Below are 57,671 nucleotides of genomic sequence, written 5' to 3' on the forward strand. Positions count from 1 at the left end.
CGGCCACGTCTCCCCTTTTCATGTACTTACTTTGACCGGGATTGTACATCATCCGCTGACGTCTCTCCTTTTCATGTACTTACTTTGCTCGGGAATGTACATCATCCCCTGACGTCTCCTCTTTTCATGTACTTTCTTCGCCCTGGAATGTACATCATCCGGCCACGTCTCCCCTTTTCATGTACTTACTTTGACCGGGATTGTACATCATCCGCTGACGTCTCTCCTTTTCCTGTACTTACTTTGCTCGGGAATGTACATCATCCGCTGAGGTCTCCTCTTTTCATGTACCTTCTTAGCTCGGGAATGTACATCATCCGGCCACGTCTCCCCTTTTCATGTACTTACTTTGACCGGGAAAGTACGTCATCCGCAGCTGTCTCTCCTTTTCATGTACTTACTCTGCACGGGAATGTACATCATCCGCTGACGTCTCCTCTTTTCATGTACTTTCTTCGCTCTGGAATGTACATCATCCGGCCACGTCTCCCCTTTTCATGTACTTACTTTGCTCGGGAATGTACATCATCTGGCCACGTCTCCCCTTTTCATGTACTTACTTTGCTCGGGAATGTACATCATCTGGCCACGTCTCCCCTTTTCATGTACTTACTTTGCTCGGGAATGTACATCATCCGCTCCCTTCTCCTCTTTTCATGTACTTTCTTCGCTCTGGAATGTACATCATCCGCTGCCTTCTCCTCTTTTCATGTACTTTCTTTGCCCGGGAATGTACATCATCCGCTGCCTTCTCCTCTTTTCATGTACGTTCTTCGCTCTGGAATGTACATCATCCGCTGCCTTCTCCTCTTTTCATGTACGTTCTTCGCTCTGGAATGTACATCATCCGCTGCCTTCTCCTCTTTTCATGTACTTTCTTTGCCCGGGAATGTACATCATCCGGCGCCAACCTTACTTTTCATGTACTTTCTCCACTCTGGAATGTACATCATCCAGCTTCAACCCCACTTTTCATGTAATTACTTCGCCCATTCTCATACATAATCCACGATCAATTCTACTTATCACATATCCAACTCTGCCACTCAAAGATAAAAATTCCCCATTTTCAAACCTTGCCCCTTGTAATTTTCCACAAGAACTCTCCTTATCGTCCTCTTATCCTGCACAATACCGCACCATTCTTGAATCTGAGTAGTAGTCACTTTACAATCCGGAAATAGTGTTTTGAACTCTTCCACACTTCGCAATACAGCCTCATAACAACTCTCCTTCTCTTCACACGATTCACAATAAAAGCACTTCGCCATTGACTTATAAAACACTCTGCAATTAGGGCAAACAATTCCTTTTCGAAGAGATTCATATTTATATTCAGGAAGATTCGCATGGGGGGATTTGTCCATATTTATTGAGTATAATTTTTCAGCAAACTGGGTTTCGGTTCGGGTAATTTTTGTGCAGTGCCGTTGTAGTTTTTCTTTGACGCGAACTAATTGGGTTGGGTAAACGATCGGAAGATTTGAGGGAGCATCATACAAATGGAAGTCGGGATTGATGAAGATAAGGTGTGGCTGAACGGTTAGAGAATAGCCAAAGTTTTTGACAAGTTGGTTCACTATGGTTTCTGCCTTTTCAAGCTGTATTAAGGGGTTATTTACCACAAATCCTTTTGGGGAGTACCATTTACCTTCTTTAATGGTGTAGTCGCCTTCAAAGTTTTTGATTTCGAAGATATGAATGGTGGAGGAAGAAATTCCAATGGAGTCAATTTGACAGTTGGTTTTATTATAGAGGATATTCAGATCATTTAAGAAGATTATATCCTTCAACGGCTCTGCCCATTTATCAAAGTGGAGTTCCCCTTCAAACCCTTTTTCTTTGTGCTGATAGTAACTTTCCTCTTTTTCACTAAATTGCATTCTGGGTCTGAGCGATCTTAATAACTGGAGTTCCAGAGGGATCTCACGCTTTTTTAATATCATTCATTCTCACTCCTTTCTATTATATGTAAAATTTTACATCAAAAAACCGACAAGGTCTATCCTTGCCGGCTAACAAATCAAAATATTTATTCTTTCCACCAGTCATCAAAAACAGAGATAGGCTGTTCTCTCTTATGTCTCGATTTCAGAAAATGACCTTCAATCGTTTTGGCTGCTATTTCTGATACTTCTCTTCCTTCAAGATAGTCATCGATCTCGTTGTAGGTCACGCCGAGTGCGTCTTCGTCTGCAAGCAATGGGCGATCATCTTCTAGATCGGCTGTGGGTATTTTCGTATATAGATGTTCTGGAGCTCCAAGCTCTTGCAGAAGTGCTCTTCCCTGGCGCTTGTTCAGGCGGAAAATTGGCACTAGATCTGCCGCTCCGTCTCCGTGCTTTGTAAAGAAACCTGTTATCGCCTCTGCAGAGTGGTCCGTTCCTAAGACAACGCCATTGTTCATCGCTGCCATACTGTATTGCACCTTCATGCGCTCTCTGGCTTTTTCGTTTCCTTTTGTAAAATCTGAGAGTTCCACGCCCGCTTCTCTCATAGCCGCTGCACTGGCATCTACAGCTGCTTTGATATTAACCGTATACGATTTGCTTGGCTTAATAAACTCGATTGCATCAAGCGCATCACTTTCATCTGCCTGTTTACCGTAAGGAAGGCGAACAGCAATAAACTGGTATTCGTCTGTACCGTTCTCTTCGTTCAATTCATTTACCGCTGTTTGCGCTAGCTTTCCGACTAGTGTGGAATCCTGGCCTCCGGAAATTCCGAGTACAAGAGATCTTAAAAAAGAATACTTTTTCAAATAGTTTTTCATCAAATCGACGCTTGTTCGAATTTCCTCTTTCGGATTAATCTCCGGCTTCACTTTCATTTCTTCAACAATTTGCTGTTGCAATGTCCCCATCTTCCCGTTTCACTCTCCTTATTTTTCACGAATATTCTCTTATTATAATACCATCATCAGAGCGGAGACAAACATCGAGAAGCATTACCTATCATTCTCTTGCTTCGCTTGTACCCTCTGTTTGACCTCGTGGATATTTTCCATCTTGTTATTCCAGCACTTTTCACTTAAATCCACAGGATAATCTTCTGGGTTCATCAAACGCTTATACTCATCCCATAAAAGCTCTATGCTATTTTGGAAATAGTCTCTGATTTCTTGCAGTGACGGCAGATTGTAAACCAGGTTACCATCCTCGTATATAGTATGATGTAGGTCCTTTGCTTCAAAATTCGTTACAAACTTGCTGATAAAAGTATGAACAGGGTGGAACATTTTAATTTTGTCTTCTTCTTGGGGATTTTCCTCTGCCAGCGCAATATAATCTCCCTCTGATTTGCCATTGCTTTTGTTAATAATTCTGTAGACATTTTTTAAACCGGGGGTAGATACTTTTTCTGCATTGCTGGAAATTTTTATCGTATCAGTCATTTTACCGGCATCATCTTCTATGGAGACAATTTTATAGACTGCTCCAAGTGCAGGCTGGTCATATGCGGTAATCAGCTTTGTCCCGATTCCCCAAGTGTCAATCAAGGCTCCCTGCGCTTTCAAGTTCATAATCGTATATTCATCAAGGTCATTTGAGGCGATAATCTTGGTATCATGGAAACCTGCATCGTCTAGCATTTGTCTCGCTTTTTTAGATAAATAGGCTAAATCACCGCTATCCAAGCGAATGCCTTTAAATTTTATCTTATCCCCCATCTCTTTTGCCACTTGAATCGCTGCTGGAACGCCCGCTTTCAATGTATCGTAGGTGTCGACAAGGAATAAACAGTCTTTGTGCGAGGTTGCATATTTTTTAAAAGCAGTATAATCATCCTTGTACGCCTGGACCATTGAATGGGCATGCGTTCCAGCGATCGGTATGCCGAACAGCTTTCCTGCTCTAACATTGCTTGTTGCATTAAAGCCTCCGATATAGGCGGCACGGGTTCCCCAGATTGCTGCGTCCATTTCCTGAGCTCTTCTAGTACCAAATTCCATTACAACATCATCTTCCACCATTTGCTTGATTCTCGCCGCTTTCGTCGCAATGAGAGTTTGGAAGTTAACAATGTTTAGTAAAGCTGTTTCCAGAAGTTGGGCCTGTGCGAGAGGAGCTTCAACCCTTAACAGCGGTTCATTCGCAAAAGCCAGTTCTCCCTCTTTCATGGAGCGGATGCTTCCAGTGAAGCGCAGTTCCTTTAAATATTGTAAAAAGTCCTCTTCATATCCGACTTCTTCTCGAAGATACTGAATATCCGTGTCACTGAAACGGAAGTCTTCAATATAACGGATTATCCGTTCAAGCCCGGCAAATACCGCATACCCGTTTCCAAACGGCAGCTTTCTAAAAAACAATTCAAAAACCGCTTTTTTATTATGGATGCCATCTTCCCAATAGGTTTTTGCCATATTAATTTGATACAGATCTGTATGTAATGCCAAACTGTCGTCACTGTATTTATACATCCTTTTCACTCCTTCGAGTTGCAATTGGCTCTATTTTATATACTATTTTAACCGTAAAAGTGGTTTTTACCGATAGGATGGTTTTGAATAGAGTCAGTTAAAAATTAACCCCTACTACTATTCGGAAGAAAGCAAAAAACGCCAGCATTTTAAGATTTCAGCTGACGTCTGTCCAATTAGAAAATATTTGAGGTTGTTCTGAATGAACTAAATGCGCTGCAAATGGAATAATAGATACATGGATATTCTTATTTGTTGGAGGATAAAGAATAGCTCCTTTCGTCTCATTCCTGTTCCCTTCCCCTACCATGAATAATATTGGCATCTCCAAAGCTGTTAAGTCTGCTGTTTCTCCAAAAGGATAGGAGTCCGCTTTTTGAACCATATCAATAAACTTTTGCCATCCTTCGCCGTGAAGATGATTAAAATAGCCTGCCAATTCCTTATTTTCCACAAGTTGAGACAACCGTTCAAATTCATTTCTTTGAATCTCAGTCCAATCTGAAGGTTTTTCCGGTATGATACCTGAAAGAGTCAATGTTTTAACCTTTTCGGGATAACGCTTTGCAAAGAAAACTCCAACCAGAGCCCCAAGTGAGCAGCCAATAATGTGGGCAGAGTCTACCTCAAGGTGATGGAGTGTATCGAGCAGGTCATTCGCAGAATCATGATAAAAATTAACTATATCATTTGACTTGGATTTGCCGTGTCCTCTCAAATCAGGAACAATTACCTTATAGTTTGTCTTGAAATATTCCCGTTGCTCCTCAAAATCCGTCATGCCAGTTTGTAGGCCAGTATGTAAAAATACGATTGGTTCCCCTGCCCCAAAAGTTTCAGTATGTAGTATCATATTATCCCCCCCCCTTTTCCATCCAGAATCCTGTACAGGTCTCATTCAAATTTTTAGAGAATCCTATTTAACCTTAAAACACAAACCACTAATTAAGTCATTACCTGGATATTAACAAGGACAGTATCGATTTACTATCTCCAGAAGACGTTCAGGTTTTTCTGTTGAGACATTTTCAGATAATCTAGCCCCTGCTATGATTGGAGCCCATTGAAAAACCTCCTCTTTTGACAACCCGCTTTTTTTACAATAAAGAGTTAAATACAGTTCCGCTAATTCCTCGTAGAACTGTGAATATAGCAAATACGTCCGATATATGTCAGCGCAAATATCCCCTGCACTGGAATCCACCCAATCAACAATGCTCACATTGTCATCTTCCATAATCAGGTTGTATAAATGGTAATCTCCGTGACAGAGCCTTTTCTCAAATGTCATGGAATCTAATTTTTGTAGTAAAGCAGTCTTTTGTTTTAGATTCAAAAGAGGCGCTGATTCGATTTGCCCTCTTAGTTTTTCAGATGGGTTCAAGAGAGTCAGCGGCAAAACTATGTATTTTTTGCTGGACCTCAACAGAAATATTGATATAATGCTCTGCTTGTTCCATGTCTTTAAATAGGAGTTCCCCAAGTGTTCTCCCTTCTATATGCTCCATTAAAATTGCTTGCTTCCCGTCTATCCGAGTGACATCTAAAACTTTCGGTACAGAAAGTCCACAGGAGTAGGCAAACTTTTGCTTATCAGCTTCCTTAGAAGATTCCGAATCCGGCAAATCGTCATTAAATAATTTTACAATCGTGTTTTCATGAAGATAAATTCTTGCTGTATTTCCTATTGCTATTGGTGTTCCTAAATTCATTTGTTTAGCTCCTTAAATAGGATACGAGAGATTAATTGAAGGCTGTGTTCTCGAGAACTAATGGTTTGATTATAAAGTTTGTTCGTTTTCCCTTAAAGTACATTTTGATTGGGCTTTCATAATAGTTTATCAATCAGGGAATTACTTCAGAAAAAACAAAAATAACCTAACCTATGGTACTTACATTATAGAAGGCAATTATTCCAAGCACGCCAAGGAATTGAAAGACGATACCAACCAGGCCGGTAATTAATCCAGCAGTTGCCATCCCGCTTCCTTTTTCATTTGATGCTGCAATTGCTTTCACAGCCATTCTCGACATAACAACACCAACGATGCCAAAGATTAACCCACCGATGGGAATCAGGATGGAAAGGATCCCGAATGTTAACGAGATTACTGCTTTAGTATTGGTTTTCTCCATGTTTTAACCCCCCCCCACAAAACTTCTAATAGTATATATACTTTTCTAATCCTAAATAAGTTTCATTTTTAAATAGTCAGTAAATAATTCTTGAACTTTAAACTTCAGGGTAAAATGAAAATCACATATCGAAATAAAAATAGGAAATTATTATTAAAGTTAAAATTGCTAATAAGGATCTGGTCCATATTATTCTATTGCTTATTCCTGCTTTTTTTTCAAGAAAATTCATATAAATCATTGTCAATATAAAGCCAGAAAACAGAATAAAATAAGTAGAATTTCCAACAACTTCGTAATACTTAATAGCTCCTACAATAATAAGAATAAGACCTAGTGTGCCAATGAACATATTAATATAAAGAAGTCCTTGTTCGTTTTTCTCCAAACACTCTTCCCCTTTCTATAATTACAATTAAAACCCTTTTTCCACGCGAAAATCTTGATTAGAATTCTCTATAACAATATCGAAATTCCGATGATACGGATGCATGAAAAGTTCATATTGAATTCTGCGCTCATGATGAGATTGGTTTAAATAGTTCCTATCCGTCCCTCTTTCTGAGACATCTCGAACACCTCTTCTAATCAGCTCCGTTTCTCCATCTGTATATAAGTAGATTTTCAAGTCGATTAATTCGGGGTCTATAAATGCAATACTCATGCCTTCTACGATATTCACCTTTTTCTGGGATGAAATCAGTATGCTCTTTGAATAACTCGTCCCTATTGTATAAAAATCCAAGCCTTTTCGAATCATATGTATGTCTCTTTCTAATGCTTCTATATTATGGGCAGCAGGATGGCAAGCAGTCATTTTAAATCGATGAGATTCATTGTTATATTTAAAATCGATTTCAGCGTACTGCCTAAGATTGGAGCCAATAATATATGGATCCGTGTTCATATAATTCACACCATTGTGTCCCAGTAGCTTAACAAGATGATTTGCAAACGTTGTTTTCCCTGAAGCACCATGACCGGAAATCCCAATTACTAGTCTATCTTCTTGATTATTGATCCTATTTGCTATCTTTTTTAATATACTGTCCATTCGTTTCCTCCAGTTTGTGCATTAATAGAGATTCATTAGATGCTAAGCGACGTCTCGTATGATTCTAATTAGATAAACATAACCTTATTAAAATTGTTGAAACGTCGCTATGCCCTACCTGCTATTCTTTTTTTCTACGTTGTGTTGTTTTATATTTCTCGCCGAATTTATCGTACGTAATCCATTCGCCAATTGGCTCTCCATCATCAAAATGCCCTGAACGTTTAATGGTTCCATCCGCTCGGTACCATTCCCAGTAACCCTCAGGTTGGTCATTTACAATCCTGCCTTTTGACCAAATGGTTTTCCCATTTGCATGGTATTTGATTGTGTACCCATCTATTACTTCCAACTTCTTTTCTTTCACACCGTTAGGATGAATCTGGTCACATTTTTCATTTTCCATCTTTTATAGTCCTCCTTTTATGGGTGGTTGTATTAAATTTTCATGGGGAGATTTTTCTCCAACATTTTATTTTCTTGAAAACCCTGAAAATACTTTAATTTCCAACTTTATTATAACTCATCCATTACTGTTTTTCTCTTCATTTCAAAGATTGCTTCCTTGTCAAAATTGGTCAAAAGACGCCCACAATGTGTATCAGATTTTAAAGTTTCAAAGAATCCTCAGTCAAATTATATAGTATACTATTTTCACCAACTGACTTGAGGTGATTATTTTGTGGAATCTATCAAAAGAAGCAAAAGAGCGATTCGCAAAAAATACCCTGCTCCTGATTCACGAATCTGATGAAGAGTGGGAAATAACGGCAAGAGAAGCGCAAGAAGAAGGAGAGGATCTTTTTTCTCGTTTAAAAGAAGAGCTTGAAGATGTAAAGGATGGATTAATAAATCTTATTCCAAGCCGTTTCCTTCCATATTTGGAAAATGGGACATTAAATCAGCCGTCATTGCCTAAAGATGTGCGTGAGGATTATTTGCAATGGGTACGTAGCGAAGAGAAGGAGTTTGAGCAAATACTTGATGCTGCATATGAACAGACTAAACAGACGATTCCTTTTCTGCCGACTGCTGTTCAAGAGGTTTTTGCTGAGAGCTTGCACGATTCCACTATTGAGCGGATGGACCGGGAGGAGGATATGCTTCATCTTTATATCAATACAGAGAGCGGTTTTTCTTCAAAATCACTTATTCATTTTATATTTAAAGGAATCTTATCGGAAGAAAGTGATGAACCAATCCAGGTGGGACAGTGGTTTATTTATGATGAGCTAAAGAAAACCATTGATGGATTTGCATTTCGTGTATTATTTGAATGTCCCGAAAGCCAGTGGACAATTACTATGAAAGAGCTAGTAGCGAGGTATTTTTATCACCCTAAGGAATATACCAGATTGAAAGATGAAGAGAAGCTTGAAGATACTTCCCTTACTGATTATATGAAGACTTTAAACTCGGAACACCGTTACTGGTTTATCACACCACAAGTCCAATGTGCCATTCAATCATTAGAAGAAAACATCGTGTTAGAAAACGGAACAATTGAATTTGGTAAAGATGAAATGGTTGTTACGGTAGCAGGTGAAAAGTACTCATATAGATTAAGTGAATATAATCCAATCAGGTTTATCTATACAGACGTGTTGGAGGACCCGTACGAACATTTGAATGTACCAGTCCCTAAAGAAGATATTGAACTTGCAGCCTTTAGTGCTGATTTAGAATTGCAGGTGCGTGCCTGGAACACGATGTATCACAATCCTGAGGAACTGTCTGACATTATCAACCGTGTGTTATTGAAAATTAAAATGACAGATGAAAATGAGATGATGTTATGCTTGTATGCACAGCATTTTTACCAAGAAGGAATATTGGAACAAGCTGTGATCGAAAAATACCGCTTTTTCCTTGAGGCTGATTAAAGGAAAGGGACGGTAATACCGTCTCTTTTCTTCCTAAGATGGCTTTCAACACCCACACCACATCCTTTATTCTTGACCCCATATCGGCAAAACAGTCGAATATTTAATTTCCCTCAATGACAAGCTTGTTTGAATTCTTGTAATCCCAAGCTTATTCAATTTCCTTATAAATCTTTCTAGTTCTTTTCGATCCTTGTTCATTACTTTTAATAAGTAATCGTGCTCTCCGGTCAGCAGGTGAAATTCTAACACTTCTTCCATCGATTCTAGCGCACTTTCTAACACTTCGAGCTGCTCGGCTTGATGGAGATTTGTACTTATAAAAATAAACGATAACAAATCAAATCCAAGCTTTTCCTGATTTAAAATCGACACTCGTTGACTAATATATCCTTCGTTATCTAATCTTTTTACTCTTGCATGTGTGGCAGGAGGAGATAGCTTGACTCGACTTGCGATTTCCGTATTACTTACCTGACCTTCCTTTTGTAAAATATCGAGAATTTGTAAGTCTATTTCATCCAGAACTTTATTAACGATAGAATCCACTCGCTCTCACCTCTTTCAATATTTTAACGCTATGCCACTTTCCTTGTTCAGCTGAAACCCGAAAAATCAAGGGCAATCTTTCATCAATGCTACTCCTACTCCATGATAACTTTCAATTATATTGCAAATACCATCATACCATTATGGGAACTGAACTTAATTCTGTTTAATACTATTTTTATCTTCAATTATATCAAAATCAAAGCGAAACATAATTAAAAATATTGCACAAAGATGAAAAATGTTAAAATTATTCTATCAGGTTATTTGTTACGGAGAGGAAAATAAACGATGGCAAAATATTATCTATTACTACTTTTAACTAGCTTCCTATGGGCGGGAAATTTTATTATTGGAAAGGTGTTAGTTGATCACGCTTCACCGATGACGTTAACCATCATTCGTTGGGCAATTGCAATCCTCTGCCTTTTTCCAATTGTATGGTGGAAGGAAAAAAAGCTAACACCTTCTAAACAGGCATTAATACCTTTAATACTCATGGGGATAACTGGTGCAGCGCTATTTAATGTGTTTCAATTTATCGCGTTAGAACAAACAACAGCGATAAACATTGGACTCATTTCTACCTTAATCACCGTGTCTATCGCCGTATGTTCGTTTATTTTTCTTAAGGAAAAAATTAATACTTTGCAAGCACTTTCTATTGCTATTTCACTAGTTGGTGTCCTTCTGGTGATGTCAAACGGAAAGGTTGAACATTTACTTTCTTTTCAATTTAATCCAGGAGACTTATGGATGTTAGCTGCGGTATGTATCTGGGGAATTTATTCCGTTTGCAGCAAGTGGGCATCTTCTAGCACGTCACCAATGATGGCTGTTTTATATTCCGGTATTTTCGGACTAATGGTTCTTCTACCTTTTAACATAACAAAGCTGCATATAGCCAATATAGACGGGCCTTTTATCGGCGCAATCCTTTATACAGGCATCATTTCCACGGTTGTATGTATGGTGCTTTGGAATATTGGCGTGAAAAATATAGGCGCTACCACATCGGGTTTATTTCTAAATTTCAATCCAATCTTTACGGTGATCTTAGCCTTTATCCTACTCGGGGAGCAACTAACATGGATGCAAGGGCTTGGAAGCTGTATCGTAATAATCGGAAGTTACTTATTCACTTATTTTAAAACAAGAAAAATCTCGATTACGATAGCGGTGAAGCCGAGGTTGGCGGCAAAGTGATGGCCAGAAGCAGGGTGATCTTACCTCTTTCACGCAATTCATTCAAATGATAATTTTCAGTAATATGTTATAATGATTATTATTTTTAAGGGGGATGAACTTGTGGAAAAGCAAGAGTTTCTAGATCAATTAAAAGAGTTAGCTGAGATTCAAGGAACTCCAGGGCAAGAGATGAAGGTTGTTCAGGTCTTATCGGACTGGTTTAAAGAGTATGCCGATGAGGTAGAAGTCGATCACATGGGGAATATCTATGCTTATTTGCATGGAAGGAATCCGGGACCGACTGTGATGGTTTCCGCCCATTCCGATGAAATTGGGCTTGTTGTTCGCGATATTGATGAAAGAGGTTTTATTCGAGTAGAACGAACAGGTGGCGTGATTGAATCACTCCTAATTGGCAGAAAAGTAAACGTAAATGGACACTTTGGGGTAGTTGGTGTAAAAGCCGGTCACTTGCAAACACCTGAGGAACGAAAGAAAATTCCTTCCATTTATGAGCTCTATGTCGATGTAGGGGCGAGTTCAAAAAACGAGGTTCACGAAATGGGCATCGAAATTGGTGATCCAATTACATACATTAGTGAAATTGATCAATTTTCTAATCCTGACTTAATCTGCGGAAAAGCTATAGATAACCGTTCATGCTGTGTACTTTTACTTCAGCTATTTAAATCTTTACATAGTGAGAAGAATTTCTCCGGTACTCTCGTTGGTGTGGTTGCTGTTCAAGAAGAAGTAGGATTACGTGGTGCGAAGGTTGCGACATATAAAGTTAACCCTGATTTCGCCATTGTGCTCGATACCATTCCTTGTGCAGATACACCAGACAGCTTAACTAGCGGCTATCCTATAGGTATTGGGAGAGGACCTGTATTCCCGGCTCTTGCTGGTGGAGGTGTACGTGGAAATATTATGGCCCCTCAGTTTAAAAAACTATTATCGAAGTATGCTAATGAATTGGATATTCCTTACCAATTAGCTGTTATGACAGGAGCTACCACAGATTTGGCAGCGGTTCATCTCGAACGAGAAGGTGTGCTCGCAGGTGCGGTAACATTTGCGCGACGCTACTCCCATTCTCCAGTTGAAGTTGCTCATCTCCGTGACTTCGAGCAAGGCTTTACATTGCTTCACAAATTGATTAGTGATGTAGAGAACTGGGGAGAGATGAAATTCATTTAGGCTCTTTTCGTAAATATTGTTGCTACCTTCACAAATTTAAGAGTAATTTTCTTCATTTAACAGGAAAAGAGCACGACAGCAACGATTGTAACAGGTTGTACTAACTTACGTAAAAAGCAACAATCAATGCGAAAACAGCCTTTATTTAAGAGCCACCGGGGTGCAGGTCTCTCGTCCTACTGGGACGAGGGACCTGTCCCCAAAACCCGGCTTAACCTCTTCACTCCTTCAATTACCTCCTTCTCCTCTACGTAACTGAACGAAAGGCGCAGGTACTCCCTTCCCTCTGAATGATCGAGGAAGAAATGTTTTCCTGGAATGTAGGCAACCCCTTTCGCTGCAGCCTCAGCAAGCATTTTTGATGTATCCACACCTGGTATTCTTATCCACACAAAGTAGCCGCCCTCCGGAACAAACCATGTAGCCGATTCTGGCATGTATTCCTCAAGTGCAGAAAGCATCACAGAAGACTTTGCCTTGTACGTGTCACTCAAGGTATGGAGACGCAGCTTAAAGTTGGTATTTTCTAAAAAAGCTGCCATGCTAGCATGTGCAAATGGATGATCGAGGTCTTTTTTCATCCACCCAAAAGCTGATATAAATTCTTTTGCTCCGGCAACCCAGCCAATTCTCATGCCAGGAGCAACGATTTTTGAGAGCGATCCAACATACAGAACCCGTCCTTCTTTATCCATCGCTTTCAATGTCTCAGGGCTTTCGTGAAAAGCAAGCTCCCCGTATGCGTCATCCTCAACAATGAGAAAGTCATAAGTAGAGGCTAGCGCCAATAAATGTTCCCTCCGTTCCTTTGAAAGCGTTGTACCTGTTGGGTTATGAAAGGTCGGGATTGTATATAAGAAGCGTGGCATTGCTTGACCGTCTCTTTTCCGGTCGACTAGGACTTTTTCAAGTAAATCTATTTTAATCCCATGCTCATCTACTGGAATAGAAATAAAATGATTCGTATAGTTCTGGAATATTTCTAGTGCTTCCATATAGGTGGGAGCTTCGATTGCAACCACCGCCTCCTCATCAAGGAAGATGCGGGCAATCAGGTCAATTCCCTGACAGGCGCCAGAAGTAATCAACAGCTCTTCATCCGAAACAACCATGCTTCGCTCGGCCATTCTACCTCTTATCTGATCCCGGAGCTTTTTCAGCCTCGGACTTCCAATATAATGTAAGGGAAGATCCTGCTCCTCCTCCAACAGACGAACTACTGCTTCCTTAAGCTCCTTATGCGGAACAAGCTCAGGTGCAGGATAACCGGAATTTAATCTAATACAAACATCAGGAATGGTCGGCATCCACTCACCAGGCGGACTCTTCTTCAATGCAGCTTTACTATTCTTTGAGAAAAAAGATTCCCCAATCATTTCACATTCTCCTTTCTATGGGACAAGGGGACTGGTACCTTGACCCAGCTGTTTTTCATATCTATAAGATTATCTTCTATTCTATCTTTTCAATCACAAAAACAACACCAAGATAAAAAAATCGGCTGCTTTCCGTTTTTGGAAAAGCAGCCGGAATCGTCCCGGTGTTTCTATAAATCTTGAATCTTTATTGGTAGTGTTATCTTATTCTCTCCTGTAAACTCAACATTCAACTGTTCTTTTCCATTAACGGCAATCTTTAGATCCTCCCTTACTTTATGTAAGGTCACGACAGCCTTGTCCCAATCTGGTTGATACTGATCACTTAAGTTGTGAAATGATAGATTTAACCGATTGTTTTCCATTTTCACTTGAATCTTAACTTCAAAATAGGCACCATCTTCATACGCAAACGTGCTTCCATCATCTTCATAATATGTGAAGGATGATTCCCCATTCTCCTTAGGGTAGATGTGAATGGAGAGCTCACTTTCTTTCGTTTCCGTTGAGCTTTTCACAGTCCCTTGTGTGATAATTGCGCCTTCTTTAACGAAGATCGGTAAAATATCAAGAGCTGCTTCTATTAGATGATGTTTTCCACCTGTTAGTTTCTCTTCTGTCCAGTAATTCACCCATGTCCCCTCAGGTAAGTAAACGACCCTATGGTAGGTATCTGGTTTTAAAATTGGAGCAACGATTACGTCCGTCCCAATCATAAACTGATCTGATAAATTAAATGTATGCTTGTCTAACGGATATTCAAGTACGAGTGGACGCATGACAGGTAAACCTGTAACACTAGCTTCTCTAAATAACGTATACAGATAAGGTAACCATACGTAGCGTTCTTGGATATACTTCTTTATCACCTGTTCATACTCTTCACCAAAGGACCAAGGCTCTTGTCTAATTGATTCTAAAACACTATGATTTCTAAAATAAGGAGTGAATGTCCCAAATTGCGTCCAGCGTGTTAGCAATTGACCGTTTGAATCATGAGCAAAACCTCCGACATCAGGCCCGCAGAATGGTACTCCAGAAACACCAAGGTTCAAACACATTGGTATTGCCATTTGAAGGTGCTCCCAGAAACTGCGGTTGTCACCAGTCCAAACAGAAGCATAGCGTTGAACACCAGCATAACCTGCACGAGTTAACAAGAATGGTCGTTTTCCATCTAATTGTGCTTTCATTCCTTCGTAGGTTGCTTCTCCCATCAAAAATCCATAGAGATTGTGTAATTCGCGATGTGTTTTCGGATCTCCATCATTCTTATGCATAACTTTAAGGTCCATCGTTTTCGTTTCGTTGAAAACAGCTGGCTCATTCATATCATTCCAAACGCCTTCAATGCCCATTTTTGTATAGTATTCGTGCTTATCACCCCACCATTTTCTCACTTCATTATTTGTAAAATCCGGAAAAGCACTATTACCTGGCCAAACATTCCCGTAATAAATGTTTCCTTCTAGATATTCACAAAAGTGATTTCCATTCACACCTTCCTGATAAGCAAAATATTCAGGGTCTTCCTTCACACCCGGATCGACAATAGGGACAACATGTACCCCTTCATCCTTTAAATCCTGGATTAATTTTTTCGGATTTGGGAATTTATTTTCATCGAACGTGAAAACGCGATAACCGTCCATATAGTGGATATCTAAATAAACCGCATCTAACGGAATATTTTTTTCCTTAAAAGTTTTCACAAGCTCCCTTACTTCTGCCTCTGATTTATAGCTATAACGCGACTGATGATAACCTAATGCCCATTTGGGAGGGATTGGCATTTTTCCTGTAATCGTTGTGTACTGTTCTAGTACATTCTTTGGGGTCGGTCCTGCGAATACATAATAGTCCAATGGACCAGTTTCTGCTGAAAAAGAATAGGTATCCATTGAGGACTTCATATCAAAAACTGTTTTAGACGGGTTATCTAAAAAGATTCCATAGGCATAGCCTTGACGGATTGTCATAAAATAAGGGATCGATTGATATAGGGAATCGATTTCAGGATTATGTGGCGCATACACATCCGTATTCCACATCGTCATCCTTTCACCGCGTTTGTCTAAAAAACTAGTTTTTTCTCCGAAGCCATAATAATGATCATCTTTATCCATTCTCTTGTAGCAGATAACTTCTTGTTTCTCGTTAGTCCCCATTCCATTATCCGAATCACTCACAATTAGACGACCTTTTGGATCATAGATTGAAACATTAACAGTTGATTTATTAATAACAAGTGTCAGCTTTCGAGAGGATGCCTTTAGCAACTCAGGGCTTTCTTCAATCTCTACTAAAACATTTTCCGGCTCTTTTACCACTGCCAAACTCGTTTTTTTTGAAGGTACCTTTTTGGGATTCATGATAATGCGGACAATATCTTCTCTGTAAAAAATTACTGAAACATATCCGTTTTCACACTTAATTTCTAATAAATTTTCTTTTTCATCTGATGTATAGGAAAGAAGCGAACCAAGGTTTCTATAATTTAATGTTTTCTGCTCTTTTTCTTTATCAGGTAAGATCATAAAACTAGTGTCATTCATACTGTTCCCTCCATGCTGTTCATTTTTACTCTCCCTTAAGAGTAGCCCTCCATATGGCTTGAGCAAAAGCGGAAACTCAGGCGAGATGAATCAACGGTCGCTGCGCTATGTGCGAATATCTACTGAGGATTGCTATTTGCTTTCTTTAAAAAATTGTTGCCTAGAAGTTATCCTGTTAGAGGCAAGATAACTTCTAGGCACTTTGTTTTATTCGTAGTTCATTTCTATATCTTGACTAATTGATTCTTTTGCATCTTCTAATGTTTCTTTGACATCATCGCCTTCTGAAATAAATGTCAATGCGTTAGCCATTGGATCCCATACTGCAGAAAGTGCAGGTACTGGAGGGAAAGGATTCGCATGTTCAAGTTGTATTGCAAAACCAGTTAATAAAGGATCATTTTGAAATTCTTCACTGCTTAGGATGGAAGATTTCGCTGGCATTTCTCCCGTTTCAGCAAAGTAATAGTTCAAAGATTCTTCATTTGTTAAATAAATTGCTAATTCTGTTGCCTCTTTTGGATATTCCGTGAATTCAGAAAGCATCCAGCCTTTTGTTCCTAAAAACGTTATAGGATGGTCGCCATTCTCAAGCTTTGGTAGTGGTGCCGTTCCTAATTTATCTCCTAGTTCTTCTTGTAATTCCTTAAGTGCCCAAGGACCATTAATGATTGCACCTACATCCCCTTGAGTAAATAAACCGCCTACAACATCCATTGTTATTCCTTGTGGGAGGTATTCGTTTTCAAACCAACTTTGAATTAATTCTCCACCTTGTTGAGCTCCTTCACTTGCTAGGCCAACATCGCTCGTATTATAGACATCGTTTTCTTGACCAAAAATCTCTGCTCCATACCCAGCCATAAACGGAAAGGAGAAATAGAAATCTGTTGCAGGATATAGGAACCCAAACTTATTGTTTGACATATCGGTTAATGATTCCGCGATTTCTTCTAGATCTGCCATTGTTTCTGGTGCTTCTGGAACAAGATCTTTATTATAGTAAAGCGCAAGTGATTCTACGACAGCAGGAAGTCCATAAACTTCTCCCTCAAAACTTAACGCTTCTACTGAACCTTCTGAATACGTATCAAGAATTGCTTGATCCACTTCCATTGGTCGAACTAACCCTTTCACTGCCAAGCTTCCGATTCCTGGTTGGAAGAACAAGTCAGGACCTTTTCCAGCAGGACCATCAAGTGACAATGCTTCTTCTTGTTCATCCATCGCAAATGGAAGAACTTTTACTGCAATACCTGTTTCCTCAGTAAATCCTTTTACAATTTCTTCAACCGCTGGAGCCTGATCTGTAGGTGTCCAAACCAATAATTCCTCTGGAGAACCTGCTTCACTTGTATCTGAATTACTATCCTGTGCTCTGTCTGGACCACAAGCAACTAAAAACATTAATACTAAAATTGAAGATAAAATAGCTAATTTATTTTTCATTATTATCTCTCCCTTTTTAAATAGTAACTAATAAGATTGCTAATTTCCGTTTGAATAAGTGTTATCGCCCCCCTTCATAGAGGTTAACCGGTTAACTAAAAACTAAAAAATAAATTATTTAGCTATATAAGCGCTTACAATTAAATGTTTAAAAATAAATAATTATTTAGGTTAACCGCTTAACCTTTTTAAAATTTAAGCTATGTTAAACGCCGCTATCGATTTCCGCAAAAGGCTACGCGTCCACGGGGCGTTGCTGGAGCCTCCTCGGCTGTGCCTGCGGGGTCTCCAGCCTACCGCTATCTCCCGTTGGAGTCTCCGCCTTTTGCTCCAATCATCGCTAGAATAGCGTTATTATCAACAAGCAACTTTAACAGAGCCAAAATTCAAAGTCCTATATATTTTTTTGCATAGCACTTTTTAATTTTACTATCTTATTTATTTTAGTTTCTGAGTTGATTCTCTAACGATAAGTTCTACAGGCAGTTCTATAGTTTGATGCTCCGTTTCTGCTTTTTCAATAGAATTCAAGAGCAGAGTTCCAGCTGATTTTCCTTTTTCAATAATGTCTTGTCGGACTGTTGTTAAACTAGGAGTCGTATATTTACTTATACTTAAATCATCAAAACCGACGATCGAATAGTCACCAGGAACCTGTTTACCATGTTTTTGTAAGGCTTTAATGATTCCAATTGCCAACACATCTGACACAGTAACTATTCCTGTTAATTTATGATTATAGTTTACAATCTTCTCCCCTAGTTTTAATCCATTTTCAAACGTAATATCTTTTGTTTCAAAAATTAACTTCTTATCCAAGCTTAGGTCTGCTTCTTGTAATGCTTTTCTAAATCCCTCATACCGCTTTGTGTCAACAGGGCTTGATTTAAGGCTTGTAGCGACAAAGCCAATATCTTTGTGTCCTAAGTCAATTAAATGTTTTGCTGCTAAATATCCACCATATTCATCATTTACTTTTACATTATCAAATAGATTTGTATATTCTTCATAAGTATCAATTAGGACTGTCGGAATATTAAGCGTTTTCAATTCATTGTATAATGTTTGCGAAAACATCCCCAAGAATATTAATCCATCTAAATTTCTTTTCTTTACCCATTTTCTACATTCTTCAGGATTTCCCACACCTGCGATCATCGTCTCAAACTTACGATTTCGAGCTACTAACTCCACTCCGCTTACAAACTCATTATAATATAAGTTGTCCTTAAACACCGATGCCGGTGAATCTTCCACTAAAGGGAGCATTATTCCAATCAGATTGGATTTCTTTTTGGATAAGCTAATTGCTGTAAAATCAGGATAGTAATTTAAATGTTCAACCGCTTCCAGTACTCGCTGCTTTGTATCATCCGATACTTTTTTTACACCGTTTAATACATATGATACGGTTGCAGGCGATACCTCCGCATATTTAGCTACATCTTTGATGGTAGTTTTTTTCATCTTTGCCTCCCAGGTTAACCGGTTAACTTATGCCATAAGATTAATATATTCATTTAAAATTGTCAATACGTAATATTTATATCGCAGGGTCGTTCTACATTATGGTGCACTCGATTCATATCTGCTATAATAATCATGATTTTACGTATATGAAAAAGGAGGTGTGAAAATGGAAAAAGTGCTAACACAAATTGCAAACGAACTTCAGCTCATTAACAAAAAACTTAACCGCCAAGAAGAGATATTAATGAGTCATGGTGACATGCTTGCGAAGCATGGAAAAATGCTTACGGATCAGGACAAAAAACTGACTAGTCATGGGGACATGCTTGCGACGCATGGAAAAATGCTTGCGAATCAGGACAAAAAACTGACTAGTCATGGGGACATGCTTGCAAGGCAGGCTGAAAAATTGACTAGCCATGATAGCAAGTTTGAAACTCTCGAACACAATAACTACAAACTTAATCAGAGGTTCGATGGCATGGAAACCAAGTTTGACGGACTTGAACAGAGGTTCGACGGCATGGAATCCAAGTTTGACGGACTTGAACAAAGGTTTGACGGCATGGAATCTAAGTTTGACGGTCTTGAACAGAGGTTTGACGGGATGGTCTCCAAGTTTGACGGACTTGAACAAAAGTTTGATCGCCAAACAACAAACATAATTAACGGATTGGCTCCTTACTTCGAAAATTTAGAGAATCACATTGATTATCGTCATAATCAATTATCTTCAAAGCTAGAGATACAACAGTCTACCATCGAATTACTATCCTCACGATCTATTGAGCATGAGGCTGAGCTTAAAAAATTGAGTGAGTCAGTCATTGATCGATAACACCACTCAAAATTGCTACGCTTTATAACAACTTCATTCTATCTTCTAAAAAATTTCATTTATTTACTAAAGCTCTTATCGCATATGCGAACAGTTAAGTCTTGTATGCTTTGAAAAATGAGTAAAGGGAACCCAGCTTAAACGGAGTTCCCTTCTTTATGTTCAATTTCATAGCCTTCCAAGCACCAATATGAAGATTGCAGCACTCTCTTGGAACTACGTCTATACTTGGAAGAACTATGCTACTTTCTCTGCTTTGTTTTCCTTTTCCTTCTTTTTAAACACCTTTCTAACTCCATTCCCTATATCATGGAATAACATATAGACAGCAGGAATGAGCACTAGGGTGATTAAGGTGGAGAATAATAAACCTGAAATGACGACTGTTGCTAATGGCGCTTGATAGTTACTTGCCGCACCAGTAGAAATGGCAAGTGGAAGCATCCCACCGATTGTCGTTAAGGTTGTCATGAAAATTGGACGCATGCGGTTCATTCCCGCTTCCACAATTGCCTGCTTTGCGGTATGGTTTTCCAGCTTTAGCTGTTTCGCACGGTCGATGAGCAAAATGGCATTATTTAATACAATCCCGATCAGCATAATGACACCCATACCTGACATAATGCTTAGCTCCCTTTGTGTTAAAAGCAAGCCAAGAATTACTCCGGTAAATGTTAGCGGGATAATGGTCATGACAATAATGGGATGCAAAAGATGGTTAAATTGCACGGCCATAACAACATACACCAAGAAAATGGCGATGGTCAAAATCAATATCATATCTGTGATTGCTTCCTGTTGCTCCTCTAAGCTTCCACTAACAGAAACAGTGTAACCATCCGGAGTAGTAAATGAATCTAACAAACTCTGAACATCTCTATTAACAGAGCCAAGGTCTCTGTCTTCAATATTGGCCAGGACTTTAAGGACACGCTGCCCTTCTTTTCGATCAATCTGTGTTGGTGCTTCTACTGTCTCCAGCTCGATATATTTCGATATCATTTCTTCTCCCTGAGGTGTCTGGATACTGACATTAAGAAAATCATTTTTACTTGACATTGTAATGTCTGAAGAAAGAAATAAAAGTGTTCCATCCTCATCTTTTAGTGACCCAACTGGGGTAGAGGCTGTTAAAGTATTCAGTTGACCATATAGTTGTAACGGGGTGATTCCATCTTTTTGCATCTCTTCTTCATTCAGGACGATGAGCTGTTCTTCGAGCATTTTTTCCATGGATGTCGTTGTGCCAACAATCCCGTCCACTCTATTCAATTCAGAGATTAGATTTTCAGAAAGGTTCCCTAGCTCTTCTAAGCTATCACCACTTATCTCTAACTGAACAGGGTAACTCGCACCCATTCCCATTGCTGATGTTACTCCCTCAACTGGATGTGTTTCCTCTAGGTCCCTTAAAGCACTCATAATTCGTTCATTTACTTCTTTTTGTTCGAGCGTCGCCTCTTCTTCTGAAGTCATATTGATCAAGATAAACATAAACTCAATTTGATCCAGGACAAACGCATCTCTTACATCAGGAATTTGCTCTAGCTTACGATTCACTTCTTCTGCAATTTCGTTTTTCTCTTCTGGTGTGACTCCACTTTCGAGAGTTACCATTATCTCAGCATAGCGGTTATACACATCAGGCATAATGGTCATTGGTACCTTTGTGACTAATGCTAAAGAACCGCTGAACATGATGAAAAATAAGAAAATAACGCCATACCTTCTTCGCTTTTTATTCGTTAACCATTGAATAAAATTACCATAGGAACGAATAATTCGACTTTCACGCTTTACTTTTTGGCGTTCCGTAAGCTTTAAGAAATTTTCAGATAAAGATGGAATCAATGTAAAGGAAACTAGAACAGAACTTACTAATGTAACAATAACCACAACAGACAAAATAATCATAAATTTGCCTGCTTCTCCCCCTAGCAAGCCGATAGGTAAAAATACGACGATTGTGGTGAGCATGGAAGCAATAACGGCTGACGCCACTTCCTTTACACCTTGTAATACGGCATCGGTATTCGACCTTCCCTGTTCCTTTTTCCGATAAATAGACTCTAGAATCACAATCGAGGCATCGACCATCATTCCGATTCCAAGCCCTAATGCTATTAGGCTTAGCATATTAATGCTATATCCCAAAAACCACATGCAGGCAAATGTTAAAAGAATGGATAAGGGAATCGATATTCCAATAATAATAGTTGCTCTAATATTTCGTAGAAACAAAAACAACACGATAATTGCAAGTAACCCACCAATTAAAATATTGCTTGTTACACCATCAACTGATTCACTTACATAATCAGCCTGTGCCACAATTTCTTCAAATTGAAAATCTTTAACTAGCGCTTCTTCTCTAATATTCTGCACTTCTGCCCTGACAGCAGCAGCCATTTCAATTTGAGTGACGTCGGCAACTCTGCCAATTTGAACTAATACAACCTCTTGACTGCCATCCTTCCACACACCTGAAGAAATATCTCTGACTTGCAGGCGTATGTCAGCCAGTTCACTCAATGCTTTAACTCCATCATTTGTCGGAATTAAAATATTTCTCACATCTTCCACTGTTTCGAGAGAAGTGTTCCAGCGTAATGTTGGTTCATTGGCTTCCTCTGATAGCTCCCCAAGTGATGTTAGGAGGTTTGATTGTTGAATAGTTTGCATTATCGCTTGAGAATCTACAGCAAACTTTTCCAACTGATCGCTTTTTAATTGCACCATAATCTCATTTTCTTCTAATCCATCAAACTGAACTTCTCTGACTTCAGGCAGAGCTTCTAATCTTGGTTTCACAATATTCTGTGCAAAGCTTGTTATATCTTCCATCTTTCCATTCGAAATTTCCATGAAAAACTCAAATGGTTGGTTAGTAGACATTTGGAAAGTACCAATGTTCTGTACTCCAGGCAATTGTGCCTGTAGAGGCAATACAGCAGCTTCTATGTTTTTATGAACCTCTTCTCCCCGTCCTTCTTCTATGAAAACGGTAATAGAAGATCTTCCTATATATGTTGCAGATGAGTGGGATTCCACGCCATCAATTCCATTTAACGTCTGTTCAATCTGCTCTGTGACATTATTCTCCACATCTAATACCGACATCTCTCCTGCATCGACCTGAACTACCGTCATATCAAATGATATCGGTGGCATTAGTTCCTGATCCAGTTTATTTAGTGAGTAAAAGCCGATTATAAACACAAACACAACTAAAAGCCCTACCGCAATTTTTCTTCTCAAAATGAATTCCAATAACGACATTCCCATTTCTCCCCTCGATTGAACAAGCTAGATAATTTTCCCAAACCCAACAATGATTATATGCCTTAATCAGAGGAAAAAATAGTCTTTTATGTAAAATACATCCCGAGGCGGAGGGAACTATAAGTCCCAGGGTTCAGACTGATGAGATACAAGAAATATTATTAACAAGATATGGAAGGATTAACGATGAGGCTTTTTCATTTGTGCGCAAATAGATTCATGATACGTGCGCTAATGGCGGGACCCATGCGTAAGATTCATGTATCGTGCGCAATATCGAGTTGTGGTGCATCAAAATCATGTTCCGTGCGCAAATGGCGAGATGTGGTGCATAAAATTCTTGTTCCGTGCGCAAGTGGTGAGTTGTGGTGCATAAAATCCTTCTTCCGTGCGCAAATCCTCCAGAGTGTTACAAACAAGTAAATTCACGTGAGTATCACCTATAATTCTCAGCAAAAATTGCGCGTGATACTGGAAAAATCGTTCCCTTTATAAAAATTTCATCACAACAACCTTACTACCGGGTGAAATAACCTACGCAGATGCAAATAAATGAATGCGAAAACAACCTTCCACAAACAAAGCTCTTGAATTTGAACTTATCGAGGAAGGTACAAGATAAATTTTTAGAAGTTTTCAAAATGCCGGAGTTTATTTATGCTGACTTTCGTAATATTACAACCTTTTAATCTACTTAATTAACTGAACTTTTTCTACTTACAAAAAACGTAATTACAGCAACTATTATTAGAATTGGCACTGCGTATAATTGGCCGACAAACAATTTCCAGCCTACCGAGTTATATCCTTCTGATGCCGGAATTATAAGCACAACTAAACACACAATCAGATATGCTACTAACGGTGGAACTACTTTTCTCATCTCTTTTCATCCTTCCAAAATCTAAATAGTCTCTCTTACTAAATTATATTATATAATGTTAATTTCCTCCCAGTTTTTACAGATTGCCGTAAAAGCAAAAAAGCACTGGCATACATCACTATGATGCCAGTACTTTCAGATCGATTCTTCTAACAGCTTCACTTTTTGGGACACAGCGTTTTGCTGGATGATTCTTCTTAATCGTGATTGATCGTCATTAAAAAGAAACTTCTGCGGCAAAATAACTGCTTTATTTTTCGATACGTAGAACAAGAACATTTCCTTGTGTTCCTTGATGGAGTTAATATCATTCCAATCCCAATAGACAACTGATCTTTTAACTTTCTGATGGATGCCCTCATTATTGACGGTGATGAATAGTTCATTCTTAATCATCTGATCACTCTTATATTCCTTTGCCGCGCGCCGCTTGATGGCGCTTGGTAAGAGTGCCGTAAGGATACCCCACATGACTAACCCAGTTAGGGTGGCAACAAAGACATTAACTACATCTAAAGCTAGTAATATTAGAGGATAGCCTATTGAAACTATTAGAGTCACAACCCTAAGCAGTTTTTTTGAGTGGTAAACATTGTACTGCTTAAACATTTCTAAACTGATCATTCCACTTACTGCTACTTCTTCTTTCCGTTCCAAAATAACCACATCCTTTACTTTAAGGGTAACATAAATGGAATTAATGTGGCGGGCGGAAATTACGATTTTAATGAACTTTAGAAAGCTTAGTATCTACCATAATCGAACTTTTTCCCTTCACCTGCTTTAATGTCGCAACTATAAGAAAGCTAACAATCACTAATAACAACCACGAACTTACTTTTCCCAGATGAACAAGGCTCCATGCTTCAGTTTGGTTTGGATATTCCCATGCCCCAAAGAATGTTGCGATATTCTCAGCGATCCATATGAAAAATCCAATAAGTACAAAAGAAAGTGCAATGGGCATTTGATAGCGAGTTCCATTCACCTCGTATGTGACCCATGATTTCCAAAAGACGACAATAACCAATACAGATAACCACCACCGTATGTCGATCCAATAGTGATGAGTAAAAAAATTCAAATAAATCGCAGATGCAAGAGGGACAACCAGCAAAAACGGCGGCCATTTAACCAGTTCCACCCTCAACCTTCTCCATGCCTGGCAAAGATAACTCGCTACACTTGCGTACATAAATCCGCTATACAAAGGCACACCAAAAATCTTAGAATAGCCCTCCTCTGGATATGACCAGGAACCCATATGGACCTTAAATAGCTCAAGCGCTAGCCCAATAAGGTGGAACAGTGTAATAACCTTCAGCTCATCCCGTGTTTCAAGCCCAGACCGTACCATCCACCACTGCATCCAAAGACAGATGAGGAGCAGCCAGTCATACCGCGGCAGAAAGGGAAGTGGCGTAATCTGTGTTAAGGCCAATGAGGCAAAAATAACGACAGGAAACAAACATGATAAGGCTTGCTCCCAACCAAACCGAACAAGTTGTTTTAGTGCTCTCATAATCTAGCCTCCAAAGGTTTATTTAAAAGTGTCGCTGCCCTTTAGCATAGAAGTTCTTTTTTTCAAACATTATCGTCACTTTTGTATTCTAAGATATCTCCAGGCTGACATTCTAAAGCTTTACAAATGGACTCTAATGTTGATAATCGAATCGCTTTAGCTTTGCCATTTTTTAAAATAGATAGATTAGCCATTGTAATTCCAACTCGTTCTGAAAGTTCTGTAACGCTCATTTTCCTTTTAGCAAGCATCACATCAATATTGATTATAATTGCCATATTAACCACCTCAGATCAGACTATTAAATCATTTTCCGCTTTTATATCAATGGCATCCTGTAATAGTTTTTGGAGAACCGCAGCAAACACAGCAATAACCATGGAAGCAAAGATCATGAGCATACCAAGTAGTATAATACCCGGTGCATCGTCTCTTTCTGCCACAAGATAAAAGAGTGGCATGCCTACTACATATAAGGTACTGATAGTGACTGCACAGTATTTGATATTCTTTAATGCCTTTACAGATAGCGCCGAAAATGCATTATTCTTGTCAATAAAATTTAAAAGCTTAAAAGCTTGATACAGAGCAATGTAAAAAGGAATCGCTGTTGCATAAAATACAAGGAAAACAAGATATTTCAAATATGCCATATCTGGATACAACTCTACTGCAAAATTTGCTATCTCCGGAACCAAGAATATGCATAAAGCAAGAACCGGTATTCCCATCAATATTACAGCAATCTTCAAAAAGAGCGTTGACCCTTTTCTCATAAAAAGCACCTCACTTATATATTGTTTTTTGATTTTACCAAGTTTTTTATTGATTTACAATAAAAACTTACTGTAAGATGCTATATTTATATTGTTAACAATACCTTATCCCTATATAAATTATACAAGAATACCGATGTTCCACTTATATTCAAAGCAAACATTCATTTAGAGAAAATTATAGTAGGCCAAACATTATTGTGGATTTTTTTCATACAATTTTTTAGAGGTGATAAAAATATGGTAAGAGTAAAATATACGGACAGTGATGTTGATTTAGTGGCAAGGATGATGCGGGCAGAAGCTGAAGGGGAAGGCAAACAGGGAATGTTAATGGTTGGAAATGTTATTGTTAATCGGAATGTAGCAAATTGTCTAGACTTTAAAGAATTAAGAAACATTAACGACGTTATTTTTCAAATACAAGGAGGGAACTATTCTTTTGAAGCAGTTCAAAAAGGCAACGTTTTTTATAACCGAGCAAGAGGGGTAGAAAAAAGATTAGCAAAAAAAACCTTGGACTATTGGAGAGAACATCCTTCGAAATATGCTCTTTGGTACTTTAATCCGTATGGGCCATGTCCTCCTACATGGTACAATCAACCATTTACAGGGCAATACAAGCAACATTGTTATTATGAACCGCTGCCTGATACATGCGAAGGTGCCTATAGATAAGAACAACTCTCCCCCCGCAATTTGCGTGGGGTTTTTTTGCGTTATACAATCCCCCACTAAAATATAAAAAGCGCCAAACTCCTTTTGAAAAGGCTCTTTTTTAGGATTGTTGTTATAAGCCCGTAAAAAATCGGCTATTGGATTTTTTACTTAAAAGCAACAATCAATACGAAAACAGCTTTTTGAAAAAGAAATCGGCGCTATCATTATATTAGCGTGAGGCTTTAGGTTGTTGGCACACGTCACATTTACGTTGGTTATTGTCTTTAAATTTCTTAAAGGTTTTTTCAAAGTTGCTACCACATGTACATTTAAAAAGTAGCTTTTGCGAAAACCCGTGATATTCTGTCGTCAGTAACTTACTTTCTGAATTTTTCTCAACAAATTCTTTAATGCTACCTATTGTCCATCGTTTATTCATTATCTTACACCTCCATTTTTTCATCGGTAGGCGGAGGCTTTTCTTGGCATCCGTTCAATCTTGAGGCAAAGTCGAGCATATCCTCAATTTCTTATTATACCATGAGCTTCGATACAATTAAACAGACCGGAAACTTGAACACTTTTTATTAAGGGTGCAAGCATGCAGCTTCAACCTTTTCTTTTTCCACTATATTTTTCTTATAAAATACAAATTTGATCTAAAGCAAAACTGCATTATCTAATCACTATAAATTAGAAAACAACAGAATCGAATTTCTAGCTTCTTGTATGTTTGAGGGACTTATAATAAAGTTATAAAAATGATTAGTTTATAATCTATCATAAATAACCAAAATCAACAGATTGGAGATAGGTATATTGATCCTGAAACCTCGTAATCACTCACTCGAATTAAAAACTTTCCAATCCCTTGATGCTCGAACAAATCTAGAATCAAAAGAAGAACATTACCTCACTAACATTGCAAAAGGATTTCAAGGAGAGATAATGTTTGACCAATGGATAAAGAATCTCTCCTGCGACAGTTTGGTTCTAAATGATTTATTACTTGATTGCCATCACACGCTATTTCAAATTGACTCCCTAGTAATCACACCACATACAATCTACCTCTTTGAAGTGAAAAACTACGAAGGTGACTTTCTTCTAGAAGCAGATAGATAGTATTCCGCATCAAAAAGAACCGAAATAAAAAACCCATTACTTCAATTAAAAAGGACAGAATCCCTATTTAGACGCTTACTCCAAGAAAATGGCTTTAACCTCTCTATTGAAGCACTTCTTATCTTTGTTAATCCCGAATTCCAACTCTACTCAACACCTCAAAATCTCCCAATTATTTTCCCATCACAACTCACTCGTTTTATGGAAAACCTAAATAAAAGACCTTCTAAACCGTTGCAAGATATACAAAAGAAGCTAGCGCATCAATTACTAACGATGCATTTAACCGAAGCCCCTTCCTCCCGATTGCCAGAATACCACTATAGCAATCTAAAAAAGGGTATAATCTGCCACAGCTGTCAAACCTTTTATCCTAGTTTTAAACAACCAACTTTGATTTGTCCTGAGTGTGACGAAAAAGAACTATTACACAATGCCGTTTTACGAAGCGTGGAAGAATTTAAGATTCTTTTTCCTGAAATGAAAATTACCACAAATCAGATCTTTGAGTGGTGTAGGATAATCAAAAGCAAAAAAACAATCCGGAATATTCTTGGCAAAAATTTTAATCTATTAGGATACGGTAAGAGTTCTTATTATGTGGAACGGGATTGAATTGGCTTTTGGGAGGGGGAGGTGATCTCATTTCTCCCATTGAGACCAATGTTCCCTTCTTTTCCGGGTACCGATGGTCTCATTCAGCCCTTTGAGACCATCGACACCTCCTTTTCCGGGTGCCCGTGGTCTCATTCCCTCCCTTTGAGACCATCGACCCCTCCTTTTCCGGGTCCAGACGATCTCATCCCCCCTTAGCAAAACCACTGCAAACAAAACAAAAAAAGAGTGCGGATTTCATTTAAGAAACCCCACTCTTTTCCCTACCTATCCATCACACATTTTCGCTTACATTTCTCAATCTTCTAAAATAAAACATCGCTGCAAAGCCGATTCCTAATAAAAGTAATCCAATTAAAATAGTATTATAAATCGGTGTGGCTGTATTTGGTAATTGCTGACCTTTTTTAGCGTCACCATTACCTGCATTCTGATCTTCGTTCTTAGGAGTTTCTCCTGCCTCATCATTCTCTGAATCTACTGGATTTTTCTCCTCTTCTTGTTCATTAGCATTCTCGTCTTCCTCAGGGCTTGGTTCCGGCTCTGGGGTCGGCTCTGGAGTTGGTCCAGGGCTTGGTTCCGGCTCTGGGGTTGGTTCCGGTGTTGGCTCTACTTCTTCATAATCACTTACTCGATATAGATAGAAGTCATCCAAACTGCCCCATGCTCCTGCGCCAGCCTTGATTCTTGCGCCAATAGTAAGGGTACCATCAACTACAAGAATATCACCGATGGAAGGGTTACTCCAATTCACCCATCCATTAACCGAGGTTTCCATTTTGTATTCGTTGTCGCTTGTTGTGGCGTAGAGATACATCTCGGAGTCTCCGGCATCGCCACCCTGAAGGAACATCGATAGGTTATAGTATCCTGGTTTTAAGCCTGTGATTGTCTGCTCCACATAGAAATTAACCTCATTTGCTGAGTAAAAGTGAAGCGAGTAATTTCCTGATTTTGCATCGGATGCTTTATCTTGATAATCAGTGTGTGGAGTCGCTTCGTTGCCATAACCAATCTCCCACATTGACCTGTCACTTTCTTCAAAGCTAGGGTTCAAAACAAAGTTTTCTGGTTTAATTTCAAGATGGGCTTTGACACTCATTCCCCCTTCTACTGTACCGTCAATAACATAGGTTCCAACGCCGTTGTTGATTGCCTGTTCTAGTGCTTCATTTTCCCATGTAACTGGTGTTGTTCCTTTACTTCCATCATTATAGGTTACGGTTACCGTTTCAGGTAATGTAATTGTTTCTCCTAAAATAACACTTAAAGAAATATCGGAAATTTCATCGATTTTCAAAGGGGCAACTGCTCCTGAATCGACATATTTAAAAATATTCAAGGAAGGTAACGGATTTCCATTAAAATCAAATAAAGCTTGATTATCTACGGCACTCCCACCAAACCATGCCCCTGCATCATGTGGGTCATATTGCGCTGCATAGCTTGTCGCCCATCCGGAACCATATGTTTCCCAAAGTTCTTTATTGTTCTCTAAATCATCTGGTGGTCCCACCGGAAGCCATGCTGGTTCCCAATAAAACACTCCAATTCCCGCTTCGCCCACATTTGCTACTGCTTCAAATACATCTCTGACAGCAGTCGCTTGACCTTGAACTGTAATGGGATAGTTTAGCGTTTGGCCAGAATCTTTTGGAGCGGTATTTCCGTGTCCATCCCCGTCCTCCGCTGTATAGGCATAAGAGGTTTCCACGACCATCACCTTTTTGTCATAGGTGTCTGCCACATCCTTCAGAACGGACGTTAGATTAGCTAAAGTACCATGCCAGAAGGGATAGTAGGAACTGGCAAATACGTCATAGTCCACGCTATTTTGCTGTAATCGTTGAGCAAGTGATGCATACCTTCCTGATGTCTCAGGATTCGTAAAGTGTAAAGCTACCAAAGTATCGGCATTGATTTCTCTAACGGCTTTACTTCCTTCATTAAATAATGCACTCATTTTAGTAAAGTCAGACTCCCCGACAAATGCTCCATTGGTTTCATTACCAACTTGAACCATGCCGATCTCAATGCCCTCATCCACCATTGCCTGCAGGCTTTCTTTTGTAAAGCTATAAACAGCAGCCTTTTTATCTTCAAAATTTAGCGCTTCCCAAGCTTTTGGTGCCTGTTGTTTTGCTGGATCTGCCCAAAAATCGGAATAATGGAAGTTCACTAACAGCTTCATTCCGTTTGCTGTGGCTCTTTTACCAATTTCAAGGGCAGCCTCTAAATCGTTGTTTCCACCACCATATCCGTTTCCTTCTGTATCGTAGGGATCATTCCAGATACGGACACGAACATAGTTAACCCCTGCATCTGATAGCGTGGTGAAAATATCCTGCTCCACCCCTGCCTCATTATAAAATTTCACACCGCTTTCCTCTAAGGAAAGGATACTAGAGATATCAACGCCCTTAATGAACTCTTCATCAAGACCTTCTACTCTTTCCACAAAAATATTAGCTTCTACTGGATCAGGAACCGTACTTTCGCCATCATCTTCCTTGCTTTCAAGAGATACTAGGCGAACATTGTCCAAGTTCCCCCAAGCATTTGGTTTACCGGAAACCGTAACTCCTACTGGAAGATTTGTCGTTTCTTCGGCTACCTCAAGCTTCATGGTTATCGTCCCCCATTCGTTATAGCCTGTAGTTGCCACTGCTTCTGAAGTTTTTTCTCCAACAAATAGTGAGACATTTCCAGCCTCATCACCAGCTCCGCCCATCGTACGGACCGATAGCTCATAGCTTCCAGCAGGTAAGGTTGGAATGCTTTGCTCTAATGTAAAGGATTGAGCTTCGCTTGCTGCCTCATTCACCCAGTATTTAGCGGCGTACTCCCCCTCATCTGGTGTCATCCAAGTATCATCCGCATAGGAAAAATGCTGGACATCAACGTTTTCTTCATTCTGTGTTTCCACATTCCAGGAACCATCGTCCCAAAAATTTGATTCAAAGCCGCCATTCTTTATGTAGTTAACCTGTTGCTCAGCTGCAGCTTCTAGATCCTTGTTTCCAAAAAATGAACTAAATACCAACATAAATGCCATTAGTGCTGTAAAAGATTTTAGTTTTTTTCTCATACGATTCTCACCTTTACTATTAGAATGGTAGATAACTTTCTAACGGAAGCGTTTACAATCAACTGTATAATGGTGGGCGGGAGATTCTCCCCCACCCATCTTTGAAGTAACCTAACTTTTTTGATGCTCCACAATTCTTACTTCATACTTTTCTAATGTCACGTTTCCGACTACTTCTTCTCCTGTTAACAGATCTTTAACGGAAGATTCGAAGGTGACATTTTGTTTTTCCTCGGTAAAGTTCATGACAAAAACATAGTCCTTTTGAGGAGCTTGTCTTACTTGAACAGATACACCTCTACCATGTTTAACAGGGAATACTGGTTCAAGAGATAGACTCTCGATTAATCCTTGGTAGAAATCACGATGAAACTGATCTTCTAGACGGCCACCGATATAGTAGGTTTTCCCTTTTTTATAGCTATGGCTTGTAACAGCAGGGGTTTCTGCATAGAAATCATCCTCATAGATTCCTTCCACATTTGCTGTATCTCGTTCCAGAACTGTTGCGTAGTCCTTCAACTCGTAGGATTGATTATTGAACCTAACAGAATTTCGATCGTTAGGATAATACGTATCGGTTTCAACTGGCTTCATTCCGAAAATTTCTTGCAGATCCTTGTGCCAGCCGCCTAAGTACGTTAAATCATGTTCATTTACCAATCCACTTATATAGGTCATCACTAATGTTCCACCATTTTCAACAAACGATTTGAGGCGCGAAATGGTTTTTTCACTTACTAAATAAAGCATTGGGACGATTAGCAGTTTATATGAAGTGAAATCCTGTTCCTTTGTGATGACATCTACCGGGATATCCTGTTCCCAGAAGGTGCGATAATGCTGTTGCAAAGTTTGAGGATAGCGCTTCGTCTCCAAGCCGAAGCCTTGCGCATCGTTTAAAGCCCAATTGCTTTCCCAATCATAAAGAATGGCCACATCTGATGGACGGTTTGTGCCTACTACTTCAGACAGCTTTTCTAATGTCTCCCCAACCTGTGTAACCTCTTTGAACACGCGGTTTTCCGTGCTATTATCATGGTCTACTACTGCACCATGGAATTTTTCGGATGATCCACGTGATTTACGCCATTGAAAATAAAGGATACTGTCAGATCCATGAGCAATCATTTGCATCGAAGCAAGTTGATGCATCCCTGGTCGTTTTGTTTTATTCACGTTATGCCAGTTCACTCCGCTTGGGGTGCTTTCCATTAACAAAAATGGTTGCTGCTTTAAGCTTCGGTACAGATCATCTATAAAGCCTACCTTCATCGCAAGGTCTGCAGTTGTTTCCCAATCATTATGCCAAGCAGGGTAGGCATCCCAGCTTATTACATCCAAATGCTTGGCAAACTTGCTATAATCAAGTCCTTGAAAAGGAATCAGGTCATGTGTATCCGCCATAAAATTTGTTGTGATTGGAATCTCCGGCGTTAGCTCTTTGAATGGTACGACTTCATTTTGATAGAAAGAAATGGTTTGGTCTGTGACGAAACGTCTCCAATCCAGGTTCAATCCATGTACGGCACTTTCCCCAATCGGTGAAGGTGATTCAATTTGAGACCAGTCATTAAATGTGTGACTCCAAAACGGCCCCCACCATGCGTCATTCAGGGCTTTAAGGTCATTGTTGTATTGCTTTTTAAGCCAGTCTCTGAATGCTACCTGACAATGATCACAGTGACAATCGCCACCATATTCATTTGAGATATGCCACATTAATAATGCCGGGTGATTGCCATATCTTTCTGCCAACAAACGGTTCATCTTTTCTGTTTTTTCACGATACACTTCTGCAGTAAAGCAGTGATTATGTCTTCCACCATGCAGTTGCTTGATTCTTGAAGCATTTACTCGTAATACTTCAGGATATTTCTGTGACATCCAGGCAGGACGTGCACCGCTTGGTGTTGCTAAAATCACTCTGCCGCCGAAACCATGGATATTTTCAAAAATCTCATCCAACCATTCAAAGTGATAGACTCCCTCTTCCGGTTCCAGTGCACTCCATGCAAAAATCCCTACAGAGAAGGTATTGGTATGAGAAAGTTGCATTAATTTAATATCATCTGCTAAAATGTCGGGACGATCTAACCATTGATCAGGATTGTAGTCTCCTCCATGAAGCATAAAGTTCGCTTTAGTTGTGTATGTTTTTTCATGTTTTGACATAATACTCTCCTTTTGACACTAATTTGTTTCGATGTTAGCCTTTTGTCCCGCCAGCAGTTAATCCGGAAACAAAATTCTTTTGCAGCAAGATAAAGATAATTGCAATTGGAATACTAATTAATATTGCACCTGCAGCAAAGGTCGTATAACTTGCCCCCATTACTTCATTCACTAGATTATATAGTCCAATTGGTAATGTATAAGCTTCCGAATTTCTTAGTATAACGGATGATAGGACGAAATCCCCCAATGGTCCGGTAAATCCAAGCATTGCAACGACAGCAAGCATCGGTTTGGATAAAGGCATAATAATTTGAAAGAAGATTCTTGTATTGCTCGCACCATCGATCTTTGCACTTTCATCTAAATCCATCGGAATCGAATCCATATACCCTTTCATCAAGTAGGTATTCATCGGGATAAGTCCACCGATATACAGCAAGATTAATAGCCAATGACTATTCATCATGCCAAGAATTTGGGCTAGTACGAATAATGCAATTAAGGCAGAAAACTGCGGAATCATCTGCAATAATAAGAATAAAGTTAAGGCATTTTTTCTTCCTTTAAAACGAAAACGCGAAAACGCATATGCGGTAAAAGAAACACAAATTACCGTTCCGATCATGGTAAATATGCTAATTTTAAGCGAATTTAGATACCACTGAACATATGGCAGACTTTCTTTTCCAGCAAACAATTCCTTATAGTGATCTAATGTTGGATTTGCCGGAATGATGGACGTACTGATTAAACTGTTACCAGGGTTAAAACTTGCCCCCACTGTCCAAAGAAGTGGATAAATGATGATGATTGTCATTAGCGTTAATATGGAATAAGAGCTAAAGAGTCTAAAGAAATTCTTACTCTTCGTACTTGTCAACATCTCTTAAGCCCCCTCTTTAAATGAATTTGTACGTCTAAACTGCCACAATGCAATAGCAATAACAAATACAGATAATAAAATGGTTAATGCAGCTGCTAGAGAATATTGACTTGATTGCATAGTCAACTTATATATCCAGGATACTAGTATATCTGTTCCTCCAGCTGTGGAACCAGGCATTGCCGGACCGCCGCCATTGAAGAGGTAGATTATATTAAAGTTATTAAAGTTAAACGTATACTGCGTAATGATAATTGGAGCAATCGCAAATAAAATCAACGGCAGAGTGATATGTTTGAATTTCGTAAACATCGAAGCACCATCAATGGTCGCTGCCTCATACAAATCATCTGGAATCGATTGCAGAACCCCTGTTGTTACTAAGAATATATACGGAAAGCCTAACCATCCTTGCATTAAGATAAGCGCCACTCTTGACCAGTTCGCATCGGTCATCCAAGGAATCGCGTCAATGCCGATCGCGGCTAACAGATCGTTGTTGATGGCACCAAAGCTATCATTAAAAAGACCTGCGAAGATTAGAATAGTAACAAACCCTGGAACCGCCCATGGTAAAACCAGGATAGTCCGATAAAACCTCTTGAATTTCACGTCTTTTTGGTTAACAAGTACTGCCAAGAAAATACCAAGACCAACTTGTAGAGTTGAAGCAAGAAGGGTCCAGATAACCGTCCAACCTAATACATCAAAAAAGGTGGAGCGCCAAATATCAACAGTAAAAATCTCTTTAAACGTTTGCAAACCAACCCAATCCGCTAAGTTTGCTGGTGGAGAATGATATAGATCGTAGTTTGTAAATGCTAGTGCAAAACTAAATAAAATAGGAAAGATTACTGCAAAAATAAGAATAAAGAAGGATGGTCCACTTACAACATAAGGATATCCCTGAGACACAACATTATGATACTGCTCTTTAAGGGAACTTAACTTCTTATTTTCCTCACGTAATCTCCCGTTTGTATAGGCATCCTTTAGATTTATAAAATAGAATGCAAGACCAAAGCATGTGACAATAACCGCTAAAATCCCCTCTGCAAGTAGGAAGATCGAGTTATCCCGGGGCACTTCGGTTCCTAGTGTGAAAAGTCCCCAAAAACCCATATTTAATAGGTCTCTAAATACTACGAAGAAGGACGCAGTAAGAAAAAGAAATAGAGCTCCTTTTATCCATTGCTTGTTATAAAGCTGTCCTAGTCCTGGAATAATAGATAGCAATAATGCTAGTTTACGATGTTGCATCTTTTCACCTCATTTGTTTAACAATCAAGAGACCGGGCTTTTTGAACATAACCGTGAAAATCGGAACTTGGATTTTTCATTGTTCTATTAACTTAAAATACCGAGTTACTTTTAACAATCATAGAAAAAGTGCACGGCTACAAGTTTGCACCGGGTTATAACAACCTTATCAAAAACGACATTCTATTCAAAAAGGCCTATAATAAATGGTGCCAAACATTTAGTTTGACACCACTATTTAAAATCTTATTGCCCACTATGCTTTGCTTCTATTTGTCCTTTAATCGTTTCAACAGCTTGGTTCAGCGCATCTGTCGGATTTGCTTTGCCTGTTGCGATTGTTTGTAGAGCCGCATCTGCAGGTGTCCAAACTTCATTCATTTGAGGTATATTTGGTGTAAGTTCAGCGAATTGAGATTGTTCAGCAACCGCTTGAGCTACTTCACTTTCCGCTACTACTGGGTCATCCGCCAAAGCTTGCACGGCTGGAACTTCTTTCGTAATTTCATAACGTTTTTTTGAATTTTCCTCGTTTGCAAGGAACGTTACTAATTTTTCTGCAAGCTCTGCATGTTTTGAGTACGAGCTAACATTATAGCTTTTCACACCAACGAATGAACTCATGTTTTCGCCATTTGAAAGCGTTGGTAATTTTGTTACACCGTAATTAATTCCCGCTTTTGCAAATGGATCAACATTCCAAGGTCCAGAAATAATTGCCGCAGCTTTTCCTTCTGTGAATAATGATTCTAAAACGTTAATACCTTGTGCTCCGATGATACCTGATGGGAATAATTTATCGTTGTAGAATTTTTGAATATATTTTCCACCTTCGATAGCGCCTTCATTGTTTAAGCCGATATCTGTTGGGTCATACGCTCCATTTTCGTCACGGCCAAAAATGTATCCCCCATATCCACTCATTACACTTTGTGCATAATAGATTTGATCAAATAAAGCTAAGAAACCAAATTGGTCGCCATCTGTTACTTCTGCTGAATAGTCATACCACTCATCAAGTGATGTTGGTAATTCTTCTTCGGAAATCAGATCCTTATTATAGAAAAGCACCGTTGTTTCCACTGCTTTTGGTAAGCCATAAGCCTTGTTGTTTACCATTTGTGATTGCATGGCAACTTCTGTATAGATAGACTGAACTTCTTCTACATTCAACTCTTTAATTAATCCTTCTGTTACCGCTGTCCCAATTTGGTCACCAGGCATAGTCAAGACATCCGGCCCAGTTCCAGCAGGTCCATCTAGACGCAGATCTTCAATTTGTTGTGCGTAAGGTTTTTCAACAACCTTGACTGTTACATCGTTATCTTCTTCGAATTTGGCAATAGCATCTGAAATGCCTGCCGCTTTCTCTATATCTTCCCAAACGATTAATTCTACATTTTCATCCGTTGCGTTATTTTCCTCGTTTTCATTACCGCTTTCTTGAGGTCCACAAGCTACTAAGGATAAACTTAACGCTAATCCACCCAATATACTAAAATATTTTTTTAACTTCATTAGGATCTACTTCCTTTCAAATAGGTTAAAAGTGTTCGAGACTGTAAGCGCTTTACTAAATTTAATATAGCACTCTAAGTAAAACATGTAAACAACTTTTTTACTAAATTAAGTGAATAGTTTTACGAAAACTTTAGCAAATCCTTTTATCAACACTTTTACCTAATTAATTTGTACTCTTCCTAATGATTAACTCAGATCCTAAATACAATGTTTTTACTAGCTTCCGCTTCTCCAATACTTGCTCTAACAGCAATTCAAGAGCGTTTTTACACATTTCTTTCATATCAATATGGAACGTGGTTAATGGTGGTGATACATATTTGGTTACACTAATATTGTTGATACTGACAACACTTACACGATTCGGTATGGAAATACCATTTTCATTTAAAGCCTGAAGACAGCCAACAGCTATTGGGTCAGCAGCAGTATAAAAGGCGGTCGGCAGTTGGTCTCCAAGGGTTTCGATTGCTTTAGACATAAGATAATAGCCATTGTCCACGGAAAATCCTCTGTGACAGAAAATATATTCTTCCTTCAATAATCCCTTTTCCTTCATATAGCTGCGGAATACCTTTTCTCGCTGATCCATTTCATCTTCATCATTATTCGGGTTATGAAAGGTCCCTCCGACAAAACCAATATCGGTATGCCCTTTTTCTATAAAAAAATCAACAGTTCTCCTTGTAATCAGCGCTAAATCCGGTCGAACGGAATCAAAGTGGTAAGGGTCAGGTGATGTATCTATAAATACTCCGTTTGTCGTTCGCCCTCTTAGGTATTCTAATTCTTTGTTGGAAAACGTCCCTACTGCAATGAACCCTTCTATATTGTCTGGAATGGCTTGTATCCCGTCATTTATCTTATATGTGGTAAGCTCCACATTTAACTTTCTTGCTATCTTTTCAATTTCTAATCTCATCGATTTAAAATATACATCTTCTAGTTCCTCTTTATCAGTTAACCAGTATAAAAACGCAATGTTTTTCACTAGAAGCCTTACCGTTTTCTTCCGGTAATTTAGTTTCTCTGCAACTTCATAAATTTTTTCACGCGTATCATCTGGGACAGATAGGCTTTTGTCGTTATTTAACACACGGGACACTGTGGATATGGAGTACCCCGCTCCTTCTGCAATATCTTTTATTGTGGCCATTGTTCCAACCTCCTATTTTAAAATCCGCTGACTAACTACAGGGTTTTATCTCTTTTAAGTAAAATGTTTTACTTAATTTTACCTCGTTTTCCTAAAAAGTCAAACAACTGTTTTATTATCATGAATGTCGCTCACATGTCTTTAAAATTCGGCTACACCTCCAAAGTGTATAATTTGTTTAATTACTTCCCTCTAGGGTAAGGAATTTTATAGTGTTTAATAGAGGAGATCTTAAATGAATGAACTATATGAAAATTTAATGTCGAACGCGACTATCTATAAATTCGTTGTTGCCTTAGTGGGAGTCATAATAATTACGTTCTTTATCACTGGATTGAAAAAAAGTGTGCAACGTTATGTGAAAGATGACAATAATTGGTATAAAACACGAAAAACGATGAATATTTTTGGCTACATTCTTGGGGGCATTTTTTTAGCTATTGTATATAGTGATATGCTTGGAGGCATTACTGTCGTTCTCGGTGTTGCGAGTGCCGGAATCGCTTTTTCATTACGAGAAGTAATCGCAAGTATAGCTGGATGGCTGACCATTCTAGTAGGAGGCATGTTTAAGACTGGCGACAGAGTTCAGCTCGGAGGAGTAACCGGGGATGTTATTGATATCGGTGTCCTTAGAACCACTGTGATGGAGGCTGGTCAATGGGTAAATGGCGACTTATATAATGGTAGAATCGTCAAAATTGCAAACAGCTTTGTCTATACACAGCCGGTTTATAACTATTCAACAGATTTCCCTTTTTTGTGGGATGAGCTTACTATTCCTGTGAAGTTTGGTAGTGACTATTCGTATGCAAGGGAGCTAATCAATCAGGTTGCCCAAGAAAAGACAGGAAAATATAGCAAACTAGCAGAGGGATATTGGGAGTCTATGACTCGTAAATTCGTGATAGAAGACGCCACTACCGAGCCATTGGTCACTTTGGCTGTTAATGATAATTGGGTAGAGTTCACGCTAAGATATGTGGTGGAATATAAAAAACGCAGAGTAATGAAAGATGAATTATTCACCGGAATCCTTACAGAAATCGAACAAAATCCAGAAAAAGTCCAGCTAGCTTCTGCAACCTTTGAAGTTGTGAGCACCCCGCCAATGGATGTTCATGTAGATAGCCAGTTGAAGGATCCTTTATAGATGCAGCCGTATACCCAGGAATCAGTAAAGAGCCTTTCGTTTGAAAGGCTCTTTTTATTCTTTGCTCTGTTAATAACCAACATTTACTTCCATGGAAAGAAACAAGGAGTTCGATTCGTTCCCTAGCTTATTTTCGGTGTACTGATATTTTTATGAGAATAGAATTATTCCTCTTCTTCCTCTTCCTCTTTTTCTTCGAGGTCTTCTATTAACCTCTTCATCTCCTTAATTTCGGTTCTTTGTGCCTCTATTATTTCATCAGCAAGCTCTCGAACACGTGGATCAGAAATGTTGGCCCGCTCACTTGTTAAGATTGCAATCGAATGATGGGGAATCATGGCTTTCATGTAAGAGCTATCATCTACCGTCGTTTGACTACGAACCAGAAATAGCGCTAGGCAAAAGACAACGATACTTCCTGCCAATATCCCTATATTCCACTTGCGGTTCTTCAGCATGTGCAACATGAAACCTAACATAATGACCGTCATGGTGGCTCCCATCATGATTGCCATATAGAGCCGCGTTTCACTGAATGTGACATGGTCTACCCCATATGTATTTAAATACATGAAGATATACATAACAACGGTAGACGTTGCAATCATTCCCGCAAATTTTGCGTACATTTTCATAATAACTGTACCTCCTTATTTTTTGTTCCTATGATACTTCCATACCCGTTTGCTTTTTCATTAATCATGCTAGGTAAAGGTGCCTGTTCTAAATAACTTATAGTTAGGATTCATTTAGGCACCACTGTTGCTCTCTACAGCGAGGAATACCTAGAATTGAATGGGAGCTCTTTAAAATTTTCGTATATAGCTTGAAGATATTTTTATATTAAGGGTGCCGCTTTAGACTGCTGTTCCTCTCCACGAAAGGCTTCGCGTCCGCGGGGTGCTTGGTAAGCCTCCTCGGCTAACGCCTGCGGGGTCTTCCCTAAGAACTACCTCTTAGCAGGAGTCTCCGCCTTTCGTTCCGATTCACAGCTAGGAACCCGAAGTTCAATGAGTGTTCTTTAATCATTTTAATTAAAATACTCTATCTGGTGGATGGAATGTTCGGCTATAGACCGCTGTTCCTCTCCACGAAAGCCTTCGCGTCCGCGGGGTGCTTGGTAAGCCTCCTCGGCTAACGCCTGCGGGGTCTTCCCAAAGCACTATCTCCCGCAGGAGTCTCCGCCTTTCGTTCCGATCCACAGCTAGAATTCTTAGTATCATATGTTGCTTATTTGAAACAGAAATCTATAGGTAGATAAAGAAGGTCGTCATATATAAGGTACTCCCCCCTGTGTATTGGAGTGGCAGGTGATCGACTCCTGCGGGCGATAGCGGTAGACGGGAGACCCCGCAGGCAACACCGAGGAGGCTCCCGCACCGCCCCGCGGAAAGCGATCACCTGAAACGAAAAGCAACAGGGAGTTTAAAAGGTACTCTAATATTTTCAGGCTAGCCCTCCAAGTGAAAACTTTAATAAGCAACGTAAAGAAGGCTATCACATATAAAGTCCTCCCCGCTGTGTATTGGAGTGGCAAGTGATCGACTCCTGCGGCCGATAGCGGTAGACGGGAGACCCCGCAGGCATAGCCGAGGAGGCTCCCGCACCGCCCCGCGGAAAGCGATCACCTGAAACGAAAAGCAACAGGGAGTTTAAAAGGTACTCTAATATTTTCAGGCTAGCCCTCCAAGTGAAAACTTTAATAAGCAACGTAAAGAAGGCTATCACATATAAAGTCCTCCCCCCTGTGTATTGGAGTGGCAAGTGATCGACTCCTGCGGGCGATAGCGGTAGACGGGAGACCCCGCAGGCATAGCCGAGGAGGCTCCCGCACCGCCCCGCGGAAAGCAATGACCTGAAACGGAAAGGAACAGGAAGTTTAAAAGGTACTCTAATATTTTCAGGCTAGCCCTCCAAGTGAAAACTTTAATAAGCAACGTAAAGAAGGCGATCACATATAAAGTCCTCCCCCCTGTGTATTGGAGTGGCTTGTGATCGACTCCGGCGGGCGATAGCGGTAGAGGGGAGACCCCGCTGGCATAGCCGAGGAGGCTCCCGCACCGCCCCGCGGAAAGCAATGACCTGAAACGGAAAGGAACAGGAAGTTTAAAAGGTACTCTAATATTTTCAGGCTAGCCCTCCAAGTGAAAACCTTAATAAGTAACGTAAAGAAGGCCATCACATATAAAGTCCTCTCCCCTGTGTATTGGAGTGGCAGGTGATCGACTCCTGCGTCCGGCCGCGGTAGCCGGAAGGCCCCGCAGGCAAAGCCGAGGAGGCTCCCGCACCGCCCCGCGGAAAGCTATCACCTGAAACGGAAAGCAACAGGGAGTTTAAAAGGTACTCTAATATTTTCAGGCTAGCCCTCCAAGTGAAAACCTTAATAAGGAACGTAAAGAAGGCCATCACATATAAAGTCCTCTCCCCTGTGTATTGGAGTGGCAGGTGATCGACTCCTGCGTCCGGCCGCGGTAGACGGAAGGCCCCGCAGGCAAAGCCGAGGAGGCTCCCGCACCGCCCCGAGGAAAGCAATCACCTGAAACGAAAAGGAACAGGAAGTTAAACCACCAACCTAACTATTTTTCAAAATCCCCCTTTTACAATACCACCATAAAAATTGTTCTTGACAAAAATTCTTTAACCAATTAAAGTGATAATTATAAATTTTGTAAAATTAACTTAATATGCAATCTCTTATCGAGAGAGGCGGAGGGACTGGCCCTATGATGCCCGGCAACCGTTCCATTTGGAATTGGTGCTAAATCCTGCAGAACATGTACGTGTTTTGACAGATAAGAGAGGAACTATCCGATATATTGCGGTGAAACCTCTCTTTTAGGGAGGTTTTTTTACGTTTATTTATCGTAAAACTCTCTCCCTGTCACAAAAAAAATGATTAAAGGGGAGTTTTTTTATGAAGAAATTATTTAACAAGACAGCGATTGTTTCAGCACTTTCCATTTCACTGCTATTAACTGGTTGTTCAGCTGGCGATTCTGCTGCTGGTGCAAAGGAAAAGGTATCGTTTGAAAATGTTCCAGAGCGTTTTGCAGCTGGCGAAGGAGCGAAGATTAAGGTAATTCGCAAAATCGGTGGCGATGATCATACGGCACAATTTCTGGCTGGCGCCAAGAATGAAGGGGAAGCACTAGGCTTTGAAGTGGATGTTTTTACAGCGAACGGAGACAGCGCCAAGTTCCACGATGCAATTGAGCAGGCTGTCACACAAGATTATGATGGAATCATTATTTCCCATGGCGATGATGCTGCTACCGTTGATGGCGTGAAAAAGCTGACCGAAGCCGGCAAGAGTGTTGTAACGTTTGATTCTAATCCCGATATTGCTTCCATCGACGGGGTAACACTAACCTCACAAGATGATGAAGCATTGGCCAAATTGGCGCTCGATCAATTGGTGAAGGATTTTAACGGAGAAGCAAAAGTTGTGTACCTTTGGGTAGATGGCTTCCCTCCGATGGTGAGACGTAACGCAATATACAAGGAGACACTTGCAAGCAACTCTGGGTTAGAAGAAGTGGAGCGTTTCGGTGTAGCTGCGGCTGATACGTCTGTTCAAACTCAAAATGCTGTAGCAGCGATGCTGAACAAACATCCTAAAGGAGAAATTGATGCGATTTTTGCTACATGGGATGCTTTTGCAATTGGAGCAACTCGTGCCATTAAAGAGGCAGGACGAAACGAAATCAAAATTTATGGAATCGATGTTTCCAACGCAGACCTCCAGGAAATTCAGGAAAAAGAAAACCCATGGAAATACACGGCTGCGGTAGATCCTAAATTAATTGGGGAAGTTAACCTTCGCTTGCTTGCCAAAAAGCTTGCCGGGGAAGAGACTCCTGCAACCTATGACTTAGAGGCTTCCCTTATTTCTCAAGAGGAACTTCAAGGGTCAGATGAAGCGGTAAACATGGTGAATCTTGCAGAAGTGGTGGAGGGCTGGGGAACTTCCACTGCTTTTGAAGAGAACTGGATGAAGGTACTGAAGGAGCATTATAAAAAGTAACACAATACTCAGGACACTCTCTTATCGTTGTGAAGAGAGTGTTTACTTTTTTGAAGGGAGGACAAGTGGATGACTGCTCAGGTACTTGCAATGAAAGATATCTCCATTATATTTCCAGGTATAAAAGCACTTGATGGTGTGAATTTTACAGCTGAAACAGGAAAAGTGCATGCCTTAATTGGTGCAAATGGAGCCGGAAAGTCAACACTTATGAAGGTGTTATCCGGTGCGTATAGTCATTATAGTGGGAAGATCGAACTTGACGGAAGAATTTTAACTATCCGTACGCCAAAAGATGCCCAAAGCTTCGGAATACAAACGGTCTATCAAGAGGTTGATACGGCATTGATATCCTATTTAACTGTTGGTGAAAACATCATGCTCGGAAACACAATTAAGGCAAACAATCACTTTATCCATTGGAGAGCACTTCATAAGGAAGCTTCCCTGGTTTTAGCAAAGCTTAATATCAAGCTCTCTTCCAAAAAGCTGATAAGTGAGCTGACCCTTGCAGAAAAGCAGATGGTGCTGATTGCAAAGTCCATTGCGGCGACAGACTGCACCTTCTTAGTTCTTGATGAACCCACCGCACCCTTAAGCCAGAAGGAGACAAAAGAGCTCTTCCGAATTGTAGAGGATCTGAAAAAGCAAAATGTCGGCATTATCTTCATTTCTCACCGACTACCGGAAATTTTTGAGCTTTGTGATGAGATAACTGTGTTAAGAAACGGGCAGTTTGTCTCACATAAAGTAACCTCCTCCACCTCGCAAAATAAAGTGGTGGAACAGATGCTTGGCAAGAAGCTAGAAGAGCAGTTCCCAGAAAACGTACAAAGCATCGGACAAAATATATTAAAAGTGAACAATCTTTGTGACTCTACTAAACTTAAAAAATTATCCCTACAGGCTGCAGCAGGAGAAATCGTAGGAATTGCAGGTCTGGTGGGAGCAGGTAAAACGGAGCTCTGCAAAGCACTTTTCGGACTCTCGCATATTACAGATGGTGAGGTTTTCTTAAATGGGAAAAAGGTAACCCCAAACAGTCCTTATGCTGCAGTTAAAAGTGGAATTGCGCTTATACCGGAAGAAAGAAGAAAAGAAGGCGTCTTTTTAAAAGAGAGTGTCAGCGTGAATTTAACCGCTTCTAGCTTGAACAAATTTACGAGCTTTTTTGGCTTTTTAGATAGCAACAAGGAAAAAAAACAAGCCGCTGAGCTTATAGATAGCCTTGGAATTAAAACGCCCTCCACCTCTACACATGTACAAAATCTATCAGGGGGAAATCAACAAAAAATTGCGATTGGCAAGTGGCTGATTACCGATGCAGATCTTTATCTATTTGATGAGCCGACAAAGGGTGTAGATGTTGGGGCAAAAAAGGATATATTCAACCTGATTTCCGGTTTAGCACAACAGGGTAAAACTATCCTTTACGCAACCTCTGAAACTTCAGAGATTATCGGTATTACAAACCGCATCTATGTATTGTATGACGGACAAATTGTCCGTGAGCTTGCCACCTCACAAACAAATGAAGAAGAAATCCTATATTACTCAGCAGGAGGAAAGTAGCATGGAGCGTACAACCTCAGTTAACTCGAGCACTTTGTTCAACTTTTTATATAAATATGGAACGATCTTAACAATATTTGTACTGATTATCGTATTTTCATTATCCAACCCATCCTTTATCCAAGGAAACAATATTATTAGCATCCTGCGCTCTATATCGATCGTTACGATTATTGCGATCGGTATCACCGTTTCCTTAGCAGTAAATGGGTTTGATCTGTCGGTAGGCTCTGTTGCCTCTCTCTCCAATGCCATCGTCATTTCCATGTTCGTCTGGTTCTCACAGAATACCTTTATTGCAATAATGGCCGCAATCGCTGCCTCTTTGATTGTAGGGTTATTAAATTCCTTGCTTATTGTGAAAGTTAAAATCCCTGATATGCTTTTGACACTTGCCATGATGTTTATCATTCAAGGAGTAGCCCTGACCTACACAAAGGGGTCTGCTATTTCGCAAAACATGGTAATGCCTGATGGGAGCTTTGCTGAAGGTCTTATCAGCCCGCTTTTTGGTAAGATCGGACAGGTGCCTTGGATCATTCTGATTATGGTAAGTGTGGTCGCTTTTGTTCATATCTTTTTAACGTACACCAAGCATGGCAGGTATATGTATGTGATTGGCGGTAACGCAGAGGCAGCAAAGCTTTCAGGAATTCCTGTTAATAGATACAAAGTGATCGCCTATCTGATGTCAGCCGTTTTTGCCTCAATTGGTGGAATTGTGCTGGCTTCTCGAATCATGACAGCAGAAATCAATGCCGGCTCTCCCTACTTGATGGATTCCGTTGCGGCTGCCTTTATCGGGTTTTCCGTATTAGGAGCAGGCAAACCAAATGCCTTTGGAACTTTCATCGGAGCTGTCCTCATCGGAATTCTCCAAAACGGCCTTGTCATGATGTCGGTCCCCTACTACGCCATGGATATCGTCAAAGGAAGTGTACTCGCATTAGCACTTGGGATTACTTATTATAAGTTAAGATAGTGGTGGGTTTTGGGGACAGGTCCCTTGTCCCACTCTTTCCCCCTGGAATGAAACCTGCGAAGGGTATAAATATTCTTTTTCCAATAATAATGTGCATAACTTGAAAAGCGGTGGCGTTTCCTTTAAATTAACTGTAGGCAAATTTTAAGTAAGACGAAGGAGTGTTAACATGATTTCACTTAAAGGTAAAACGGCGATCATCACAGGAGCCGGAAGAGGAATAGGACGCGCTACTGCAATTGAGTTAGCAAAAGAAGGCGTTAATGTCGGGTTAATTGGGTTAACGATGGCTAATCTTGAGAAGGTTACCTCAGAACTGGAGCAATATGACGTACAAATTTCTGCGGCTACTGCAGATGTAGCAGATCTTGAAGCAGTGCAGCATGCGGTGGAACATATTAAAGCAGACCTAGGACCAATCGATATACTAGTAAACAATGCGGGAATTGCAAAGTTTGGCGGTTTTCTTGAGCTATCACCTGAAGAGTGGGAAAACATCATCCGGGTAAACTTAATGGGTGTCTACAATGTGACGCGAGCGGTTTTACCGGAAATGATCGAAAGAAAAGCTGGTGATATTGTTAACATCTCTTCTACTGCTGGCTTAAAAGGCGCACCAGTAACAAGTGCATACAGCGCCTCTAAATTTGCGGTGGAAGGTCTTACTGAATCACTAATGCTAGAAGTAAGAAAGCATAATATACGCGTTACCGCTCTTAATCCGAGTACCGTTGTTACAGATCTGGCGCGTGAAGCAAATCTCGTTAAGGGAGAAGCTGAAAATGTGATGCATCCAGAAGACTTGGCAGAAATCCTTGTAGCTGGATTAAAGCTTCACCCAAGAGTTTTCGTCAAATCAGCCGGATTATTTTCAACTAATCCTTAAGACAAACATGAGTCGTCAACAATAGGTTGACGACTTTTTTGGTTTTTGGGGACAGGTCCCTTGTCCCAACAGGATTTTTCTTTTTTTTCTCGAATTGAATTAATATAGGTTAGACCAAATCTGTTAACAGAGGGTGAACGAGAGATGAATAGAATAAATCTTATTACTTTAGGTGTTCGAGACATGGAGACTTCGTTAAAGTTTTATCGAGATGGTTTAGGGTTCAGCACTATAGTAAAGGAAGAAGCTCCAGCGATTGTGTTCTTTAATAACGGTGGCAGCAAATTAGCCTTATATCCTTTAGAAGAACTTTCTAAGGATATTAATGAACAGGAACCTCCCGTTGGAAGTGGTTTTCCCGGATTTACACAAGCGTATAACGCTAAATCAGCGGATGAAGTAGATCGAATTATGGAGAAAGTGGAACAAGCAGGTGGAAAGATTGTGAAAAAACCTCAGCGTGTTTTTTGGGGTGGCTATAGTGGATACTTTACAGATCCTGATGGCTTTTATTGGGAGGTCGCATACGGCGAAACCTGGGAGTTTGATGAGAATGATATGCTAGTTATAAAGTAGGGCGGGACTCTAGTCTTCTTACACAGTCTTATGGGTGGTGTTGGAAGAAGCCGTACAAAAAAGGTACCTGACTCTCTGTGGGCAGGCACCTTTTTGAATGGAGGCTTCCTAATTGTTGTTTTCTTGCACTATTTCAAGCTTTGTTTGGGACAAGGAACCTGTCCCCAAAACCCGCTCGAACTCCTTTGGAGGGAGGGCTTTTGAAAAAAGGTAGCCTTGGCCGATATTGCATTTGTTATCTAGTAATGCTTTTAATTGGTAGTCATGTTCAATTCCTTCGGCTACAACTGTTAGGTTGAGATTTAGTCCTAGATCAATAATGGCTTTCACCATCGATTGTTGATTTGATTTTCCGATTTCATCGATAAATGTCTTATCAATTTTTATTGTGTCAATCGGTAATTTTTGCAGAATGTGTAAGGATGAATAACCTGTTCCAAAGTCATCGATAGAGGTTTTTACCCCAAGGTTTCTTAGGGAGTTCAAAACTTCTGTCGTGTCCTTTACATTTCTGACGATGCTTTCTGTGATTTCCAATTCGAGGTATGAAGGACAAAGCTTGGTTTCTTGTAACACTTTGTTTACCGTACAAAGGAAATCATTATGCTGAAATTGACGAACAGACACATTTACTGAAACACATAAGGAAGGAAATCCGGCCTCTTGCCATGCTTTATTTTGTTTACAGGCTGTTTTTAAAACCCATTCCCCTATTAGAACAATTTGACCTGTTTCTTCTGCTATTGGAATAAATTCTGCTGGAGAAATAATGCCCAGTTCCGGGTGTTCCCAACGCAATAAAGCTTCCATCCCTACTATTTTCTGTGTCTGTAACTCTATTTTCGGCTGGTAATGAATAATGAACTCCTGATGTTCAATCGCTTTTCTAAGACCATTCTCTATGTTCATTTTTCGTGCCATACTATTATTTAATTCAGTATTATAGAACCGATAATTATTTTTTCCGTTTTCCTTTGCAAGGTACATTGCTGCATCCGCATGTTTGAGTAGGTCCTCGCTGCTTTCCCCATTTTCAGGGTAAATACTTATCCCAATACTAGGTGTAATAATAATTTCGTGGTCGTCTATTAGGAAAGGGCTAGTAAACTTTTTTAATAAGGCATCTGCCAGTAATGAGCATTTTTCTTCTGTTGCTGCTTGAAGAACAATGACAAACTCATCCCCACCAATCCTGAATAGCTGAGCATCCCCTTCCAACGTTTCCTTCAACCTCTCTGATGTTTTAACTAAGATAATGTCCCCCATGTAATGACCTAACGTGTCATTGACCACTTTAAATCGATCTAAGTCTATTAATAATAGCGCTATCCTTCTATCAGCCTTAGATTTCTCTAGCAGGTTATCTATCACTTTTTTAAAACTCACTCGATTATGCAATTTAGTGAGCGGATCATGATAGGCTAAAAATTTAAATTCACTCACAAGCTTTTCATTTCTGTGGATAATTAGGAACTGACGACCTAATATCATGAAAAAAGTGATAAGCAAGCCAAAACTAAGGGCATTAAAATTCCATTGGTAGCTATTAAGGACAAGAACTAAGAGGATAATAACACTAACATAAGGAAAGATTATTTCTTTTCGTTCAGGATTTTTTGCTACAACTTGCCTGTCCTCTTCATTCCCCTTTGCATATAATCCTGCGAACCCTATTAATAGGATGGAAAGTATCCATAATAGATCCACTATGTTTCCTGAGGTATAATTCCCCGCTACCACTAAATAAGAGTACCCAAAATCAGCTGCTACTTGAATAAAAAATCCGAAGATAATAAATTGCATTATATTTTTGTCGGGACTTGATTGACTAATATGGTAAAGAGTTGTCGTGACAAACAATATTCCAAGCGATGTTATCGGGTATGCTGCAGTGGTCGCTGTCACAATTATTGAATCCGAAAGTGTAATGATCGGATGAATTAGATAGTAGGCGGTAAATGCCGCAGCAGTAGTCATAAAAACAAATAAATTAAATAGATAAGAGCCTGTTGAGATATTTGTCCTTGTCTTTCTTATTTTATAAACCAGTGCAACCAAAAAGACTATATAGGAAAGTATCCATATAAAAAAGGAGGTTTCGGGATACCCCACGGTCTTTTCGTTTAGTTGCACAATAATCCAGTATACATTAGCTATAATGTATAAAAACATACCTACACATAACATTAACCAAAACGGTTTTTGCTTAGCTAAAGCACTAAAATAGGCTTTAACAAGCATAATGAAACTAAATAATGCTCCCGCACCTTGTAACACAGAGAGCCCCAAAGTTCTAACGCTTTCCTTATTTCCAAAGGCAATATTCCATGCGAAAAATACAATAATGATTAAGGCAAGGATATAAAGTGGTAAACGGCCGAACATGAAAATCCCCTCACCTTTCAAGCGGGTTTTGGGGACTGGTCCCTTGTCCCGCTTTTATTGATTTTTAGTACTTATTTATGATTCCAAATGTGTTCTATCATACCTTGTTATTAACTCTTTATAATTATATCGACAAAAAACTACATATGTTTTGGGTATTTATCCATTAAAATTTTATAAACATTTTTTATGAGCTTTCCGATAAAAAAAGATCTCCTATTTAGAAGATCATTCTCGTTTATATTCGGTGGGATATTGTTGAAACTAACTGAAGATTTTAATAGGAAAGAACTTTTCGCTCGATAGCAACAATTTGAAATAGGTTGAACCAACTTTTACAAAAGCAACAATCTTACCTAAAGATATTAGAAAAAACAGAGCCTTCCTCTCCTACACTAGCAACAAACGCGGTTTCTTCCTAAGCTTTTCGCCTTATACAAGCACACATCTGCATTTTTTATCATCAGATCGGAATTTAAGATTGTTTCCGGGTAAGTGGCTACTCCGATGGAGACAGTAATGTTAATATGTTCTTTTAACGAAATGGCAAAAGGATGTTTCTCCACAGCAAGACGAATCTTTTCAGCTACCTCGATTGCTTGGTAATTAGGGCAATCAGGTAGAATGACGGAAAATTCCTCGCCTCCATTTCTTGATATTATATCAAAGGACCTAGTGGAATCTCGCAAAACATTCCCAAGCTCTTGCAGAATGACATCTCCAGTCTGGTGACCATATGTATCATTAACCTTTTTAAAAAAATCAATATCAATGAGCAGCAAGGATAGCCGCTCTCCTTTGTCCTTTGCCCGTAAGATGAGCTCGTTCCACGTCTCATCAAATTGACGAACATTGTTTAATCCTGTTAGGAAATCGGTAGAGGATTGTATTTCATATTCTTTTAATAGATTGTGTGATTTACTTAAATATTGAACAATATAGACAGAGCAAAGCCCCCCCATTGCAGAGGTGATCCAATACACAGGGATTAGAACAATTAATATCTCCCAAACCCCAATGACGATTGAGATAATGATGCTGAAAACGATATGAGTGAAGCCTATCATCATCCATGCTTTTTTCTGTATGCTATGATGTTTCATTTTTTTCACAATAAAGAGGAAGCCGATAAACAAGATGATCATTAATATAAGAGCGGCAATGGAGGAAAAGTTCCATCCGAATAAGAACCTGCCCGCAATGATTAATATTGTACTGATTAATGCCGGATAGATACCGATGAACAGCATGAGTAGCATAACTGGTATATAGCGAAGATCAACTATTGTTACATCTGTAATTTGAATGGAAAAGTACATAAGCACATTTCCGAATACCCCCCCAGCAATACCATCAATCCACCCTATTTTCCTAGGATCCCATCTTTCTATCCTTGTGTTCCATTTAACCTGTAAGTAAATAAAGATCAGGGATAGTAAAATACATAAATTAATAAACAAATCGGACAAAAACATGTGTAAAATTCCACCTCAAAAGTCATGGTTACGGGTTATATCCAACATACGCAAAAGCATTTATGTATGCGAAAACAGCCTTAAATAAATGAAGTAACGAGTATATAAATTCACCTATCTTATCATACATTTCTTGTAAGAATATAGAAAGATGATTTTAAAATAAATTTTTAACAAAATAAAAACTCTTTCTCATTAAGGAAAAAGAGTTTATGCTCTGCACTTTAGCCGGCAGGCAACTTCATATTATCGATAATCGTTGAAAAATACTTCTTAACACTTCCAAGGGTACCTTGCTGTTTTAAGGAATCGCTTAAAACCTCATCTTCACTTAAAGGTTGCACGGATATGTCGTCCATTAGTTCAGGAGAAAACACTTGTTTCCCCTCCATAATACTGCGAATCGAACCTGCCAATTCTTCGCTTGGATTATCCTTCAACAGATAACCACTAACCCCAGCTTCTATGGCGCGTTGAAAATATCCTTGTCTGGCAAAAGTTGTTAAGATCATCACTTTGCATTCACTTTCCTGTAAAGCCTCTGCCGCTTCAATCCCAGTCATCTCAGGCATTTCAATATCCATAAGACAAACATCAGGATTTAACTTATTGACTAATGTAAGTGCCTCTTTCCCATTAGCCGCAAGTCCAATTACTTCCATATCCTCTTCCAAATCTAACAGGGAACCCATTGCTCCTAACAGCAATTCCTGATCCTCTGCAATCACTATTCGAATCATATACGTTCCCTCCAAAGTTGGTGCCCCTGATACTTTTTGGTTATTGCGAAAATTGTTACAAGATGTAACATTCGTCGCGCTCGTGCTCTTTTCCTCTTCATTCGAGCAAAAATTCCCCACTATCTTGAGTGAATTTGACAGAAAAAATGCCAGTTGTAAATATTTGCGGGCTAAAGTAAAAACCTTTTAAAAAAACCTTATTTAAAGACTCCCCTTTTTAGCAGAGGAGTCTTGTAAATCATTCTTAAAGTTCAGGTTTCATTTGTGAAGACATGTTGTGTTTCACAAGTTTTCTTGCTTCTCTGAAGCTAACAAAGTTTTTGCTTTCTTCATCCCACAAACGAAATCTAATTGAACGAATACTCGTTGCGAGAGAAATCGTCGGTACTTTCTCCAAAGGAGGCGTATTCTTATGTGCCTCTTCCAATTTATAGTTAGGTACTCTTGGACTTAGGTGATGTACATGATGGTAGCCGATATTACCTGTTAGGAATTGCAGAAGCTTCGGAAGCTTGTAGAATGAGCTGCCCTCTACTGCAGCAAGCACATATTCCCATTCTTTATCTGCAACAAAGTAAGAATCCTCAAAGGTATGTTGGACATAAAACAACCAAATTCCAATAGATCCGGAAATCATGAAAATAGAACCTTGCACTAAAAGAAATGCTTGCCAGCCAATCGCCCAACAAAGTAAAGCTACTAATGCAACAATGATTATATTAGTTAAATAAAGGTTATTACGTTCTTTCTTTCGCGCACCTTTACGGTTGAAACGATTTTTCAAAAGGAAGACATAGATTGGACCAATTCCAAACATTACAAATGGATTACGGTAAATACGATATGCGATCCTCGTTTTCCAAGGTGCAGCTGCATATTCATCCACGGTAAGTGTCCAAATATCACCTGTCCCACGCTTGTCCAGGTTTCCACTTGTCGCATGATGAACAGAATGCTCATATCCCCATTGGTCAAACGGAAATAATGTTAATACTCCCATCGCTGTTCCGACTGCTCGATTAAGACGGCGGTTCTTAAAGAAGGAATGATGTGTGCAATCATGAAAAATAATGAAGATTCTAGTCAAGAAACCAGCTGCAAGAACAATTGGAATCAAGGCTAACCAGTAAGAAACGGAAAGACTAACATAAGCAAGGATCCAAAGAATGATAAATGGTCCTAATGTGTTGATTATCTGCCAAACGCTTTTCGTTGTTTGTGATTGTTCAAATGGAGCAATTTGCTTTTTTAAGTTCTTCATACTATTTTGTAAGGTCATATTGTTTAATTTCCCTTCTTCTTTATGTTGTAATTCCTATTATAGAGGCTTAAATGAATTTTGTTAGTAGCAGGTGTCATATTCCAAGTATGACAAATGTCATGTACAAGCAGTTAAACATGCTTTTTCAAAAGATGTATCCGCTTATAAACCCTTTAAACACTCACTTTTCGCTTTAACCTCCTATCTAATTTGCCAGTTTTTTCTTTTAAATATTCTTACCTTTTCTTTTTCAGTTCTAATCTGTAAATACCACTTTTCAAGAAAATTATGCTAAAATTTAATAAAACCATTGTGGTCAAAGACAGGACGTGAAACCATTGAAACGTTTGCTAGCAATCAGTGATATTCATGGGGATATTGCAACGTTTGAAAAGCTTCTACAACATGTGGGCTATAATAATGAGAAAGACCAGCTAATTTTACTGGGTGATTATGTGGATCGAGGACCAGAGTCACGCGCGGTGATTGAAAAAGTAATAAGTTTGAAAGAAGAGGGTGCCATTGCCTTGATGGGGAATCACGATAAAATGATGATTGAGGCATTTGAAGGAGAACCAATGGCATTAAAAAGGTGGTTTTATAACGGTGGAATTCAAACCCTTCGTAATTATGGTTATGAAATCGAAAAGGATGACGCCAAGTATTGGTATACCTCAGAGGAGTTTCCAGAACCACTTGAAATGAATACAGAAATTCGCAAGCACATCGACTTCCTCAAAGAACTACCTTATTTTTATGAAACAGACAGCCACATCTTTGTTCACGCAGGAGTCCATCCCCAAACACCTCTAAAATCCACTGATCCTCACATTTTAGTATGGATACGAGATGAATTTCATTTAGGCTACAGTGGGGAGAAAACAGTTATATTTGGACATACACCAACGAAGAATTTACATAAAAGCGGCGAAGTGTTTTTCGGCAAAAACAATATTATCGGAATTGATGGCGGTTGTGTTTATGGAGGGCGACTTTATTGCTTAGATGTTAGAGAATCCTTGGTATACCATATCTAGCGAAGTACCGTCTCCTTTTTTAAATAGTCTGCCTACAGACAGCTTTGTCTACTAGTTACATAATTTCATCTACTATAGTATTCTTTTATTAAGTTTTATTTTCTAATACTCTAGCTTAAGATAGCCGTACTCCTATTTTTCACCAGCTTTAAACAACGACCTTTACGGAATAGCGATATCCAAAAAATTCTATTTTTTAGGAGAGAACCATGAATAATAAAAACCAAGAGCTATATAATTTTATTATTTCTAATTCTACACAACTAACTGATACATGGATTAAAACAAAACAAGCACCACAAGGCACCATTTATTCCTCGAATGTTTCAGAGTCAGTTGAAAAAAGATTAAGAGCACAAAATAAAAAATTCATCTCTACTATTGCATCTATTTTCAACACAAATGATACCGATGCAATTTATGGCCCTATTCAACAGTGGGCACGTGAGGTAGCACAAGATAGAGTAGAGAATCATACCTCCATTAGTGATGTGATCTCTCAGTTTAAGCATTTCAGACAAATATATTGGAATAAAATTAATGAGTTTCCTAAACACACATCACTAGCTATCACATCAGAGGATATTTTAACTTGGTCCAATATGTTTCATTATGCTTTCGACACAGTGATAGAAGAGTTTATCAAGACTTATAGAGATTCTTTTCAAACTACCCTGACTGCTCAACAGGAAGTTATCAATGAGTTGAGCTCCCCTGTTATCAGCCTAACAAAGGAAATAAGTGTGCTTCCCTTAATCGGTTTAATTGATACTCATCGGTCCAAGTGTATTCTTGAATCTACCATTCATCAATGTCAGGAAAAGCAAGTCGAGTATCTAGTAATTGATCTGTCAGGAGTACCAATTGTGGACACCATGGTTGCAAATGAAATTTTTCAGCTTGTAGCCACATTAAAGCTTCTCGGGGTAAAAAGCGTTCTCACAGGCATTCGACCAGATGTGGCTCAGACCACTGTTAACCTTGGAATAGAAATTAAAGATATACCTACCTATTCCTCATTGCAAAAAGCATTAAAACATTTAAACTTTAAAGTAGTACAAACTTTATAAATGAAAAGAGGCCGTCCACCCCGCGTTACAACAAAGAGTGACCGGCCTTTTCTATTGTCTGTTTTCACATACTTTGTTGCTTCGGTCTAATTACATTAGTAAGAATCATAACATTTATAAGAAAAAGTGCACTATCTTAGTCTAGACAGAATTTATATTCCTCCATTACTCGCATCTGTTTCACAAACAGCTTGAGCAATTCTTTTGTTGCCTCAAGATCTTTTAAGTCAATCACCTCAACAGATGAATGGGCATATCTTGACGGAATGGATAACACCCCTGTTGGGATCCCTTGGTTGGAGAGACTTAGTTCTCCAGCATCGGTTCCAATCCCTGGGAAAACCTCTAGTTGATAAGCGATATTATTGACCTCTGCTAGTTCTACTAAATGCTCACGTACCTTCTTGTTTGCTATTAAACTAAAATCTATCACTTTTATTCCGGTACCATTCCCTAGCTCAAGAGTCTTGTCCATCATTTCTTCTGGTGTATCACTGACAGCTGTGGTATCTATTGCAATCGCCACATCAGCATTATACTGTTGACCGGCTACTCTGGCACCTCGCAAGCCGACTTCCTCTTGCACGGTGAACACCCCTACCAATTCGCCGGAAAAGTCTGCTGCATCCAATTCCTCGAGCGTTTTAATTAAAACTGCACAGCCTGCGCGATCATCAAAGGCTTTCCCCATAACTCTGTCTTCCGTTAAGTGGTCATAATGGGGATACCATGTGATTGAATCTCCTATATTGATTCCTAAATCTCTAACCTCTTGCTTTGATTTAGCGCCCACATCAATATAGAGCTGTTTGTGGGTACGGACTTTCTTTGGATCGTCATATTTAGCCATATGGGCCGAGATTGTCCCAATTAAACCAGAACGCAATCCTTTACTCGTATTCAACTGTACACGTTGGGAGAGTAAGATACGGTCATCATGTCCACCAAGCTTTTCAAATCGTAATAGGCCATTTTCTTCGATCTTTTTGACAATAAATCCCACTTCATCCATATGTGCTGCCACTATCACTCTAGGACCCTCTTTATATCCCTTTTTACTCACAATCAAGTTACCTGCTCCATCTACTTCCACCGAATCTGCTACACTTTTCAGTCTTTTCGCTATGTACTTTGCCACATCTTCCTCAAAACCACAAGGACCATGTATCGCCGTTAATTCTTTTAAAAGCTTTTCCACATCCAATTCCCCCTATGTATGTAAGTGTATCCTAATCATACTATAATTTGAACGACCTGTCCCTCTATACTTTAAAGCGGTAATGAGTTGAATGAGACTAATGAAGATGTGTAAAATAAGGAAGGCATCTAAAAAGAGACACCATAAAACGGTATCGAGTGGATACGTTTTTATGGTGTCTCTTTTAACTATGCTATCTACAATGCCGTATATTTTTGCAAGGTTTGTTGTAGAGTGCCGTGTGT

47 protein-coding genes, 1 pseudogene and 1 riboswitch (1 of these 49 running past the window's edge) are annotated in these 57,671 nt (G+C 39.4%); of the genes and pseudogenes, 14 read left to right on the top strand and 34 right to left on the bottom strand.

The window, feature by feature from the left end; all coding sequences use genetic code 11:
- Positions 1–1,046 precede the first annotated feature (1,046 nt).
- The 9 genes and pseudogenes from K9B36_RS12470 to K9B36_RS12510 form a co-directional block, all read right to left on the bottom strand.
- A complete protein-coding gene (locus tag K9B36_RS12470) occupies positions 1,047–1,946 on the bottom strand; it encodes a nuclease-related domain-containing protein (RefSeq protein WP_223702482.1) in 900 nt (299 codons plus the stop codon).
- Between the two features lie 86 nt (positions 1,947–2,032).
- On the bottom strand, positions 2,033–2,863 hold the full coding sequence (gene nadE, locus K9B36_RS12475) for an ammonia-dependent NAD(+) synthetase (RefSeq protein WP_223702483.1): 831 nt from the start codon (positions 2,861–2,863) through the stop codon (positions 2,033–2,035).
- Between the two features lie 84 nt (positions 2,864–2,947).
- Positions 2,948–4,420 (bottom strand): nicotinate phosphoribosyltransferase, encoded by a 1,473-nt coding sequence (locus K9B36_RS12480; RefSeq protein ID WP_223702484.1) that lies wholly within the window; start codon positions 4,418–4,420, stop codon positions 2,948–2,950.
- A 157-nt stretch (positions 4,421–4,577) separates the two neighbouring features.
- Complete coding sequence (locus K9B36_RS12485) at positions 4,578–5,273, bottom strand: alpha/beta fold hydrolase (protein WP_223702485.1); 696 nt, start codon at positions 5,271–5,273, stop codon at positions 4,578–4,580.
- A gap of 111 nt (positions 5,274–5,384) precedes the next feature.
- A pseudogene (locus tag K9B36_RS12490) lies at positions 5,385–6,132 on the bottom strand (aminoglycoside phosphotransferase family protein).
- A 166-nt stretch (positions 6,133–6,298) separates the two neighbouring features.
- A complete protein-coding gene (locus K9B36_RS12495) occupies positions 6,299–6,556 on the bottom strand; it encodes a DUF4190 domain-containing protein (protein WP_223702486.1) in 258 nt (85 codons plus the stop codon).
- A 121-nt stretch (positions 6,557–6,677) separates the two neighbouring features.
- On the bottom strand, positions 6,678–6,944 hold the full coding sequence (locus tag K9B36_RS12500) for a hypothetical protein (RefSeq protein ID WP_223702487.1): 267 nt from the start codon (positions 6,942–6,944) through the stop codon (positions 6,678–6,680).
- Positions 6,945–6,971: 27 nt separating this feature from the next.
- On the bottom strand, positions 6,972–7,610 hold the full coding sequence (locus K9B36_RS12505; protein WP_223702488.1) for a uridine kinase family protein: 639 nt from the start codon (positions 7,608–7,610) through the stop codon (positions 6,972–6,974).
- 121 nt (positions 7,611–7,731) lie between these two features.
- Complete coding sequence (locus tag K9B36_RS12510) at positions 7,732–8,016, bottom strand: toxin-antitoxin system YwqK family antitoxin (RefSeq protein ID WP_223702489.1); 285 nt, start codon at positions 8,014–8,016, stop codon at positions 7,732–7,734.
- A gap of 265 nt (positions 8,017–8,281) precedes the next feature.
- On the opposite strand from K9B36_RS12510, the gene K9B36_RS12515 reads away from it, so the two are divergent.
- A complete protein-coding gene (locus tag K9B36_RS12515) occupies positions 8,282–9,493 on the top strand; it encodes a DUF4085 family protein (protein ID WP_223702490.1) in 1,212 nt (403 codons plus the stop codon).
- A 66-nt stretch (positions 9,494–9,559) separates the two neighbouring features.
- Here the strand turns inward: K9B36_RS12515 and K9B36_RS12520 are convergent, their stop codons facing one another.
- Complete coding sequence (locus K9B36_RS12520) at positions 9,560–10,042, bottom strand: Lrp/AsnC family transcriptional regulator (protein WP_223702491.1); 483 nt, start codon at positions 10,040–10,042, stop codon at positions 9,560–9,562.
- A gap of 291 nt (positions 10,043–10,333) precedes the next feature.
- Between K9B36_RS12520 and K9B36_RS12525 the strand changes: the two genes are divergently transcribed.
- Positions 10,334–11,248, top strand: a complete 915-nt coding sequence (locus K9B36_RS12525; RefSeq protein ID WP_223702492.1) for a DMT family transporter — start codon at positions 10,334–10,336, stop codon at positions 11,246–11,248.
- Between the two features lie 102 nt (positions 11,249–11,350).
- Positions 11,351–12,430, top strand: coding sequence for a M42 family metallopeptidase (locus K9B36_RS12530; protein WP_223702493.1), 1,080 nt, complete (start codon positions 11,351–11,353; stop codon positions 12,428–12,430).
- Between the two features lie 176 nt (positions 12,431–12,606).
- Here K9B36_RS12530 and K9B36_RS12535 read toward each other — a convergent pair whose 3' ends face one another.
- The 4 genes from K9B36_RS12535 to K9B36_RS12550 all read right to left on the bottom strand — a co-directional run bounded on the left by K9B36_RS12535 (position 12,607) and on the right by K9B36_RS12550 (position 19,277).
- Positions 12,607–13,806 carry an aminotransferase-like domain-containing protein gene (locus tag K9B36_RS12535; protein WP_223702494.1) on the bottom strand — a complete coding sequence of 400 codons (1,200 nt, stop codon included), beginning with the start codon at positions 13,804–13,806 and terminating at the stop codon, positions 12,607–12,609.
- Positions 13,807–13,976: 170 nt separating this feature from the next.
- Positions 13,977–16,361, bottom strand: coding sequence for a glycoside hydrolase family 31 protein (locus K9B36_RS12540; protein WP_223702496.1), 2,385 nt, complete (start codon positions 16,359–16,361; stop codon positions 13,977–13,979).
- Positions 16,362–16,568: 207 nt separating this feature from the next.
- Positions 16,569–17,810, bottom strand: coding sequence for a sugar ABC transporter substrate-binding protein (locus K9B36_RS12545; protein WP_223702497.1), 1,242 nt, complete (start codon positions 17,808–17,810; stop codon positions 16,569–16,571).
- A 438-nt stretch (positions 17,811–18,248) separates the two neighbouring features.
- A complete protein-coding gene (locus tag K9B36_RS12550; protein ID WP_223702498.1) occupies positions 18,249–19,277 on the bottom strand; it encodes a LacI family DNA-binding transcriptional regulator in 1,029 nt (342 codons plus the stop codon).
- A 169-nt stretch (positions 19,278–19,446) separates the two neighbouring features.
- Here K9B36_RS12550 and K9B36_RS12555 point away from each other — a divergent pair, with 169 nt between their 5' ends.
- Entirely contained in the window at positions 19,447–20,118 is a 672-nt protein-coding gene (locus K9B36_RS12555) for a hypothetical protein (RefSeq protein WP_223702499.1), read from the top strand.
- Between the two features lie 237 nt (positions 20,119–20,355).
- On the opposite strand, the gene K9B36_RS12560 is transcribed toward K9B36_RS12555, so the two are convergent.
- The 6 genes from K9B36_RS12560 to K9B36_RS12585 form a co-directional block, all read right to left on the bottom strand.
- Positions 20,356–23,397, bottom strand: coding sequence for an efflux RND transporter permease subunit (locus tag K9B36_RS12560; RefSeq protein ID WP_223702500.1), 3,042 nt, complete (start codon positions 23,395–23,397; stop codon positions 20,356–20,358).
- Between the two features lie 697 nt (positions 23,398–24,094).
- A complete protein-coding gene (locus K9B36_RS12565) occupies positions 24,095–24,283 on the bottom strand; it encodes a DUF4017 family protein (RefSeq protein WP_223702501.1) in 189 nt (62 codons plus the stop codon).
- Positions 24,284–24,418: 135 nt separating this feature from the next.
- The gene (locus tag K9B36_RS12570) at positions 24,419–24,940 is read right to left on the bottom strand and encodes a YcxB family protein (protein ID WP_223702502.1); all 522 of its coding nucleotides are present in this window, start codon (positions 24,938–24,940) and stop codon (positions 24,419–24,421) included.
- Between the two features lie 67 nt (positions 24,941–25,007).
- Positions 25,008–25,805, bottom strand: a complete 798-nt coding sequence (locus tag K9B36_RS12575; RefSeq protein ID WP_223702503.1) for a DUF817 domain-containing protein — start codon at positions 25,803–25,805, stop codon at positions 25,008–25,010.
- A gap of 62 nt (positions 25,806–25,867) precedes the next feature.
- A complete protein-coding gene (locus K9B36_RS12580) occupies positions 25,868–26,083 on the bottom strand; it encodes a helix-turn-helix domain-containing protein (RefSeq protein WP_223702504.1) in 216 nt (71 codons plus the stop codon).
- Between the two features lie 15 nt (positions 26,084–26,098).
- Positions 26,099–26,581 carry a DUF2975 domain-containing protein gene (locus K9B36_RS12585; protein WP_223702505.1) on the bottom strand — a complete coding sequence of 161 codons (483 nt, stop codon included), beginning with the start codon at positions 26,579–26,581 and terminating at the stop codon, positions 26,099–26,101.
- Between the two features lie 240 nt (positions 26,582–26,821).
- On the opposite strand from K9B36_RS12585, the gene K9B36_RS12590 reads away from it, so the two are divergent.
- Positions 26,822–27,259, top strand: coding sequence for a cell wall hydrolase (locus K9B36_RS12590; RefSeq protein WP_223702506.1), 438 nt, complete (start codon positions 26,822–26,824; stop codon positions 27,257–27,259).
- A 211-nt stretch (positions 27,260–27,470) separates the two neighbouring features.
- Here the strand turns inward: K9B36_RS12590 and K9B36_RS12595 are convergent, their stop codons facing one another.
- Positions 27,471–27,680, bottom strand: a complete 210-nt coding sequence (locus tag K9B36_RS12595; protein ID WP_223702507.1) for a hypothetical protein — start codon at positions 27,678–27,680, stop codon at positions 27,471–27,473.
- Between the two features lie 380 nt (positions 27,681–28,060).
- On the opposite strand from K9B36_RS12595, the gene K9B36_RS12600 reads away from it, so the two are divergent.
- Entirely contained in the window at positions 28,061–28,366 is a 306-nt protein-coding gene (locus K9B36_RS12600) for a nuclease-related domain-containing protein (protein ID WP_223702508.1), read from the top strand.
- A gap of 889 nt (positions 28,367–29,255) precedes the next feature.
- Here K9B36_RS12600 and K9B36_RS12605 read toward each other — a convergent pair.
- From K9B36_RS12605 to K9B36_RS12630, 6 genes are all read right to left on the bottom strand, one after another.
- On the bottom strand, positions 29,256–32,069 hold the full coding sequence (locus K9B36_RS12605) for a glycosyl hydrolase 53 family protein (RefSeq protein ID WP_223702509.1): 2,814 nt from the start codon (positions 32,067–32,069) through the stop codon (positions 29,256–29,258).
- Positions 32,070–32,180: 111 nt separating this feature from the next.
- A complete protein-coding gene (locus K9B36_RS12610; RefSeq protein WP_223702664.1) occupies positions 32,181–34,247 on the bottom strand; it encodes a beta-galactosidase in 2,067 nt (688 codons plus the stop codon).
- 31 nt (positions 34,248–34,278) lie between these two features.
- Positions 34,279–35,130, bottom strand: coding sequence for a sugar ABC transporter permease (locus tag K9B36_RS12615; RefSeq protein WP_223702510.1), 852 nt, complete (start codon positions 35,128–35,130; stop codon positions 34,279–34,281).
- A gap of 3 nt (positions 35,131–35,133) precedes the next feature.
- Positions 35,134–36,390, bottom strand: a complete 1,257-nt coding sequence (locus K9B36_RS12620) for a sugar ABC transporter permease (RefSeq protein WP_223702511.1) — start codon at positions 36,388–36,390, stop codon at positions 35,134–35,136.
- Positions 36,391–36,636: 246 nt separating this feature from the next.
- On the bottom strand, positions 36,637–37,908 hold the full coding sequence (locus K9B36_RS12625) for an extracellular solute-binding protein (RefSeq protein WP_223702512.1): 1,272 nt from the start codon (positions 37,906–37,908) through the stop codon (positions 36,637–36,639).
- Positions 37,909–38,074: 166 nt separating this feature from the next.
- The gene (locus K9B36_RS12630) at positions 38,075–39,067 is read right to left on the bottom strand and encodes a LacI family DNA-binding transcriptional regulator (RefSeq protein ID WP_223702513.1); all 993 of its coding nucleotides are present in this window, start codon (positions 39,065–39,067) and stop codon (positions 38,075–38,077) included.
- Positions 39,068–39,302: 235 nt separating this feature from the next.
- On the opposite strand from K9B36_RS12630, the gene K9B36_RS12635 reads away from it, so the two are divergent.
- Entirely contained in the window at positions 39,303–40,220 is a 918-nt protein-coding gene (locus K9B36_RS12635; protein ID WP_223702514.1) for a mechanosensitive ion channel family protein, read from the top strand.
- A gap of 164 nt (positions 40,221–40,384) precedes the next feature.
- On the opposite strand, the gene K9B36_RS12640 is transcribed toward K9B36_RS12635, so the two are convergent.
- Complete coding sequence (locus K9B36_RS12640; protein WP_223702515.1) at positions 40,385–40,855, bottom strand: DUF305 domain-containing protein; 471 nt, start codon at positions 40,853–40,855, stop codon at positions 40,385–40,387.
- A 2,056-nt stretch (positions 40,856–42,911) separates the two neighbouring features.
- Positions 42,912–43,019, top strand: a riboswitch (SAM riboswitch).
- A gap of 115 nt (positions 43,020–43,134) precedes the next feature.
- On the opposite strand from K9B36_RS12640, the gene K9B36_RS12645 reads away from it, so the two are divergent.
- From K9B36_RS12645 to K9B36_RS12665, 5 genes are all read left to right on the top strand, one after another.
- The gene (locus K9B36_RS12645) at positions 43,135–44,244 is read left to right on the top strand and encodes a sugar ABC transporter substrate-binding protein (RefSeq protein WP_223702516.1); all 1,110 of its coding nucleotides are present in this window, start codon (positions 43,135–43,137) and stop codon (positions 44,242–44,244) included.
- Positions 44,245–44,313: 69 nt separating this feature from the next.
- Positions 44,314–45,816 (top strand): sugar ABC transporter ATP-binding protein, encoded by a 1,503-nt coding sequence (locus tag K9B36_RS12650; protein WP_223702517.1) that lies wholly within the window; start codon positions 44,314–44,316, stop codon positions 45,814–45,816.
- A 1-nt stretch (position 45,817) separates the two neighbouring features.
- A complete protein-coding gene (locus K9B36_RS12655) occupies positions 45,818–46,798 on the top strand; it encodes an ABC transporter permease (RefSeq protein WP_223702518.1) in 981 nt (326 codons plus the stop codon).
- 169 nt (positions 46,799–46,967) lie between these two features.
- A complete protein-coding gene (locus tag K9B36_RS12660; RefSeq protein WP_223702519.1) occupies positions 46,968–47,684 on the top strand; it encodes a 3-ketoacyl-ACP reductase in 717 nt (238 codons plus the stop codon).
- A 144-nt stretch (positions 47,685–47,828) separates the two neighbouring features.
- Entirely contained in the window at positions 47,829–48,260 is a 432-nt protein-coding gene (locus K9B36_RS12665) for a VOC family protein (protein ID WP_223702520.1), read from the top strand.
- A gap of 108 nt (positions 48,261–48,368) precedes the next feature.
- Here K9B36_RS12665 and K9B36_RS12670 read toward each other — a convergent pair whose 3' ends face one another.
- From K9B36_RS12670 to K9B36_RS12685, 4 genes are all read right to left on the bottom strand, one after another.
- Complete coding sequence (locus K9B36_RS12670; RefSeq protein WP_223702521.1) at positions 48,369–50,645, bottom strand: EAL domain-containing protein; 2,277 nt, start codon at positions 50,643–50,645, stop codon at positions 48,369–48,371.
- A 395-nt stretch (positions 50,646–51,040) separates the two neighbouring features.
- Positions 51,041–52,120 carry a GGDEF domain-containing protein gene (locus K9B36_RS12675; protein ID WP_223702522.1) on the bottom strand — a complete coding sequence of 360 codons (1,080 nt, stop codon included), beginning with the start codon at positions 52,118–52,120 and terminating at the stop codon, positions 51,041–51,043.
- 224 nt (positions 52,121–52,344) lie between these two features.
- Entirely contained in the window at positions 52,345–52,860 is a 516-nt protein-coding gene (locus K9B36_RS12680) for a response regulator (protein WP_223702523.1), read from the bottom strand.
- Between the two features lie 244 nt (positions 52,861–53,104).
- A complete protein-coding gene (locus tag K9B36_RS12685) occupies positions 53,105–54,139 on the bottom strand; it encodes a fatty acid desaturase (protein ID WP_223702524.1) in 1,035 nt (344 codons plus the stop codon).
- Positions 54,140–54,459: 320 nt separating this feature from the next.
- Here K9B36_RS12685 and K9B36_RS12690 point away from each other — a divergent pair, with 320 nt between their 5' ends.
- Positions 54,460–55,158: a metallophosphoesterase family protein gene (locus K9B36_RS12690; protein ID WP_223702525.1), complete on the top strand. Its 699-nt coding sequence runs from the start codon at positions 54,460–54,462 to the stop codon at positions 55,156–55,158.
- A 209-nt stretch (positions 55,159–55,367) separates the two neighbouring features.
- Positions 55,368–56,228 carry an STAS domain-containing protein gene (locus tag K9B36_RS12695; protein ID WP_223702526.1) on the top strand — a complete coding sequence of 287 codons (861 nt, stop codon included), beginning with the start codon at positions 55,368–55,370 and terminating at the stop codon, positions 56,226–56,228.
- 136 nt (positions 56,229–56,364) lie between these two features.
- Here the strand turns inward: K9B36_RS12695 and K9B36_RS12700 are convergent, their stop codons facing one another.
- The gene (locus K9B36_RS12700; RefSeq protein WP_223702527.1) at positions 56,365–57,426 is read right to left on the bottom strand and encodes a M42 family metallopeptidase; all 1,062 of its coding nucleotides are present in this window, start codon (positions 57,424–57,426) and stop codon (positions 56,365–56,367) included.
- A 197-nt stretch (positions 57,427–57,623) separates the two neighbouring features.
- Positions 57,624–57,671: the final stretch of an STAS domain-containing protein gene (locus K9B36_RS12705; protein WP_223702528.1), read on the bottom strand. The gene runs 783 nt beyond the window's last position; the window shows 48 of its 831 coding nt (coding positions 784–831); its start codon lies beyond the right edge, outside the window — the gene reads right to left on this strand; its stop codon occupies positions 57,624–57,626.

The organism is Sutcliffiella deserti, from assembly GCF_020037475.1.
Classification (GTDB): Bacteria; Bacillota; Bacilli; order Bacillales; family Bacillaceae_I; genus Sutcliffiella_A; species Sutcliffiella_A deserti.

Excerpts from the sequence above, each read along its gene's own strand:
- K9B36_RS12470 (WP_223702482.1), bottom strand. The coding sequence starts at position 1,946 with ATGATATTAAAAAAGCGTGAGATCCCTCTGGAACTCCAGTTATTAAGA.
- nadE (WP_223702483.1), bottom strand. The coding sequence starts at position 2,863 with ATGGGGACATTGCAACAGCAAATTGTTGAAGAAATGAAAGTGAAGCCG.
- K9B36_RS12480 (WP_223702484.1), bottom strand. The coding sequence starts at position 4,420 with ATGTATAAATACAGTGACGACAGTTTGGCATTACATACAGATCTGTAT.
- K9B36_RS12485 (WP_223702485.1), bottom strand. The coding sequence starts at position 5,273 with ATGATACTACATACTGAAACTTTTGGGGCAGGGGAACCAATCGTATTT.
- K9B36_RS12495 (WP_223702486.1), bottom strand. The coding sequence starts at position 6,556 with ATGGAGAAAACCAATACTAAAGCAGTAATCTCGTTAACATTCGGGATC.
- K9B36_RS12505 (WP_223702488.1), bottom strand. The coding sequence starts at position 7,610 with ATGGACAGTATATTAAAAAAGATAGCAAATAGGATCAATAATCAAGAA.
- K9B36_RS12510 (WP_223702489.1), bottom strand. The coding sequence starts at position 8,016 with ATGGAAAATGAAAAATGTGACCAGATTCATCCTAACGGTGTGAAAGAA.
- K9B36_RS12525 (WP_223702492.1), top strand. The coding sequence starts at position 10,334 with ATGGCAAAATATTATCTATTACTACTTTTAACTAGCTTCCTATGGGCG.
- K9B36_RS12535 (WP_223702494.1), bottom strand. The coding sequence starts at position 13,806 with ATGATTGGGGAATCTTTTTTCTCAAAGAATAGTAAAGCTGCATTGAAG.
- K9B36_RS12540 (WP_223702496.1), bottom strand. The coding sequence starts at position 16,361 with ATGAATGACACTAGTTTTATGATCTTACCTGATAAAGAAAAAGAGCAG.
- K9B36_RS12545 (WP_223702497.1), bottom strand. The coding sequence starts at position 17,810 with ATGAAAAATAAATTAGCTATTTTATCTTCAATTTTAGTATTAATGTTT.
- K9B36_RS12550 (WP_223702498.1), bottom strand. The coding sequence starts at position 19,277 with ATGAAAAAAACTACCATCAAAGATGTAGCTAAATATGCGGAGGTATCG.
- K9B36_RS12555 (WP_223702499.1), top strand. The coding sequence starts at position 19,447 with ATGGAAAAAGTGCTAACACAAATTGCAAACGAACTTCAGCTCATTAAC.
- K9B36_RS12560 (WP_223702500.1), bottom strand. The coding sequence starts at position 23,397 with ATGTCGTTATTGGAATTCATTTTGAGAAGAAAAATTGCGGTAGGGCTT.
- K9B36_RS12565 (WP_223702501.1), bottom strand. The coding sequence starts at position 24,283 with ATGAGAAAAGTAGTTCCACCGTTAGTAGCATATCTGATTGTGTGTTTA.
- K9B36_RS12575 (WP_223702503.1), bottom strand. The coding sequence starts at position 25,805 with ATGAGAGCACTAAAACAACTTGTTCGGTTTGGTTGGGAGCAAGCCTTA.
- K9B36_RS12580 (WP_223702504.1), bottom strand. The coding sequence starts at position 26,083 with ATGGCAATTATAATCAATATTGATGTGATGCTTGCTAAAAGGAAAATG.
- K9B36_RS12585 (WP_223702505.1), bottom strand. The coding sequence starts at position 26,581 with ATGAGAAAAGGGTCAACGCTCTTTTTGAAGATTGCTGTAATATTGATG.
- K9B36_RS12590 (WP_223702506.1), top strand. The coding sequence starts at position 26,822 with ATGGTAAGAGTAAAATATACGGACAGTGATGTTGATTTAGTGGCAAGG.
- K9B36_RS12595 (WP_223702507.1), bottom strand. The coding sequence starts at position 27,680 with ATGAATAAACGATGGACAATAGGTAGCATTAAAGAATTTGTTGAGAAA.
- K9B36_RS12605 (WP_223702509.1), bottom strand. The coding sequence starts at position 32,069 with ATGAGAAAAAAACTAAAATCTTTTACAGCACTAATGGCATTTATGTTG.
- K9B36_RS12615 (WP_223702510.1), bottom strand. The coding sequence starts at position 35,130 with ATGTTGACAAGTACGAAGAGTAAGAATTTCTTTAGACTCTTTAGCTCT.
- K9B36_RS12620 (WP_223702511.1), bottom strand. The coding sequence starts at position 36,390 with ATGCAACATCGTAAACTAGCATTATTGCTATCTATTATTCCAGGACTA.
- K9B36_RS12625 (WP_223702512.1), bottom strand. The coding sequence starts at position 37,908 with ATGAAGTTAAAAAAATATTTTAGTATATTGGGTGGATTAGCGTTAAGT.
- K9B36_RS12630 (WP_223702513.1), bottom strand. The coding sequence starts at position 39,067 with ATGGCCACAATAAAAGATATTGCAGAAGGAGCGGGGTACTCCATATCC.
- K9B36_RS12635 (WP_223702514.1), top strand. The coding sequence starts at position 39,303 with ATGAATGAACTATATGAAAATTTAATGTCGAACGCGACTATCTATAAA.
- K9B36_RS12640 (WP_223702515.1), bottom strand. The coding sequence starts at position 40,855 with ATGAAAATGTACGCAAAATTTGCGGGAATGATTGCAACGTCTACCGTT.
- K9B36_RS12645 (WP_223702516.1), top strand. The coding sequence starts at position 43,135 with ATGAAGAAATTATTTAACAAGACAGCGATTGTTTCAGCACTTTCCATT.
- K9B36_RS12650 (WP_223702517.1), top strand. The coding sequence starts at position 44,314 with ATGACTGCTCAGGTACTTGCAATGAAAGATATCTCCATTATATTTCCA.
- K9B36_RS12655 (WP_223702518.1), top strand. The coding sequence starts at position 45,818 with ATGGAGCGTACAACCTCAGTTAACTCGAGCACTTTGTTCAACTTTTTA.
- K9B36_RS12660 (WP_223702519.1), top strand. The coding sequence starts at position 46,968 with ATGATTTCACTTAAAGGTAAAACGGCGATCATCACAGGAGCCGGAAGA.
- K9B36_RS12665 (WP_223702520.1), top strand. The coding sequence starts at position 47,829 with ATGAATAGAATAAATCTTATTACTTTAGGTGTTCGAGACATGGAGACT.
- K9B36_RS12670 (WP_223702521.1), bottom strand. The coding sequence starts at position 50,645 with ATGTTCGGCCGTTTACCACTTTATATCCTTGCCTTAATCATTATTGTA.
- K9B36_RS12675 (WP_223702522.1), bottom strand. The coding sequence starts at position 52,120 with ATGTTTTTGTCCGATTTGTTTATTAATTTATGTATTTTACTATCCCTG.
- K9B36_RS12680 (WP_223702523.1), bottom strand. The coding sequence starts at position 52,860 with ATGATTCGAATAGTGATTGCAGAGGATCAGGAATTGCTGTTAGGAGCA.
- K9B36_RS12685 (WP_223702524.1), bottom strand. The coding sequence starts at position 54,139 with ATGACCTTACAAAATAGTATGAAGAACTTAAAAAAGCAAATTGCTCCA.
- K9B36_RS12695 (WP_223702526.1), top strand. The coding sequence starts at position 55,368 with ATGAATAATAAAAACCAAGAGCTATATAATTTTATTATTTCTAATTCT.